This is a genomic window from Microbacterium sp. 2216-1 (assembly GCF_046507855.1).
Taxonomy (GTDB): Bacteria; Actinomycetota; Actinomycetes; order Actinomycetales; family Microbacteriaceae; genus Microbacterium; species Microbacterium esteraromaticum_C.
Map to the genome: position 1 here is coordinate 168,270 of NZ_JBKFTM010000004.1, position 50,515 is coordinate 218,784.

The 50,515-nt window shown below is 68.0% G+C and carries 44 protein-coding genes and 1 riboswitch (1 of these 45 running past the window's edge); of the genes, 18 read left to right on the forward strand and 26 right to left on the reverse strand.

Features of this window, described 5'->3' with window-relative positions:
* The 3 genes in view from ACLD0U_RS12725 to ACLD0U_RS12735 are tightly spaced (at most 4 nt apart) and all read right to left on the reverse strand, a layout consistent with a single transcriptional unit that may run on beyond the window.
* Window positions 1-733, reverse strand: partial view of a hypothetical protein gene (locus ACLD0U_RS12725; RefSeq protein WP_410340828.1) — the 5' portion only. It extends 419 nt beyond the left edge of the window; the window shows 733 of its 1,152 coding nt (coding positions 1-733); its start codon is at window positions 731-733; the stop codon falls past the left edge of the window.
* Between the two features lie 4 nt (window positions 734-737).
* Window positions 738-1,625: a cytochrome c biogenesis CcdA family protein gene (locus tag ACLD0U_RS12730; protein WP_410340829.1), complete on the reverse strand. Its 888-nt coding sequence runs from the start codon at window positions 1,623-1,625 to the stop codon at window positions 738-740.
* On the reverse strand, window positions 1,626-2,369 hold the full coding sequence (locus ACLD0U_RS12735) for a DsbA family protein (protein WP_410340830.1): 744 nt from the start codon (window positions 2,367-2,369) through the stop codon (window positions 1,626-1,628). It lies immediately after the preceding gene.
* Between the two features lie 76 nt (window positions 2,370-2,445).
* On the opposite strand from ACLD0U_RS12735, the gene ACLD0U_RS12740 reads away from it, so the two are divergent.
* From ACLD0U_RS12740 to thiC, 4 genes are all read left to right on the forward strand, one after another.
* Complete coding sequence (locus ACLD0U_RS12740) at window positions 2,446-3,036, forward strand: hypothetical protein (protein ID WP_410340831.1); 591 nt, start codon at window positions 2,446-2,448, stop codon at window positions 3,034-3,036.
* Window positions 3,033-3,422 (forward strand): BlaI/MecI/CopY family transcriptional regulator, encoded by a 390-nt coding sequence (locus ACLD0U_RS12745; RefSeq protein WP_179410276.1) that lies wholly within the window; start codon window positions 3,033-3,035, stop codon window positions 3,420-3,422. The genes ACLD0U_RS12740 and ACLD0U_RS12745 overlap by 4 nt, the downstream gene beginning before the upstream one ends.
* The gene (locus ACLD0U_RS12750) at window positions 3,419-4,408 is read left to right on the forward strand and encodes a M56 family metallopeptidase (RefSeq protein ID WP_179410275.1); all 990 of its coding nucleotides are present in this window, start codon (window positions 3,419-3,421) and stop codon (window positions 4,406-4,408) included. The genes ACLD0U_RS12745 and ACLD0U_RS12750 overlap by 4 nt, the downstream gene beginning before the upstream one ends.
* Before the next feature lie 46 nt (window positions 4,409-4,454).
* Window positions 4,455-4,562: riboswitch (TPP riboswitch) on the forward strand.
* A complete protein-coding gene (thiC, locus tag ACLD0U_RS12755) occupies window positions 4,559-6,364 on the forward strand; it encodes a phosphomethylpyrimidine synthase ThiC (protein WP_410340832.1) in 1,806 nt (601 codons plus the stop codon). It overlaps the preceding riboswitch by 4 nt.
* Before the next feature lie 33 nt (window positions 6,365-6,397).
* On the opposite strand, the gene ACLD0U_RS12760 is transcribed toward thiC, so the two are convergent.
* The 4 genes from ACLD0U_RS12760 to ACLD0U_RS12775 all read right to left on the reverse strand — a co-directional run bounded on the left by ACLD0U_RS12760 (window position 6,398) and on the right by ACLD0U_RS12775 (window position 11,670).
* Window positions 6,398-7,309: an ABC transporter permease gene (locus tag ACLD0U_RS12760; protein WP_206551656.1), complete on the reverse strand. Its 912-nt coding sequence runs from the start codon at window positions 7,307-7,309 to the stop codon at window positions 6,398-6,400.
* Window positions 7,306-8,226 carry an ABC transporter permease gene (locus ACLD0U_RS12765; protein WP_206551655.1) on the reverse strand — a complete coding sequence of 307 codons (921 nt, stop codon included), beginning with the start codon at window positions 8,224-8,226 and terminating at the stop codon, window positions 7,306-7,308. The genes ACLD0U_RS12760 and ACLD0U_RS12765 overlap by 4 nt, the downstream gene beginning before the upstream one ends.
* A gap of 62 nt (window positions 8,227-8,288) precedes the next feature.
* Window positions 8,289-9,893: an ABC transporter substrate-binding protein gene (locus ACLD0U_RS12770; protein WP_206824680.1), complete on the reverse strand. Its 1,605-nt coding sequence runs from the start codon at window positions 9,891-9,893 to the stop codon at window positions 8,289-8,291.
* Between the two features lie 64 nt (window positions 9,894-9,957).
* Window positions 9,958-11,670 (reverse strand): dipeptide ABC transporter ATP-binding protein, encoded by a 1,713-nt coding sequence (locus ACLD0U_RS12775; RefSeq protein ID WP_410340833.1) that lies wholly within the window; start codon window positions 11,668-11,670, stop codon window positions 9,958-9,960.
* Between the two features lie 386 nt (window positions 11,671-12,056).
* On the opposite strand from ACLD0U_RS12775, the gene ACLD0U_RS12780 reads away from it, so the two are divergent.
* The 5 genes from ACLD0U_RS12780 to ACLD0U_RS12800 are packed head-to-tail and all read left to right on the forward strand — an operon-like array spanning window position 12,057 to window position 16,624.
* A complete protein-coding gene (locus tag ACLD0U_RS12780; RefSeq protein ID WP_206551653.1) occupies window positions 12,057-12,743 on the forward strand; it encodes an RraA family protein in 687 nt (228 codons plus the stop codon).
* Window positions 12,736-13,569 (forward strand): carbon-nitrogen hydrolase family protein, encoded by an 834-nt coding sequence (locus ACLD0U_RS12785; RefSeq protein WP_410340834.1) that lies wholly within the window; start codon window positions 12,736-12,738, stop codon window positions 13,567-13,569. The genes ACLD0U_RS12780 and ACLD0U_RS12785 overlap by 8 nt, the downstream gene beginning before the upstream one ends.
* Window positions 13,559-14,896: an aminotransferase class I/II-fold pyridoxal phosphate-dependent enzyme gene (locus tag ACLD0U_RS12790; protein ID WP_206551651.1), complete on the forward strand. Its 1,338-nt coding sequence runs from the start codon at window positions 13,559-13,561 to the stop codon at window positions 14,894-14,896. The genes ACLD0U_RS12785 and ACLD0U_RS12790 overlap by 11 nt, the downstream gene beginning before the upstream one ends.
* The gene (locus ACLD0U_RS12795) at window positions 14,893-15,696 is read left to right on the forward strand and encodes an alpha/beta hydrolase family protein (RefSeq protein WP_410340835.1); all 804 of its coding nucleotides are present in this window, start codon (window positions 14,893-14,895) and stop codon (window positions 15,694-15,696) included. The genes ACLD0U_RS12790 and ACLD0U_RS12795 overlap by 4 nt, the downstream gene beginning before the upstream one ends.
* Before the next feature lies 1 nt (window position 15,697).
* A complete protein-coding gene (locus tag ACLD0U_RS12800; RefSeq protein ID WP_410340836.1) occupies window positions 15,698-16,624 on the forward strand; it encodes a proline iminopeptidase-family hydrolase in 927 nt (308 codons plus the stop codon).
* Between the two features lie 15 nt (window positions 16,625-16,639).
* Here the strand turns inward: ACLD0U_RS12800 and ACLD0U_RS12805 are convergent, their stop codons facing one another.
* Window positions 16,640-19,186, reverse strand: a complete 2,547-nt coding sequence (locus ACLD0U_RS12805; RefSeq protein ID WP_410340837.1) for an FG-GAP repeat domain-containing protein — start codon at window positions 19,184-19,186, stop codon at window positions 16,640-16,642.
* A 346-nt stretch (window positions 19,187-19,532) separates the two neighbouring features.
* Window positions 19,533-20,033: an FBP domain-containing protein gene (locus tag ACLD0U_RS12810; protein ID WP_374222205.1), complete on the reverse strand. Its 501-nt coding sequence runs from the start codon at window positions 20,031-20,033 to the stop codon at window positions 19,533-19,535.
* 76 nt (window positions 20,034-20,109) lie between these two features.
* Here ACLD0U_RS12810 and ACLD0U_RS12815 point away from each other — a divergent pair, with 76 nt between their 5' ends.
* On the forward strand, window positions 20,110-20,655 hold the full coding sequence (locus ACLD0U_RS12815; protein ID WP_410340838.1) for a TetR family transcriptional regulator: 546 nt from the start codon (window positions 20,110-20,112) through the stop codon (window positions 20,653-20,655).
* 65 nt (window positions 20,656-20,720) lie between these two features.
* Here ACLD0U_RS12815 and ACLD0U_RS12820 read toward each other — a convergent pair whose 3' ends face one another.
* Window positions 20,721-21,278: a helix-turn-helix domain-containing protein gene (locus tag ACLD0U_RS12820; protein ID WP_410340839.1), complete on the reverse strand. Its 558-nt coding sequence runs from the start codon at window positions 21,276-21,278 to the stop codon at window positions 20,721-20,723.
* A 115-nt stretch (window positions 21,279-21,393) separates the two neighbouring features.
* Here ACLD0U_RS12820 and ACLD0U_RS12825 point away from each other — a divergent pair, with 115 nt between their 5' ends.
* On the forward strand, window positions 21,394-22,770 hold the full coding sequence (locus tag ACLD0U_RS12825; protein WP_410340840.1) for a DHA2 family efflux MFS transporter permease subunit: 1,377 nt from the start codon (window positions 21,394-21,396) through the stop codon (window positions 22,768-22,770).
* A gap of 57 nt (window positions 22,771-22,827) precedes the next feature.
* On the opposite strand, the gene ACLD0U_RS12830 is transcribed toward ACLD0U_RS12825, so the two are convergent.
* The 5 genes from ACLD0U_RS12830 to nrdH form a co-directional block, all read right to left on the reverse strand.
* A complete protein-coding gene (locus tag ACLD0U_RS12830) occupies window positions 22,828-23,283 on the reverse strand; it encodes a hypothetical protein (protein ID WP_410340841.1) in 456 nt (151 codons plus the stop codon).
* A gap of 170 nt (window positions 23,284-23,453) precedes the next feature.
* Window positions 23,454-24,434, reverse strand: a complete 981-nt coding sequence (gene nrdF / locus ACLD0U_RS12835; RefSeq protein WP_206551638.1) for a class 1b ribonucleoside-diphosphate reductase subunit beta — start codon at window positions 24,432-24,434, stop codon at window positions 23,454-23,456.
* Window positions 24,435-24,473: 39 nt separating this feature from the next.
* Window positions 24,474-26,633, reverse strand: coding sequence for a class 1b ribonucleoside-diphosphate reductase subunit alpha (gene nrdE, locus ACLD0U_RS12840; RefSeq protein ID WP_179410254.1), 2,160 nt, complete (start codon window positions 26,631-26,633; stop codon window positions 24,474-24,476).
* Complete coding sequence (nrdI, locus tag ACLD0U_RS12845) at window positions 26,615-27,049, reverse strand: class Ib ribonucleoside-diphosphate reductase assembly flavoprotein NrdI (protein WP_179410253.1); 435 nt, start codon at window positions 27,047-27,049, stop codon at window positions 26,615-26,617. Before nrdI ends, nrdE begins: the two co-directional genes overlap by 19 nt.
* Window positions 27,050-27,085: 36 nt before the next feature.
* Window positions 27,086-27,319: a glutaredoxin-like protein NrdH gene (nrdH, locus tag ACLD0U_RS12850; RefSeq protein WP_179410252.1), complete on the reverse strand. Its 234-nt coding sequence runs from the start codon at window positions 27,317-27,319 to the stop codon at window positions 27,086-27,088.
* Window positions 27,320-27,771: 452 nt separating this feature from the next.
* Here nrdH and ACLD0U_RS12855 point away from each other — a divergent pair, with 452 nt between their 5' ends.
* The 3 genes from ACLD0U_RS12855 (at window position 27,772) to ACLD0U_RS12865 (ending at window position 31,596) form a co-directional block, all read left to right on the forward strand.
* Complete coding sequence (locus ACLD0U_RS12855) at window positions 27,772-28,935, forward strand: MFS transporter (RefSeq protein WP_218847921.1); 1,164 nt, start codon at window positions 27,772-27,774, stop codon at window positions 28,933-28,935.
* Between the two features lie 23 nt (window positions 28,936-28,958).
* Entirely contained in the window at window positions 28,959-30,119 is a 1,161-nt protein-coding gene (locus ACLD0U_RS12860) for an acyl-CoA dehydrogenase family protein (protein ID WP_410340842.1), read from the forward strand.
* 106 nt (window positions 30,120-30,225) lie between these two features.
* Window positions 30,226-31,596: an aspartate aminotransferase family protein gene (locus ACLD0U_RS12865; protein ID WP_206551635.1), complete on the forward strand. Its 1,371-nt coding sequence runs from the start codon at window positions 30,226-30,228 to the stop codon at window positions 31,594-31,596.
* Between the two features lie 72 nt (window positions 31,597-31,668).
* Here ACLD0U_RS12865 and ACLD0U_RS12870 read toward each other — a convergent pair whose 3' ends face one another.
* A complete protein-coding gene (locus ACLD0U_RS12870; protein ID WP_410340843.1) occupies window positions 31,669-34,974 on the reverse strand; it encodes a DUF5107 domain-containing protein in 3,306 nt (1,101 codons plus the stop codon).
* A 93-nt stretch (window positions 34,975-35,067) separates the two neighbouring features.
* Between ACLD0U_RS12870 and ACLD0U_RS12875 the strand changes: the two genes are divergently transcribed.
* Window positions 35,068-35,931, forward strand: a complete 864-nt coding sequence (locus tag ACLD0U_RS12875; protein WP_410340844.1) for a helix-turn-helix domain-containing protein — start codon at window positions 35,068-35,070, stop codon at window positions 35,929-35,931.
* Window positions 35,932-35,946: 15 nt separating this feature from the next.
* Here ACLD0U_RS12875 and ACLD0U_RS12880 read toward each other — a convergent pair whose 3' ends face one another.
* The 6 genes from ACLD0U_RS12880 to ACLD0U_RS12905 form a co-directional block, all read right to left on the reverse strand.
* Window positions 35,947-37,602: an amidohydrolase gene (locus ACLD0U_RS12880; protein ID WP_410340845.1), complete on the reverse strand. Its 1,656-nt coding sequence runs from the start codon at window positions 37,600-37,602 to the stop codon at window positions 35,947-35,949.
* A gap of 1 nt (window position 37,603) precedes the next feature.
* Window positions 37,604-38,461, reverse strand: a complete 858-nt coding sequence (locus tag ACLD0U_RS12885) for an ABC transporter permease (protein ID WP_179410245.1) — start codon at window positions 38,459-38,461, stop codon at window positions 37,604-37,606.
* A complete protein-coding gene (locus ACLD0U_RS12890) occupies window positions 38,458-39,342 on the reverse strand; it encodes an ABC transporter permease (protein WP_179410244.1) in 885 nt (294 codons plus the stop codon). The genes ACLD0U_RS12885 and ACLD0U_RS12890 overlap by 4 nt, the downstream gene beginning before the upstream one ends.
* Window positions 39,335-40,516: a spermidine/putrescine ABC transporter substrate-binding protein gene (locus ACLD0U_RS12895; protein ID WP_179410243.1), complete on the reverse strand. Its 1,182-nt coding sequence runs from the start codon at window positions 40,514-40,516 to the stop codon at window positions 39,335-39,337. The genes ACLD0U_RS12890 and ACLD0U_RS12895 overlap by 8 nt, the downstream gene beginning before the upstream one ends.
* 51 nt (window positions 40,517-40,567) lie before the next feature.
* On the reverse strand, window positions 40,568-41,728 hold the full coding sequence (locus tag ACLD0U_RS12900) for an ABC transporter ATP-binding protein (protein WP_179410242.1): 1,161 nt from the start codon (window positions 41,726-41,728) through the stop codon (window positions 40,568-40,570).
* A 135-nt stretch (window positions 41,729-41,863) separates the two neighbouring features.
* Complete coding sequence (locus ACLD0U_RS12905) at window positions 41,864-42,136, reverse strand: metal-sensitive transcriptional regulator (RefSeq protein WP_179410241.1); 273 nt, start codon at window positions 42,134-42,136, stop codon at window positions 41,864-41,866.
* Window positions 42,137-42,195: 59 nt separating this feature from the next.
* Between ACLD0U_RS12905 and ACLD0U_RS12910 the strand changes: the two genes are divergently transcribed.
* Entirely contained in the window at window positions 42,196-43,473 is a 1,278-nt protein-coding gene (locus ACLD0U_RS12910) for a DUF445 domain-containing protein (RefSeq protein ID WP_410340846.1), read from the forward strand.
* Between the two features lie 4 nt (window positions 43,474-43,477).
* Window positions 43,478-44,383, forward strand: coding sequence for an agmatinase family protein (locus tag ACLD0U_RS12915; RefSeq protein WP_410340847.1), 906 nt, complete (start codon window positions 43,478-43,480; stop codon window positions 44,381-44,383).
* Between the two features lie 6 nt (window positions 44,384-44,389).
* Here ACLD0U_RS12915 and ACLD0U_RS12920 read toward each other — a convergent pair whose 3' ends face one another.
* From ACLD0U_RS12920 to hutH, 4 genes are all read right to left on the reverse strand, one after another.
* Window positions 44,390-45,037, reverse strand: coding sequence for an NAD(P)H-binding protein (locus tag ACLD0U_RS12920; RefSeq protein ID WP_410340848.1), 648 nt, complete (start codon window positions 45,035-45,037; stop codon window positions 44,390-44,392).
* A gap of 39 nt (window positions 45,038-45,076) precedes the next feature.
* Window positions 45,077-46,255, reverse strand: a complete 1,179-nt coding sequence (gene hutI / locus ACLD0U_RS12925; protein WP_410340849.1) for an imidazolonepropionase — start codon at window positions 46,253-46,255, stop codon at window positions 45,077-45,079.
* Window positions 46,256-46,384: 129 nt separating this feature from the next.
* On the reverse strand, window positions 46,385-48,043 hold the full coding sequence (gene hutU, locus ACLD0U_RS12930; protein ID WP_179410236.1) for a urocanate hydratase: 1,659 nt from the start codon (window positions 48,041-48,043) through the stop codon (window positions 46,385-46,387).
* A complete protein-coding gene (gene hutH, locus ACLD0U_RS12935) occupies window positions 48,036-49,577 on the reverse strand; it encodes a histidine ammonia-lyase (protein WP_410340850.1) in 1,542 nt (513 codons plus the stop codon). Before hutH ends, hutU begins: the two co-directional genes overlap by 8 nt.
* 57 nt (window positions 49,578-49,634) lie before the next feature.
* Here hutH and ACLD0U_RS12940 point away from each other — a divergent pair, with 57 nt between their 5' ends.
* The gene (locus ACLD0U_RS12940; protein ID WP_374222203.1) at window positions 49,635-50,417 is read left to right on the forward strand and encodes an IclR family transcriptional regulator; all 783 of its coding nucleotides are present in this window, start codon (window positions 49,635-49,637) and stop codon (window positions 50,415-50,417) included.
* Window positions 50,418-50,515: the final 98 nt, after the last annotated feature.

Below are 50,515 nucleotides of genomic sequence, written 5' to 3' on the forward strand. Positions count from 1 at the left end.
ACGAGGGCTGCAGGCCCTCGGGCAACCCGAGCTGTTCCCGCGGGATGGTCCAGAGCTCACGGTCGTCAGCCGTGCGCGCGATGACCCGGGTGCGATCGCCGAGCAGCACGATGCCACCGCGTTCGCCCAGGATCCTGACGCTCTCGTCGGACTCGTCGGCCAGCGTCGCGCCGGTTGCCGGGTCGATGGCCACTCGCGGCCCGCTGCGTCCCATCGCTTCCGGCGGGGGTGCGGCGAACACGAGCCCCGGACCGATGTGCGGCCCGGGCACGGCGACCGGCCCCCAAGCTTCCTCGCCGGTACGCAGGTCGTACGCCGAGATGCTCGATCCGGCGAACCCGTCTTCTGTGGCATCCACGTCCATCAGGATCGCGAGGGGGCGATCGGCTCCCCCAGAGACGACGAACGCTGAGCACAGCATCGGCCGCTCTGCTGTCCAGAGCACCGTTCCCCGGTCCGAGACGGCAGAGAACACGATCCTGTCCTGCTCGGCGCGCAGCGCCAGATAGATGCCGTCCTCCGCCTGCGGCGGGGCGTCCCACCCGGGGTCGATCACCCGCATCCCCTCGAACGGCGGCGGCAGCACGAGCGGGGCACCCGGCAGTTCCGGCGCCGCCGTCCCCACCGGACGCGGCGCCGACTCGAGGCGTGGGGGTCCGAGCGGCGCAGCGCACGCGGTCGCTGCGACGATCAGGGCTCCGGCGATGAGCGCGATGCTCAGAGGGCGGCGCACCTCGTCACCGCTTACTGGTGCTCGGCACCGGTCGCGACGCGTCGACGTCCCGCTCGCGTGCAGGCTCCGACCGTCGTCGTTGACGAAGCGCCCAGACGGTGAGCACGATGCCTGTCACCACGAAGATCGCGATGACATCGACCAGCGGGTCGGCGAGCAACGCGCCGCGTTCCTGAATCCAGGACTGCACGTCGGTGGGGATGAGCGCGGGCATCGCGACCAGACCGTTCGTCGTCCAGAACAGCACCCCGACCGCGACGATCATCGTGCCGGTGATCACCGACGTGGTGTGGAACTGCCGTCCGAGGATGGTGAACGAGCGCCCGCGCAGCATCCGCCGCGCACGGTCGCCCATCCTCTGCCAGAGCGCGGCGATGACCACCAGGGGCGCGACCATTCCCGCACCGTAGACAGCGAGCATCGCGCCGGCGCCCCACGGGCTGCCCTGCGCGAGCGCCAGCGTGAGGATGGCGCCGAGAATCGGGCCTGCGCAGAACCCGGCGACCCCGCCGACCGCTCCCAGCAGAAGCGTGCGCAGGAAGCCCGTGCGCGTGGAGGCCCCCCGCTGCATGCGGTCCATGCCCGGCACGATCCGGGCCAGGTCGAACCCGATGCCGAAGACCTGCATGAGGCCGAGGGCTACCAGCACGGCGGCGGTGATCGCGATGACCAGCCCGCGTTCTGAGATCAGCACCGAGCCGAGCGCCCCGAGCCCCAGCCCGAAAGGCACCAGTGTGAGGACGAGCCCGAGGTAGAACACGCCGCCATGAGCCAGCAGTTGCAGCCGCGTACCGACGGTCGAGGCGAAGAACGCGGGAAGCAGCAGCGCGCTGCACGGGCTCAGCAGTGCCAGCATCCCACCCAGCAGTGCCGTGACGAAGCCGATCTCCATCTATCGGTCCGCCTCGATCAGCGCGTTCTCGACGGCATCGATGAAGATGTCGGTCGGTTGCGCTCCGACGATCGGACGCCCGTCGAGAAGAAAACTCGGGGTGCCCGTCACACCGATGGTCCGCGCCTCGTGCGCCCGTTCGGCGACGATCTGCTTCACCTCGTCGGAGGCCATGTCCGACGAGAATCGATCGACATCGAGCTCCATCTGCTCCGCGAGGCCGGTGAGTGCCTCGATACTCAGTTCTGCCTCGGTGCGGATCTCGCCGTCGGGGTAGAGCGCGTCGTGGAAAGCCCAGTACTCGCCCTGGAGACCCGCGGCGTGGGCGGCGAGCGAGGCACGCTCGGACGGCGCCCCGTACATGTTGATGTCGCGCCACTCGATGCGCAGGTCGCCCGCGTCGGCGTACTCCATCATCAGCGGCAGCGTGCTCTGTGCCCACTTCGCGCAGAACGGGCACTGGTAGTCGGAATACACCACGAGGCCGACCGGGGCGTCGACCGGGCCGGCGGCCTGCACGTCGTCGGCGTCGCGGTACTCGAACTGAGTAAGGTCGGGCAGCCCGTCCGGCACCACCGTGATGCCGTCGGTGGCCGGTTCACCGGCATCAGACGCCGCGTCCGGTCGCATCTGCAGGATCACCAGCACGATCAGGAGTCCAGCGATGAGCAGCATCCCCACCGGTGCGATCCAGCTGCGGATACCTCGTGCCGACTGTCGTGATCTCTGCGTATGCCCGCCCATCGGCCACCCTTCCTCTCGTCAACTATCCTGCATAGTCGACTATGCAGGATAGTAACCTATCGGGCATAGTAGAGACATGCACCGGAACCGTCGGCGAATCGCCGCTCTGCGAGAATCGCTCGCCCTCGCCTGGCAGGCACTGCGGTCGTGGAGCACGCGGCAGATCCTGATCGCGACGGCGTCGGCGGTCGCGGTCGCGATCGTGCTCGGAGTGGCCACCGTGCTCATTCCCAACGGACTGTTCACGCGCGAGATACCACCCGTCTGGTGGAACTATCCGGTCTGGCTGATCACCTCGGCCGTGACCGGCCTGCTGATCGGCACCTACGTCCAACCGCAGCGTTCGGCGGCCGATGTCGTAGCGCCCGCCCCCGACGCATCGCACGAGGGTTCCGGGAGCGCCGCTTCATCGCGCGAGGAGCGCCGCACCGGTCGATTCGCGGTCGCAGGCGGCATGCTCGCCTGGTTCGCCGTCGGCTGCCCCGTCTGCAACAAGATCGCCCTGATCGCCCTGGGCTACACCGGCGCGCTCACATGGTTCGCTCCCGCTCAGCCCCTGCTGGCCGCGGCCGCCCTGATCCTCTCCACCGTCGCCGCCGTCTGGCGACTGCGCGGCCAGGTCGCCTGCCCGCTCCCCGCCCCACGTGCACAAGCGGTGACGGCATGAGCCCGGATCGGTCGGCGGCACAGCCGTGTGGGCCGTTGCGGCTCGGCGCGTTGGAGCAGCAGGTGATGGACGTGCTCTGGGATGACGGCCCGCTGTCGATCCGCGAGGTGATCACACGGCTCGGCGCCAAGCATGCCTACACGACCATCGCCACCGTGCTGGGCAACCTCGAGCGCAAGCAACTGGTGGTCCCCGAGCGGCGAGCGCGCGCGGTGACGTACACGGCCCGGTGCACGCGCGAGCTACATGCTGCACGGCTCATGGAGCAGGCGCTCGACACCAGCCACGACAGGGACGCCGCGATCCTGCACTTCTTCGACGCGATCGACGAGCGCGAACGCGATCTGCTGCGCGACTACCTCGCACGCAGAGAACCCGACCGATGACAGCGCTGCTCGTACCGGCTGTGCTGGCGGTCGCGCTGCTGACCACCGCCGTCGCGGGACCGCTCGTGATACGCGCGGCGGCACCGGCGCTCATGCGCGCACCGCGTGCCGCCGTCACGCTGCTGCTGGCGGTAGGCGCACTCTGGCTGGTGGCGGCCGCCGCCCTCAGCCTGCTGCTCGCGTGGGTGCTCAGCGGCCCCACCGTGCTGCCGAGCGGCATGGCCGGCGTGTGCCAACGGTGCCTGGACGCGTCGTCCCCCTTCCCCGCGGTCGACCTCGTCGACACCGTGGTCCCCGTCGCGCTGCTCATCGCGCTTCCTCTGGCGGGGGCGCTGGTTCTGGTGGCGACGGCGATCTTCCGCGGGGTGCGCAGACTCCGCGCGACACGGGCCACCGCGCGCGATATCGCCGCTCGCGCCGACTCTCGCATCGTCGGCGGCCACCGCGTGATGCTCACGCGCGACCTGCGCCCGACCGCGTTCTCACTGCCGCACCGACACGGCGGTATCGTCCTCTCCCGCGGGCTTGTCGAAGTCCTGCACCCCGATGAGCTCGCCGCGGTGATCGCTCACGAGCGCGAGCATGTGCACGGACGCCATCACCTCGCACTCGGCGTGCTCGAGGCCGTGATCGCTCCTCTGCACCGGCTCCCGCTGATGTCCGCGATCCGCAATGCCGTGCCGCTGTACCTCGAGATCGCCGCCGACCGGGCCGCTTCGCGCCGAGCGGGCACCCCGGCCCTCGCCAGCGCGCTGCTCAAACTCGGCGGCACGGTCGGCGCTCACGCTCCGACGCCCCATCGGGTCGTGCTGCATGCCGCAGGGCCCGATCGCATCGGGCACCTGGTCTCCCCCGCGCGCATCGGCGCGTCGCTCGTTCCCGCGATCGCGCTCGGCGCGGCGACCGCCGCGTTCGCCCTGATGGCCGTCGTGGTGCACGGACCATATCTGTCGGTCATCCTCACCGGCTGCCGTCTCGCGACCTGAGTGGCCGACCCGGATTTGCCCACCTTCGTCGTCCGTAGTACACATGGACTGTCCACACGGGTGCCCTGAGAAGGGCTGAGATCAAGCTGACGCGCTTGAGACCGTCGAACCTGATCCGGTTGATACCGGCGTAGGAAGTGAGAGAGTTCCGTGGTTGCACGCACCCCGAAATCCGAAGTCCCGTCCTCGGCATCCGCCGCCTCGACATCGGCGACGCCGCAGTCGAGTGAGCAGCATCCCGCCCACCGGCTCGCCTGGCTCGAAGACGCGACCCACGGGATCCGCGTTCCGGTCACCGAGATCCAGCAGAGTGATTCGCCCAACGGCTCGGCCAATCCCCCGCTGCAGGTGTACCGCACGATGGGTCCCGGTAGCATCCCCGAGGAGGGGCTCGCACCATGGCGGTCCGCCTGGATCGCCGAGCGCGGCGACACCGAGACGTACGCCGCCCGCGGGCACCGCCTCGAAGACGACGGCCGCACGGCCGTGCGCCGCGGCGCACCCTCGCAGCAATGGCAGGGGCGCACACCGGTACCGGTCCGTGCCAAGGCCGGCCACCGCGTGACGCAGATGCACTACGCCCGCCGGGGCATCATCACCCCCGAGATGCGGTTCGTCGCGCTGCGCGAACAGTGCGACGTCGAGCTGGTGCGCAGCGAGATCGCCGCGGGCCGCGCGATCATTCCCAACAACGTCAACCACCCCGAATCCGAGCCGATGATCGTCGGCAAGGCGTTCCTGGTCAAGGTCAACGCGAACATCGGCAACTCCGCCGTGACCAGCTCGATCAGCGACGAGGTCGCGAAGCTCGAATGGGCCGCGAAGTGGGGCGCCGACACGCTCATGGATCTGTCGACGGGCAACGACATCCACACCACGCGGGAGTGGATCATCCGCAACTCACCGATCCCCATCGGCACCGTGCCGATCTACCAGGCCCTTGAGAAGGTCGATGGTGACGCGAACGCCCTCACCTGGGAGATCTACCGTGACACCGTGATCGAGCAGTGCGAGCAGGGCGTCGACTACATGACCGTCCACGCCGGCGTGCTGCTGCGCTACGTGCCGATGACTGCCGAGCGCGTCACCGGCATCGTCTCGCGCGGCGGATCGATCATGGCCGGCTGGTGCCTCGCCCATCACCAGGAGAACTTCCTGTACACCCACTTCGACGAGCTGTGCGAGATCTTCGCCGCCTACGACGTGGCCTTCTCGCTCGGCGACGGCCTGCGCCCCGGCTCGATCGCCGACGCCAACGACGCCGCGCAGTTCGCCGAGCTCGACACGCTGGCCGAGCTCACGCAGCGGGCCTGGGAGTACGACGTGCAGGTCATGGTCGAGGGGCCCGGTCACGTGCCGCTGCACAAGATCCGCGAGAACGTCGAACGCCAGCAGGAACTGTGCCACGGCGCGCCGTTCTACACTCTCGGGCCGCTGGCCACCGATATCGCCCCCGGCTACGACCACATCACCTCGGCGATCGGCGCAGCCGAGATCGCCCGCTACGGCACGGCGATGCTCTGCTACGTCACACCGAAGGAGCACCTCGGGCTTCCCAACCGCGATGACGTCAAGACCGGCGTGATCACGTATAAGATCGCCGCGCACACCGCCGACCTCGCCAAGGGGCATCCGGGCGCGACCGAACGCGATGATGCCTTGTCGAAGGCCCGATTCGAGTTCCGTTGGAACGACCAGTTCGCGCTCGGCCTCGACCCGGTCACGGCGCAGGAGTTTCACGATGAGACCCTGCCGGCCGAGCCGGCCAAGACCGCGCACTTCTGCTCGATGTGCGGGCCCAAGTTCTGCTCGATGCGCATCTCGCAGGACATCCGCGACACGTACGGCAGCGCCGAGGCGCAGGCCGCGATCGCCGGAATGCAGGCCAAGAGTCAGGAGTTCCTCGCCGCGGGCGGCGAGGTCTACCTGCCCGACCCGGCGATGCGCACCGTCTGATCCCCGACGGGGTCCAGACGGTGCGCGGCCGCCTCAGGCGGCGCCGTGCGTCGTCTGGAACCCGGCCTGCCTGATCGACTCGCCCAGCAGCACGAACCCGGCCACGCACAGCGTCAGCGCGACCGCGGGAACGTAGAGCAGATGCGGTGCCGAGGCGAAGTACGGCTCGGCCTGAGAGAGCTGAAGCCCCCACGAGAACGCCGGCGCCTGCAGTCCGATGCCGAGGTAGGTCAGGGTGGCCTCCGTGGCGATCACGGCGCCGACCTGCAGAGTGCCCAGCACGATCACCGGACCGATCGTGTTGGGCACGACGTGCGTGCCGAGGATCTTCCAGGTGGGCAGGCCGAGTGATTTCGCCGACGTGACGAAGCCACGGCCGGCGACCGAGATCGTCGAGGTGCGCATGACGCGCATCGCGGTCGGCCACGAGAACAGGATGAGCACGAGAGAGACCATCCACACGCTGCGCACCTCGACCGAGTTGAGCACCAGTACGGCTCCCAGCAGCAGCGGCACCGAGATGACCACTTCGGACAGACGCGAGAGCAGGGCGTCGAGCCAACCGCCGTAGTAGCCGGCGAGCACACCGAGAACGACCGCGATCAACGACGTGCCGAGGGTGACGACGGTGCCGACGATCACCGAGTTGCGGGCACCGTAGACCACGGTCGTGAACAGGTCGCAGCCCTGTACCGAGAAGCCGAGCGGATGCCCGGGCTCGGTGCCCGGACCGACGCGCGAGTTGCTCAGATCGCAGGCCGCAGGGTCGCCGTTGCCGAAGAGCCCGGCGATCGCCGCCGGCCACACGGCCATCACGACGAACGCGGCCACGAGCACTCCGCCGATCCAGAACTCGGGGTTGCGGCGCAGCTTGTGCCAGATGGTCGGCCGGGTCTCGGCCAGCGCGATCACGGCCGTGGAGTCGGGAGAGGTGGTGAGTGTCATGGCGCGATCCTGGGGTCGAGGAGTTTGTGAGCGATGTCGACGAGGATGTTCATCACGAGCACGACGAGCACGCCCGCGGTGACAATGCCGACCACGACCGAACCCTGCTGGGTGTTGATCGCGGTGAACAGCGCGCGGCCGATCCCGGGCAGGTTGAAGATGCCCTCAACCACGACCGCGCCGCCCAGCAGTGCCCCCAGGTCGACTCCCAGATAGGTGACGACGGGCACCAGGGCGTTGCGGAACACGTGGCGGCCGCTGAGTCGCAGCGGGCTGATGCCCCGCGCCTTCGCGGTGCGCACGTAGTCGGCCGAGACGGTCTCGAGCAGGCTGGTGCGCATCAGCCGCGCGATCGGACCGACACCGAGCATGGCGATGCAGAACGCGGGCAACAGGTAAGCCAGGGGCCAGCCCGCCGAGACGCCGGCCACGGGGAACCATCCCAGTGACAGGCCGAACCATTGCTGCAGGAAGAAGGCCAGCACGAAGGTGGGGATGGCGAGCGCGAGGATCGCCACCGACGTCGCCATGCGGTCGGCGATGCCGCCGGGTCGCAGCGCGGCCACGATGCCGAGCGTCACGCCGATGATCAGCTCGAGCACCCATGCGGTGAGGGCGAGCTGGATGGTCACGGGCCAGGCGTGGGCGAAGATGTCGCTGACGTTCTCGCCGGTGACGGTGGTGCCGAAGTCTCCCTGCAGCAGCCCGGTGATGTAGTACCAGTACTGCACGAGCACCGGTTGGTCGAGGTGGTAGCGCGCCTCGAGGTTGCGCACGACCGTCTCGCTGAGCTCGGCGTCTCCCGCCAGCGCTCCGAGGGGGTCGCCGGGCAGTGCGAACACCGCGAGGAAGACGAGCAGCGAGGTGCCGAAGAAGACCACGACTCCCTGCAGGAGTCGGGTGAACAAGTACGTCATGAGGAGGATCCCTTTCGGGGCCGGGTGGGGCCCGCCGAGGTCGTCGGCGGGCCCCAACGGGGTCAGTTCACCGCGACCTGCGAGAACTCGCCCTTGTTGAAGGCGTCGGGCTCGTATGCCTGAGCGCGTTCGGAGACGACGTACGTGCTCGGGTAGGTCCACAGCAGAATCGAGGGCATGTCGTCGATGACCAGGTCCTTCGCTTCGTTGTAGAGCGCCTTCTGCTCTTCGACGTCTCCGGTAGCGGCCGCCTGCTGCAGCAGGGCGTCGAATGCGTCGTTGTGATAGAACGAGCCGTTCACGCTTCCGCTCGACGAGTAGGACGGTCCGAGCGTGTCGATCGGCGACGGGTGACCGGCCGGTGCGCCCAGGGTGACGGGCGACTGCACCTCGCGGCTCTTGATGCCGGGCCACGTGTTCTCGGAGGCGACCTGATCGAGCTTGACCTCGACGCCGAAGACGTCGCTCCACTGTCGAGCGATGGCCTCTGCCCAGATCTCACGACCGGTGCCGGTCACCGAGGCGATGCGCAGCTCTCCGGGGATGCCACCGGCCTCGTCCCAGAGTTGCTTGGCGCGCTCGGGGTCGTACTGGCACAGCTCTCCGCAGGCGTCGTCGCGGTAGCCGACGCTAACCGGGATGTCGACGTCGGTGGCGACGTGCGCCTCGCCGTCGAGCAGCGAGGTGATGATGGCGTCGCGGTCGATGGCCAGCGACAGTGCCTTCCTGATCTGCGGGTCGTCGTAGCCCGGCAGGTAGGTCGGCAGGCTGAGGTAGTTGCGCCAGTCGTCGACGGCGGCCCGGCGCACGAGGTCGGGGTAGGACGCCTCGGCGGTCGGGATGTCGGCCGGGTTCAGCGAGACGATGTCGACCGAACCGGCTTCGTAGTCGGTGTAGGCGATGTCGTTGCCGGTGTAGACCTGGAACACCACGCCGCCGTTGAGCACGTCGCCGCCGGCGTAATCGTCGTAGCGCTCGGTGATGATCTCGGCGCCGCCGGTCCACGGCTCGGTCACCCGGTAGGCGCCGTTTCCGATCGGCTGCTTCGCGAAGCCCTCGGGGTCATCGAGCGCTGCCTGCGGGATCGGCGAGTAGTACGACTTGGCGAGCAGGAACGGGAACTGGCTGTCGGGTTCGACGAGCTCGACGGTCAGCTGCAGCGGGCCGTCGACCGTGACGCCCGCCAACACCTCCGCCGTGGGCTCGCCTTCGGCGGGGGCGACGGCGTCGTATCCCACGATGTTGGCGAACTGCTTGGCCTGTACCCAGGCGTTCTCGGGCGCGACGGCGGCGTTCCATCCTCGCGCGAACGCTTCGGCGTCGACGGCTTCGCCGTTGTGGAAGGTCCAGCCGTCCTTGAGGGTGATCTTCCACACTCGCTGGTCGTCGGACTCGATCGTCTCGGCCACGAGGTTCTGGGGCTGCCCCGAGACCGGGTCGAAGGCGACGAGACCGTCGAACACCGCGCCGACGACAGTGTTGGCGAACAGCCCGGTGCTGTTGCCGGGGATGAGGCTGGTCGGCTTCTGGATGCCGACGCGCAGCACCGCGTCGCCGTCGGCGGCGTCGGCGGAGCTCTGCGACGGGGTGCATCCCGTGGCGATCAGCGAGATCGAGAGGGCCGCGGCAATGAGGCCCCCTCGTCGGAGGGAGGAGAGTCGAGACATGGGTGTGCTCGTCCTTTCGGGTGGGTGGTGGTGAGGGGTGAGGGAAAAGCGGGAGAGGATGGCGCTACGCGCCGACGGCGTCGCGGAACAGCGCGCGTCCGGGGATCGCATCGATCAGTTCTCGGGTGTACGGATGCTGCGGATCACCGAGAACGTCGGCGGTGGCCCCGTGCTCGACGACCGCTCCCCTGCGCATGACGAGCAGGTCGTGGGAGATCTCGGCGATCACGCTCAGGTCGTGCGAGATGAACAGGTACGAGACGCCGAGTTCGCGCTGCGCCTCGGTGAGCACGTCGAGGATCTGCGCCTGCACCAGCACGTCGAGCGCCGAGACGGGTTCGTCGCACACGACGAGTTCGGGTGACGGGGCGAGCGCGCGGGCGATCGCGACGCGCTGGCGTTGCCCTCCCGAGAGCTCACTGGCCGTGCGGTATCGCACCGTGCGGGGCAGTTGCACCAGGTCGAGCAGTTCCAGGACGCGCGCATCGCGTTCGGCCGGCGTTCCGATGGCGAACGCGTCGAGCGGCTCGCGCAGGCTGCGTTCGATCGAGAACAACGGGTCGAGTGATGCGTAGGGGTCTTGGAAGATGGACTGCACCGCGCGACGGAAGCCCTTCATCTGCCGTTTCGACAGCGAGGCGGTGTCACGTCCCTGAAAGACGATGGACCCGCTGGTCGGGCGCAGCAGCTGCAGCACCATCTGCGCGGTGGTGCTCTTGCCAGATCCTGATTCCCCGGCGATCGCGAGCGTGCGACCGGCGGGGATGGAGAAGGACACGTCCTCGACCGCGGTGAAGGGTGGGCGACGGTTCTTGCCCCAGCCGCGAGCCGGATACACCTTTGACAGTCCGTCGACGCGGAGCGCCGGGGCCGTGTCCGTCGACGGCTGCGCGGTCGCGTTGCCGCGCGGCGCTGCGGATGCCCGTTCGCCGTCGCCGAAGCGACTGGCCACGGCGAACGGAGCCGCGGCGACGAGCGCCTTCGTGTACTCGGCCCGCGGCGCGAACAGCACGTCTCGCGAGGCACCCTGCTCGACGATGCGCCCGTGGTGCATCACGATCACGCGGTCGGCCCGTTCGGCGGCGAGCCCCAGATCGTGCGTGATCAGCAGCACCGCGGTGCCGGACTCGGCGGTGAGCTCGGCGAGGTTGTCGAGGATCACCCGCTGCACCGTCACATCGAGCGCCGAGGTCGGCTCGTCGGCGATCAGCACGGTGGGTGCGTTGACGACACCGGCCGCGATGAGCGCACGCTGACGCATGCCGCCCGAGAACTGATGCGGATAGAGACGGTAGCGTTCCCGCGCGTCATCGAGGCCGGCCCTGCCGAGCGCATCGATCGCGCGCTCGCGGTAGACCGCGGTTGTGGCGTCGCGGGTCACGCTGGCCGCTTCGGCCACCTGGTTGCCGACGCGCATGACGGGGTTGAGGTTCGACATCGGGTCCTGCGGAACGTACGCGAGCGCGGTGCCGCGCAGCGGACGGATCTCGCTCTCGTCGGCGCCGAGGATCTCGCGCCCCTGCAGGACGACGCTGCCCGAGGTGCGGGCGTTGCGCGGAAGCAGGCCGAGCACGGCGTTGATGACGGTCGTCTTGCCCGAGCCGGATTCGCCGACGATGGCGACGGTTTCGCCCGCCCGAAGGCGGAAGTCGACGGCGCTCACGACCTCGCGGTCGCCGTACGAGACGGCGAGGTCGACGACGTCGAGAACCGTCTGCCCGTCCGTGTGTTCGCGGTGCGGGTCTCCTGATGGCGGGGTGGTCCATTGGGGGGACATGGATGCTCCTCGATGAGCTGAGTGAGGAGCTTGGGCGCCGGGTTCAGCATAGGGAAATCGTCCCGGTGCATGTCAAACACGAAACGCGCGAAATCAGCACTGCCTGCGCACCGACAGCATCCGACCCCCTCAGCGAAAACACCTTTGATCTGCGCTTCTTTTCGCAACTTTTGTTCACGAACATAAATCTTTGTTATTCGACAAACCGCGTTCCTATGCTGGGAACCAGTCAGCATCAGATCCCTTGAGCTTGGGCGCTCAGATCGATACCGACGAGTTCCCCTGAACGGATCACGCTCCCCGCGAGCACCTCCAGGCGAAGTCGACATGCAGAGAGGCACGACATCCGTGATGCGCAGTACCCCCAGTACCCCCGGGAGCAAGTCATGACCCGCGGGGCACGCTTCTTCCGTACCGGAGCGATGGCACCCCGCCTCGACGAGCAGCTGGTCGACCGGCTGCGTGCGTCGTCGACCGCGACGCTCGGCCATCTGACCGATCTCGGCTTCGTGCGCGGACTGACCGCCATCGCCCCGATCCGGTCGTCTTTCGTCGGAAGCGCGCTCACCGTGCGCATCCCCCATGCCGATTCCACGGCCGTGCACCATGCCCTGGGCCTGGCGCAGCCGGGCGACGTGCTCGTCATCGATCAGTCCGGCGATGATGCGCGCTCATCCTTCGGCGGTACGCTCGCCGGCATCGCGGCCGATGCGGGCGTCGTCGCCGCGATCAGCAACGGCCGCACCAACGACGTCGACGAGATCGCCGAGCTCGGCTTCCCGCTGTTCTCGCGCGGCGCGACTCCGCTGACGACGCGGCTCCACGGGTTCGAGGGCCGCATCAACGACCCCGTGAGCGTCGGCGGTGTCGCCGTGCTGCCCGGTGATGTCGTCTTCGGCGACGCCGATGGTGTCTGTGTGATTCCACGCACGGACGCGCAGCGGATCCTGCAGACCCTCGAAGAGCTCGATGCCGACCCCGTGATCCTGGGTCTGCGCGATGCCGTGCGTGCGGGCACTCCGCTCGGTTCGATCACCGGCGCGAGCGCCCTGTACGAGGCGAACCATGGGTGAGCGTCTGCGGGTCGGCGCCGTCCAGCTGCACTCCCCGCTCTCGCCCGCCGAATGCGCCGTGCAGTGCGGTGAGTGGATCGCCGCGGCACGCAAGGCCGCACTGGATCTTCTGGTGCTGCCCGAGTCGGCGTCCAGCCGCACGGACGACCCTGCCGAGACACCGGTCGCCGAACCGCTCGACGGTCCGTTCGTGCAGTCGTTGATCGCGGCGCTCGACGGCAGCGGTCTGACGGTGATCGCCGGGATCACCGAGTCGGCGGGCGATCGCCCGTTCAACACGGTCGTGGTCGTCGATGCCACGGGCATCCGCGCGGTTTACCGAAAACTCCACCTCTACGACGCGGCCGGCATGCGCGAATCCGATGCGATCCGCCCGGGCGAGCACGCTCCCCCGGTGATCGACGTCGGCGGCTTCGGCGTCGGCGTGATGACCTGCTACGACATCCGCTTTCCCGAGACGGCGCGCGCGCTGGCCCTGCAGGGGGCCGACGTTCTCGCCGTACCGACGTCGTGGGTGCGCGGGCCTTTGAAAGAGGCGCACTGGAGCACGTTCTGCGCAGCGCGCGCCCTGGAGTCGACCTGCTTCGTGATCGGGGCGGGTCAGACCGGCGGCACTCGGATCGGATGCTCGATGATCGTGGCGCCGGATGGCACGACGATGGCCTCGGCCGGGGTCGAGCAGACGCTGTTGGTCACCGAATTCGATCGCGCCCGGGTGGATGCTGCCCGCACGGCGTTCCCGCTGCTCGCGCAGCGTCGATTCGACCTCGATCTGGTTCCTCGTCCGCCCGAGCTCGTCACCGGGGTCCGCCGCCATGACGGGTAACGGTGCGATGCCGGCCTGGGCCCGGCGCGATGTCTTCCCCGATGTGACGCCCCGCGGCATCGCATCGTCGATCGCGACGTCCATCCGCGATGATGTCATCGCCCCCGGCGAAGCCCTGCCCACGGTGCGCGACCTCGCGGCCGAGCTGCGGGTGAGTCCCTCGACGATCTCTGCGGCCTGGGGTCTGCTCAAGCGGCGCGGTCTGATCGCCGGTACGGGCAAGTCCGGAGTGCGGGTCACGAGCGCGAGCGGTCAGGTGCGCCGACTCGAGCTGATGTCGACGGTGCCGGGCACGCGCGATCTGCGTCTGTTGCATCCGGACGTCTCGCTGCTGCCGGCCCTGGACCAGGCCTTGATCGGGGCCGCGCAGCAACCGAATCTCAACGAGTACTACGACTCCCCGATCCTGCCCGAGCTCGAAACGGCCATCGCCCCGACGTGGCCGGTGCGCTCCCATCGCTTCGCTGTGGCGAACGGCGGCGCCGACGCGATCTGGGCGGTGCTGCACGCACACTCGGTTCCGGGCGACCGTGTCGTCGTCGAGATGCCCACGCAGCCGCAGCTGATCAGCCTGATGGTCGATCTCGGGCTGAGCATCGTGCCGGTGCCGTACGGGCCCGACGGTCTCGACGAGCGTGCGCTGCGCGATGCGCTGCAGACGCTGCCCGCCGCAGTGTTCCTGCAACCGCGTTCACAGGCGCCGACCGGGCGTTCGATGACGCGCGAGAACCGCGACCGCATCGTCTCGCACATGAGCGGACGCCACCAGCCCCTGGTGATCGAATACGACGACCTCGGGCCGCTCTCGCGCCGCGAGTACTGGTCGACGGCCGAGCTGCGCCCCGCGCACACGGTCGTCATCCGCTCGTACGAGAAGTCGTACGGTCCCGACCTGCGTCTGGCGGTCATCGGCGGACCCGACGAGGTCATCCAGCGCGCGCACGCCGAGATCCGTCTCACCCGACAGTGGACCTCGCGTATTCTGCAGTCGGCTCTGCTGTGGATGCTGCGCGACGGCGCCACAGAACAGCAGGTGCAACGCGCGCGCGCCGAGTACGGGGCGCGTCTCGACGCCTTCACCGAGGCATTGCGCGCGCGAGGTGTCGATGTCGACTCCGACGACGGGTTCTGCGCATGGGTACCGGTGCACGACGAAGGGCGCACGATCGAGGCGCTCGCGCTGCAGGGCGTGGTCGCACTGCGCGGCGAGTCGTCCTGGTCGGCCCCCAACCCGCCGCACGTGCGCATCGCCACGTCACGCCTCCCGGTCGAGGACGCCGACGCGATCGCCGATGCGCTGGTGCGCACCGGTGAGGTGACGCGATGAGGTTCGGAACCGGCACCGCACTCGTGAAGGACCCGCGGTTCAGCTGGTGGAGCGCCGTGCCCGAGTCACCCTGTGGGGCGGTTGCGGTGCTCATCCATGGCAGTGATCGCGATCCGGTCGGCATGCGCCGGGAGTTCCTCGACTGGGCGGAGCGCACCGGCACTGCGCTGCTGGCACCGTTGTTCCCCGCCGGCGTGCCCGATGCGGGCGACGCGAACGGGTACAAGCAGCTGCGGTCGGGTGACACGCACTTCGATGACGTTCTGCAGTGGACGCTCGACGCCTTCATCGAACGGGAGCTGTTGGACGTCGACCGGCTCGAGCTGTTCGGGTTCTCGGGTGGCGCCCAGTTCGCCCATCGGCTGGCCCTCGTGCATCCGTCGGATTGGTCGGCGGCGGCGTTCGCGGCCCCCGGAAACGTGACCCTGCTGGGTTCCGAGCATGCCTGGTGGCCGGGAGTGGGCGACTTCGCCGCGGTGTTCGGGCGTGAGCGCGATCACGCCCGGCTCCAGGCGTTGCCCGTGCACGTCTTGGTCGGCGCGGACGACGACGGCTCCGGCGTCATCCACGTCGGCGAGCATGAGCCCCGCTGGCGGGCGGGAGCCAACGACGCCGGCCGTACGCGCGTCGACCGCGCCCGCCACCTGGCACAGAACTGGCACGAGCACGGCATACCGGCGACGTTCGAGATCGTCGCCGGTGCCGCACACGAGCTTGCGCCTCTCGCGCCCCGGGCACAGGCGTTCTTCGACCGCGTCCGCAAGGCGGACGGCTTCTCCGACGCCCCGGAAGGGAACTGACATGAATACTCATACCGCCGCAGACGTCGAGATCACCGAAGGACGCTTCTCGTGGCATGCCGGCAGCACGTACTACCGCGTCGCCCGCCCCTCCGGCGGGTCGCCCGATGCGGACGGCTCGGCTGTGCCGTTGCTCGCCGTGCACGGCGGACCGGGCTGCACGCACGACTACCTGCTGAGCCTCGACGACCTCGCCGGGCAGCGCACCGTCGTGTACTACGACCAACTGGGCAGCGGGCGCTCGACGCATCTTCCCGGTGCGCCGAGTGACTTCTGGACCGTTGACCTCTTCTTGGAAGAACTCGAGCTGTTGCTGCGCCACCTCGGCATCACCGAGTACGACCTGCTGGGTCAGTCGTGGGGCGGAATGCTGGGATCAGAGCATGCCGTTCGGCGCCCGCGCGGACTGCGGCGCCTGATCATCGCCGACTCCCCCGCGTCGATGCCGCAATGGCGTGCGGCAGCCGTCGAGCTTCGCAATGCGCTCCCGGGTTCGGCGGGCGAGGTCATCGCCCGGCACGAGGCGGCGGGCGACTTCACGTCAGCGGAGTACGCCGCAGCATCCGATGTGTTCTACGCGCACCACGTGTGCCGGATCTCTCCGCTGCCCGGTCCGGTACAGCGCACATTCGATCTGCTGGCCGAGGATCCGACGGTGTATCACGCGATGAACGGCCCGAGCGAGTTCATGGTCATCGGCTCGCTCCGCGAGTGGTCGGTGATCGACCGCCTCGATCGCATCGACGTGCCCACCCTCGTCATCAACGGCGCGTACGACGAGGCGACGGATGCTGTCGTGCGCCCGTTCGTCGAGCTCATCCCGCACGCCGAGTGGGTGCGGTTCGACCAGTCGAGCCACATGCCCCACTGGGAGGAGCGAAACGAGTTCATGCGGGTCGTCAGCGCATTCCTCGACCGGGACGAGTGAGTCTGAGCGTGTCTCCTAGCGCGACCCGTACGCGTCGCGCAGTTCGAAGAGCTCGGTGCAGACCCGCTCCGGGTAGTCGCTCGGCGGTGAGGAGTCCGGAACCGATAGCGAGCACGAGTACTGCCATCCGTTCAAGCCGGCGGCGACATCGAACGCGGAGACGCCAAGGTTGCACCCTTCGTCCCACTTCCGGGTGAGACAGGACTGGCTCGGCTCGTCGAGCATCTGGTCCATGAGGTATTTCGGCGCGGCGTTCACGCCGTAGATCTGTCCATCGCTCGATGTCAGAACCACGGGGCCGGGGAGGACGTCTGATCGGGTGCTGCAGGCGACTCCGACAGGTGACGGGCAGGCGAGGTCGGTGAGCCCATACGAGAAGCCGGGGAGGCAGGTCTGGCCGGTGTCGCAGGATGCGATGACCCACCCACCACAGCTCAAGTTCAGCAGGACATCGCAGGGTGCAGGCATCGACGGTGTCAGCGACTGCCACAGCCAGGTGCTGTAGGCGCGGTCTGCGGCGAGTCTCGTAGGACCTGACGCACTGGCATCGGGGATCGTCCACACCTCCTTCTTGTACGTTTCCCCCACCGCTTGCAGGAGTCCGTAGTCGGATGCGATCTGGGCGGCGACCTTCTCGTTCGTATCCTGCGCGGTCTGGCGCCACTTGCCCAGCCAGTTCGAATCACCGGTGAATTTCTCGAGGTCTCCGGAGAACGTCGACGCGCCGTCGTTCAACGACATTCCGTACGACACCGCTGCGTCGATGATTCCGAACGCCACCATTGCCGCTTCCTCACCCCCCGGCGCCAGGTTGGACGCGGCGTCGGCGATCCCCGCGATCAATTGCACACCGTCGGCGACAATCGCATGAGAGGTCTTGTCGTAGGCGTCATCGGTTGCGGCCTTCCACAGATGCTTGGCCGTCGTGTTCGTGGCCTCGTCGGCGAATGTGTCCTGAATGATCGAGTAGTTCGCTTCGCGCATCTGAGCCACCCAATACACCCAGGTCAGCTCGAGCGTGAGCTGCGCCCTGACGTCGTCCCACACCGCCGGCGGGATGCCCGCCGCTGGCGCTTTGGGCAGGTTCTTCTTGAGCTGGTATGCGGATGCTGAGCTGAGGGTTCCGTAGAGGCTGCGGATGTCGCAGGGCTCTCCGGCGCCCGGACACGACTGCGGTGTGGCGTCCTGGCTGAGTTCCTCGTAGGCGGTCTGGGCGTTCCCCGACCAGGTCGGCCACGTCGCCGAAGGCGACCCCCACGACCCTGCCTTCGCATCGAACCGGTACGTCTGAATGCCGGTCGGGCCGCGGCCGATCAGTTCGGCGCGCGTCGCACCCTTGGCACCGGGAGACCCGTTCGGCGTGTACCCGTCGACATCAGCGACCTGAATCGTCGCGTACTGACTCGCGTTGTTCCATCCCAGCGCATTGGTGAATCCCGGTCCCGCCACGTCTTGTTCGTTCACCCAGGCCGCTTTGCCCTGACTCTTCTGCTGCGAGCAGTTCTTGACGGCTGGTTGCAGACCCCACACCGTCATCCCCGACCCGTGTCTTCCGATGACTTCTTCGCGGCCATCACCGTCGACATCCGCCGCCTGGATGGTGGCGTAATTGTCGTGCGTCGTCCAGCCGTTCGCGTTGCTGAACGCATCGAGGATGCCGCATGCCGACCACTCCACGGTGATTCCGCCGTTCTTCGCGTACACGAGAGAGAGGGCATAGGCCTCGATTCCCGCGTTTGCTCGACCGAACACCTCCAGATCGCCGTCGCCGTCCAGATCCGCGGTCTGGATCGTCTCGTAGTGCTCAGGAGCGGTCCAGCCCTCCGCGTTCGTGAACGGTGCATCCGCGATATCGAGTGCTTGCCACTTGCCGCCCACGAGGCTCCACACCTCCAGACCGTCGCGCCCACGACCGAAGATCACAGAGCTGCCGGTATCGAAGAGGTCCGCCGCCTGGATCGTTGTGTAGTACTCCCGGGAGGACCAGCCGTCGGAGTCGGTGAATCCGGCGAAACCCGAATTGCTCCATCGGGTGCCGTCGAAGCTCAGGATCTCGACGCCCGTGGGGCTACGCCCGAAGATCTCGGCACTACCATCGCCGTCGAGGTCGGCCGCCTGAATCGTCTCGTAGCTGCTTGCCTGTCCCCAGATGTCGTCGTTCTGCCCATCGGGAAAGTTCACAAGATCGAGCTCATGCCATCCGGAGCCCGTTCCGGGGCCCGCGGGGATGTACTCGGCGACCTGGATGCCGTTCGGTGCCCGGCTGAAGATCTCTTCCTTGCCGTCGCCGGTGATGTCGCCGGTGCCGATCGTGCGGAAGAACTCCTTCCGTTGCCAGCCCTTCGCATCCGTCCAGGCGATCTCGCAGTCATCACCGAGGCAGGGCGGCACCAACGGGAGCCATTGGCCCGATGTGACGTCGAAGTCCCATGCCTCGAGTCCGGGGGATGACCGGCCCACAAGCTCGTGATCCCCGTCGCCGTCGAGGTCAGCGGTCTGGATCGTCTCGTAGTCCTCCGATGACCCCCATCCCCCGTTCGCCCACGTCGGCTGCGCGTACACCGGTTGCTCCGCGTTCGATGAGGTCGCGCCCGGATCCGAGGGCTTCGCCGTCGAGACTCCGGGTGGTGGGGATGCGGGTTGCGCCGCTGCCGCTGGGGGCGCCACCGCTCCTGCTACTACCAAGCCCGATACGACAAGAACGCCGACTCTACGCAACACGCGGCACCTCCGTTGGTCCCGTCACTCACCCCAGATGCGCGTGCACGTATTCGGCAGCGCTCGACTACCCACAGAAAAGATGGCGCCAGTATTCCGAAACCTCACACTGTGCGCAAGGGCTTCTCGATCGGCTGGCCCGCCGGCACGTCATGATGCCGAAAGCAACAACGTGGAGAGCGTGCCGAATCTAGGCGCTCGGAGCGCCCCGCAGCACCTCCGCCACGAACGAGTGCGCTCGTTCACGCAGACCCTGCCTGCGGCCAGCGACAAACTCTTCCGCGCTCCCCTCCAACATCGAGCTGGGAAGCAGTCGATTCACCCTGCTGTTGCAGTCCAGCTCTGCACAGAGATAACTCCCGCGCGATGAACGACTCTGGTCGGACGCGGCCGACCGCCCCGTGAACAGGATCACCTGCTCGAACCGCCTTGGCATCCTGCACAACGTGCACATGACAGCGCGCGCGGGCGCCGAAGCAAGCCGAGCGCGTTCCAGCATGATGCCCTGAAGCTGCCCTTCTCGCTCAATGAAAAGGTAGCCGCGTTGGCGCGCACTGGGGTCCCTCCACCCGAGGTAGTCCAGGTTCTGCCAGCCCGCCTCCCACGACTTCGGCATCCGAACTGTTCGGCGAGTTGCTTCGCTCACGTTCTGCAAGGCACGGCGCAGCTCACCGAGAGTTCTCTTCTGCATCACGACCTCCACTCAATTTGTACAGGTGTACAAATTAGCAAATGATCTACGCCGGCGCACCCTAGAATGAATCGCCATGGCCTATCTCCCGCGCGAACAGCGCCGCGCCGCAATCGTCGACGCAGCACTCCGCGTCGCGCGACGCTCCGGTCTGGCCGGCATCACCGCACGCACGGTCGGTCAGGAGGTCGGCGGCTCCCCTGGGCTGATCCATCAGCATTTCGCGAGCATGGTGGAACTGCAGGCGGCGGCGTGGCGAACCTATGTGGCTGAACAAGTTGACGGCTTCACTACCGCGACGCGGACTCCGACGGCGAATCCCGTACTGGAGTTCTTCGCCAACCACCGCGCCTCGCCATCAGCGCCAGACCTCAACTTGTGGGCCGACGCGTGGGCGCACGCTCTGCGCGTGCCTGACTTCGCGCCAACCTATGCAGATAGCCTCGACGTCGTTGTCACAGCACTGCAAAGCTCGTCGCCCGAACTGGGGGCCGTAGAGGCTCAGCGATACATGCTTCTTGCCGTGGCGTTGGCTGGCATGAGGCGCATCTCGCCCGAGCGCTACCCCCCTGAGGTCGTCGACGACATCATCGCCGACGCAGCGACACCCTCCGACGGCTGAAGGGGCGCCCAGCGACCGAGCGCGCGGTGCGTCGCGCGAGCGGCGTCAGAGAGCGCGACTCCAGATCACAGTGCGACAGGGTGCTCGCTGTCAGCCCCAAACAGATGCAGCAGTTCGACTGTGGTGCCATCTGCGGGGCCGAACCAGTGTGGCGTCATGGGGTCGAACCGTGCCGTCTCGCCCGACTCGAGCAGACGTTCCTCATCGCCGAGAATCAGACGCAACCGGCCGGCAAGAACATACAGCCAGGCACTGCCTCGATGGCTGCTCATGCGCACCCGGCGCGGCCCGAGCACCTGCTTGAACACCTGAACCCGGCCGGGATACTCGGTGAGGGGAATGATGACGCCGGCATGCCGCAAACGCCGCGGCTCGAGGTGCACGCGTGGGTCGCCGGTCTCTGGCGCCCCGACCAGCACACCCAGCGACACCCCATACACACGAGCGAGGGGGATCAAGAGCTCCAGCGTCGGTTGACGATGCCCGGTCTCCAGCCGCGATAGCCCACTGATAGACAGCCCAGACCGCTCGGCGACCGCGGCGAGCGTCAGTTTCCGCTCACGGCGGAGCCGACGCAGACGCGGACCGATGGCTTCGAGGATTCCCGTCACGTCCGCATCCATGTCCCGATCTTTGCAGAATCCGCAAAGAACGTCGCGAGGTGATGCCGCGGCCGGGGATCATCGAACACGCGCGCGGCATTTCGGCCCGCGCCTTGCAGAGAGAAGGCGGGCCGACATGACAGCTACCGGCGCAGCGAGAGACACGATCGCGCTCAGTACACGACGCCGATGGGCAATACTCGCGGTGTGCGCATCGGCGCTGTTCTTGGTCGGGTTGGACACGACCATCGTCAGCATCGGTCTGCCGCAGATCGGGCTGGGCCTCGGCCTCGGTGTGGATCGCCTGGCATGGGTGATCGACGCGTACACGGTGCCGTTCGCGAGCCTGCTCATCACCGCAGGCGCGCTGGCGGATCGGTTCGGTCGGCGACGGGTCTTCCAGATCGGGCTGGTCGTGTTCGCCGTCGCGTCCCTCGCCGGCGCCGCCGCGCCCTCACTCGGGTGGCTGATCGCGGCGCGCGCCCTCCAGGGGGTGGGAGCATCGATGCTCACGCCCGTCGCCCTTGCCATCGTCGTGGGCGTCATGACTGACCCGCGAGAGCGGGCACAGGCCATCGGCATCTGGGCGTCAGTGTTCGGGGTGAGTCTGGCCGCCGGTCCGCTGACCGGTGGGGCACTCATCGCCGCGTTCGACTGGCGTGCGGTGTTCTGGATCAACGTGCCCGTCGTGCTCGTCGCGCTGATCCTCGTAGCCGTCCTGGTGCCGGAGTCCCGCGCTGCTCATGCACGCAGACTCGACATTCGCGGCCAGGTACTGCTCGTGCTTCTCATCGGCGGGATGGTTGCTGTGCTCATCGAGGCGCCTCACGTCGGATGGACCTCACCGGTCGTGATTCTCGGGATCGGCGCCGTGCTCCTGACAGCGCTCGGCTTCTTCTGGGCCGAGTCACGCAGCCGGCAGCCGCTCATCGACCCGCACCTCTTCCAGCATCCCGGGTTCGCCGGAGCAGTCGCAGGTGCCGTCGCTCTCTTCGTCGGGTTCAGCGTGACGCTCTTGCTGACTACAGTTCTTCTGCAAGGCGGCGAGGGCTGGACGCCCCTGGCAGCCGGCGCAGCGACGCTGCCGATGGCAATCGGGGCGATCGTCGGCGCCCCACTCTCCGGCTACCTCGTCGGGCGGGCCGGGCCGAGAATCCCGCTGTTGGTTGCGGGCGCACTCCTCACCCTCGGCGGGGCGTTGCTGACGACACTCGCCGCTGGGATGAACCTCACGGCGCTCCTGGTGGCGTTTCTGCTCATCGGCCTGGGTGTCGGTCTCGGAAATCCGCCCATCACCAACACCGCTGTGAACAGCTTGCCCCTCGACCGCGCGGGCGTCGCGGGCGGCGTCACCTCGACCGCACGCCAGGTCGGCACGGCCCTCGGCATCGCCCTGGCAGGCACCATTGCCGCGTCGGAGTCATTCGTGTCGGGATGGATCATCATCACCGCCTGCGGAGCGGTCCTGCTCGGCGTCGCCGCCCTCGCGCCGGCGCGCCCCGAGCACCGTTGACGCGGCTTGTTCACTCGGATGCTGGGATGGACGTGCCCGGTGTGGGTGAGCCGCTCGTCAACGGTGCTGCATCGGCGCTGTTCGGCTCGACCGGACAGTGATGACGATCCACAGCACAAGTGTGATGAGGATCGCCATGTCCGTAGCGATGTACACGTAGTGCAGCACCGACGGCCCGGGGTCACCGCCAGCGATCACGATGTCGCTACGAGCACTGAGCGCCGGGCGGATGGCGAAGGACTGCACGAACATCAGCATCCACAGGCATCCGATCAACGCCCATCCACCCACAGGCACACGTGGCCGAAGTACCGCGCTCGCCGTCAGCACGAGAAGCAAGACAAATCCACCGATGGCAAGCGCCCAGAACATGAGCCGCCCGATCCCCAGCCCCAGCGGAACGGTGATGCCCGGCGCCATGAACTTCAGTGGCGCCTCAATGAAGGACAGTCCCAGGATCAGCCCGATCCAGACGCTGGGGACGATCAATCGCAGGGCAGAGATGACGGTCATATCCGCTACCGTAGCGAAGCCGCCCGACCGCGACCGAGTACGCCCGACGCAGTGAGGCAGCTGATGTCGCCACCGCGCGCTCGTCCGCCAACGCGCGGAACGCGGAATCCAGCGCGATCCTCGGACGCATGGTGTGCGGCGTCACATTCCGTGACGCCGCACACAACGACTCAGAAGTCCCAGTCGTCGTCTTCGGTGGCCTCGGCCTTGCCGATGACGTACGAAGAGCCCGATCCCGAGAAGAAGTCGTGGTTCTCGTCTGAGTTGGGCGACAGCGCCGAGAGGATCGCCGGGTTCACGTTCGTGACGGTCGAGGGGAACATCGCCTCGTAGCCCAGGTTCATCAGCGCCTTGTTGGCGTTGTAGTGCAAGAACTTCTTGACGTCCTCGGTCAGTCCGACACCGTCGTAGAGGTCCTGCGTGTACTGCACCTCGTTCTCGTACAGTTCGTACAGCAGCGAGAACGTGTAGTCCTTGAGCTCTTCACGACGCTCGGGCGTCTCGGTCTCGAGCCCGCGCTGGTACTTGTAGCCGATGTAGTAGCCGTGCACGGCCTCGTCGCGGATGATCAACCGGATCAGGTCGGCGGTGTTGGTCAGCTTCGCCTTCGACGACCAGTAGATCGGCAGGTAGAAGCCCGAGTAGAACAGGAACGACTCCAGCAGGGTCGAGGCGACCTTGCGCTTGAGCGGGTCGTCGCCACGGTAGTAGTCGACGATGATCTGCGCCTTCTTCTGCAGGTTCTGGTTCTCGACCGACCAGCGGAAGGCCTCATCGATCTCCTTCGTCGACGCGAGGGTCGAGAAGATCGACGAGTAGCTCTTGGCGTGCACCGACTCCATGAAGGCGATGTTGGTGTACACAGCCTCCTCGTGCGGGGTCAGCGCGTCGGGGATCAGCGAGACCGCGCCCACCGTGCCCTGAATGGTGTCGAGCAGCGTCAAGCCGGTGAACACGCGCATGGTCATCAGCTGCTCTTGCTCGGTGAGCGTGTTCCACGACTGCACGTCGTTCGACAGCGGCACCTTCTCGGGCAGCCAGAAGTTGCCCGTCAGACGGTTCCAGACCTCGAGGTCCTTCTCGTCTTCGATGCGGTTCCAGTTGATCGCCTGCACGTGGTCGATCAACGTGAGCTTCGGAGAGGGAGTCATCTTGCCATTCCTATTCTGAAAAAGTCCCTGGTCAGCGCGTCATAGCATGCAGCTGACGCACTCCGTCATGTCGGTGCCCTCAAGCGCCAGCTGACGCAGACGGATGTAGTAGATCGTCTTGATGCCCTTGCGCCATGCGTAGATCTGCGCCTTGTTGATGTCACGGGTGGTCGCGGTGTCCTTGAAGAACAGCGTCAGCGACAGTCCCTGGTCGACGTGCTGCGTCGCCGCGGCGTACGTGTCGATGACCTTCTCGTACCCGATCTCGTAGGCGTCCTCGTAGTACTCCAGGTTGTCGTTCGTCATGAACGGCGCCGGGTAGTACACGCGACCGAGCTTGCCTTCCTTGCGAATCTCCACCTTCGACGCGATCGGGTGGATCGACGACGTCGAGTTGTTGATGTACGAGATCGAACCGGTCGGCGGCACGGCCTGCAGGTTCTGGTTGAAGATGCCGTGCTGCTGCACGCTCTCCTTCAGCTCGACCCAGTCCTGCTGCGTCGGGATGCGGTGACCGGCGAAGAGCTCCTTGACCTTCTCGGTCTCGGGAGCCCAGACCTGGTCGATGTACTTGTCGAAGAACTCACCCGACGCGTAGGTCGAGTCGGCGAAGCCCTCGAAGGTCTCGCCGCGCTCGATGGCGAGCTTGTTCGATGCCTTCAGCGCGTGGAACAACACCGTGTAGAAGTAGATGTTCGTGAAGTCGATGCCCTCTTCAGAGCCGTAGAACACCCGCTCTCGAGCCAGGTACCCGTGCAGGTTCATCTGCCCGAGGCCGATCGCGTGCGAACGGTCGTTGCCGTCTTCGATCGACCGCACCGAGCTGATGTGACTCTGGGTGCTGACCGCGGTCAGCGCACGGATCGCGGCCTCGACGGTCTTTCCGAGGTCACCGGCATCCATCGACAGCGCGATGTTCATCGAGCCGAGGTTGCACGAGATGTCCTTGCCGATCTGGTCGTACGACAGGTCGGTGTTGTACGTCGTCGGGGTGTTCACCTGCAGGATCTCGCTGCACAGGTTCGACATGTTGATCCGACCCTTGATCGGGTTGGCCTTGTTCACCGTGTCTTCGAACATGATGTACGGGTAGCCCGACTCGAACTGGATCTCGGCGAGCGTCTGGAAGAACTCGCGCGCGTTGATCTTCGTCTTCTTGATGCGCGCGTCGTCGACCATCTCGTGGTACTTCTCGGTCACCGAGATGTCACCGAACGGCACCCCGTAGACCTTCTCGACGTCGTACGGCGAGAACAGGTACATGTCCTCGCCCTTCTTGGCGAGCTCGAAGGTGATGTCGGGCACGACGACGCCCAGCGACAGCGTCTTGATGCGAATCTTCTCGTCGGCGTTCTCACGCTTGGTGTCGAGGAAGCGCATGATGTCGGGGTGGTGCGCGTGCAGGTAGACCGCACCGGCGCCCTGACGCGCGCCCAGCTGGTTGGCGTAGCTGAAACTGTCTTCGAGCAGCTTCATGACGGGGATGATGCCCGAGGACTGGTTCTCGATCTGCTTGATCGGAGCACCCGACTCACGGATGTTGCTCAGCAGCAGAGCGACACCGCCACCGCGCTTGCTGAGCTGCAGCGACGAGTTGATGCCGCGGGCGATCGACTCCATGTTGTCTTCGATGCGCAGCAGGAAGCAGCTGACGAGCTCGCCGCGCTGCGCCTTGCCGGCGTTCAAGAAGGTGGGGGTGGCCGGCTGGAACCGGCCCGAGATGATCTCGTCGACGAGCTCGATCGCGACCTGCTCGTCACCTTCGGCGAGGGCGAGGGCCGTCATGACGACGCGGTCCTCGAAGCGCTCGAGGTAGCGCTTGCCGTCGAACGTCTTGAGCGTATAGCTGGTGTAGTACTTGAACGCGCCGAGGAACGTCTCGAAGCGGAACTTCTTCGAGTACGCGAAGTCGTTGAGTTTCTGGATGAATTCGAAGGAGTACTGGTCGATGACCGCGCCTTCGTAGTACTGCTTCTCGACGAGGTAGTCCAGACGCTCCTTGAGCGAGTGGAAGAACACCGTGTTCTGGTTGACGTGCTGCAGGAAGTACTCGCGTGCTGCGCGCTTGTCGGCGTCGAACTGGATCTTGCCGTTCGCGTCGTACAGGTTCAGCATCGCGTTGAGGGCGTGGTAGTCGAGCCCTTCGAAGGCGGGGTTCACCTTGAACTCGACTGCGTCTGTCACTGTAGCTTCCACCATCGTTCCAATCCGTCGCTCACGCGATCGACGTCGTCCTGCGTGCCGAATACCTCGAACCGATACAAGTGCGGCACGTTGCACTTGCGGCTGATGACTTCACCGGCGAGGCAGAACGCATCGCCGAAGTTCGTGTTTCCCGCCGAGATCACTCCGCGGATGTTGCGCCGGTTGCGCTCGTCGTTGAGGAACCGGATGACCTGCTTGGGCACGGCGCCCTTCTCGACGCCGCGACCCTGCCCACCTCCGTACGTGGGGGTGACCAGTACGAACGGCTCATCGATGATGAGCGGCTCATCGGTGCGAAGCAACGGGATGCGCCGCGCGGGCAGATCGAGCTTCTCGATGAACCGTGCGGTGTTGCCCGAGACGCTCGAGAAAAACACCAGCAGCGGCACCTCGGTGGCGACCGCGCTCATGATCCACTCCCTTTGGTGTCTGCGCCTGTCGCCAGGTCAGGACAGGCGCGCTGCGAGCTCGTCGATCTTGTCGGGACGGAAGCCCGACCAGTGGCCCTCGTCGGTCACGACGACGGGTGCCGACATGTAGCCGAGAGCCTTGACCTGCTCGAGGGCGTTGGCGTCTTCGGAGAGGTCGTGGATCTCGTATTCGATGCCCTTGGCATCGAGGGCGCGGTAGGTGGCGTTGCACTGAACGCAGGAAGGCTTGGTGTAGACCGTGATCGACATGATGACGACTGATTCCCCTCTAATCCGATGTTCTCCGACAGACCCCCCGCCGGGAGTATCAATACTACATATGGGGACGGACATTGGGGGTGACCACAAGGGGTAGTAGTTACATCCGTGTAGTTTTCCACCGTCCTCCCCAGGTTCAACACAGCTTGTCCACGCTTTCTTCCACAGGCCGGCGACGCCTCTGACGGGTCGCGAACCGCGGATTCACGCGGGTCTGTCGACCCGGTTGCGGATCCATCCACAGGCGGCACGCTAGCCGCCCCCACCGACATCCGAATTCCTGTGGAGAGCGCACTTCGGCGTGTCGCGGGCGTGTCGCCCACAACGCCGTTCGCACGCCCCGCGCGTCGCGCCGCGCGTACGCGCGCGCGGATACCAAAGGGGACTAATCTCGTCTCGTGGCGGGATACCGGGACCTTCTTCGCACGCCCGGAGTGGCGCGCATGATCGCAGCGCAATTGGTGGCGCGCTTCCCCAGCGGGATGCTGAGTCTGGCGATCCTGTTGCATGTCGAGCAGCAGACCGGATCGTACGGCGCGGCGGGCATCGTCCTCGCGGCGGCATCGGTCGGACAGGCTGTCGCCGGACCGGTCACGAGCCGATGGATGGGCGCCTGGGGCATGCGCCGGGTGCTCACGCTCACCGCGCTGGTCTGCGTCGTCGCCTTGCTCTGTCTCGCGCTGCTGCCGCTGAATGTTCCCGGCTACATGGCGCTCGCCCTGCTGGCGGGCCTCTCTACGCCCCCAGTGCAGGCGGCCGTGCGCACGATCTACCCGAAGCTGGTCAACTCCGGGCAGCTCACCCCGCTGTTCTCACTCGACGCCTCTCTGCAGGAGATCATCTGGATCGTCGCCCCCGTGGTGATCACCGTGGTCTCCACCCAGGTCGGCACGGTCGAGGGGCTGCTGCTGGTCGCCACGATCCTGCTGTTCGGCGGCGCCTGGTTCATCTTCTCCCCCGAGGTCGGCCGGGTACGCATCCCGCGCAGCCGACGCGCATTCGGCCGGGTCGTCCTGAAACCGCCGGTGATGCTCGCCACCGCGATCGGCTTCCTGCTCATCGGCGCCGCGTCGGCTGTCGAGGTCGGCGTCGTCGCGACCTTCGGTCACGACGGCCTGGAGGCAGGGCTGGTGCTGGCTGTCTTCTCGGTGGGAAGCCTGGTCGGCGGACTGGCCTTCGGGCACATCCCGATCGGCCCGTGGGCGATGGCACGCCGCCTGCTCATCGTGACCGTCGGCCTGTGCCTGACGATGCTGTCGCTGAACGTCTTCTGGCTCGGCGGCACACTGCTGCTGGCCGGACTCGGCGTCGCGCCCGCCCTTGCCGTTCTCTTCGCGATCACCACGGCCAGCGTGAAGTTCAGCGAGACGGCCGAGGCCTTCGGGTGGGCGGGCACCGGGCAGCTGATCGGGGCCGCACTGGGGTCGGCCATCGCCGGCATCCTCATCGATCTCAACGGCCCGACCGGCGCCTACCTCGCCGCCACGTTGTTCGCCGCCGCCGGCCTGCTCGTCTCGGTGGTGTTCGTGCGGTTCTTCCCCGATCTGCGCGACCGTGATCCCTCGCCGCATCCCGACACCGAACCGATCACGACCGCCCAGCCCTGACGCCTCGCATCTACTGTGGAGGCATGAGCGCGTTCGACCCGTCCCTGTATCTGCCCGACGCACTGCTCGAGCGCATCCGCGAGCGCGCGGGCATCCACGATCGCGAGAACACCTTCCCGCAGGACGATCTCGATGAGCTGCGCGACGCCGGCTATCTGTCGATCCTCGTGCCCGCCGAGCGCGGCGGCGCGGGGCTGGGCCTGGAGCAGGCGGCGCTGCTGCAGCAGCGCCTCGCGACGGCATCCCCCGCCACCGCTCTGGCGATCAATATGCACCTCGTCTGGACCGGCGTGGCAAAGGTGTTCAGCGACCGCGGCGTCGCGGGCCTGGAGTTCGTGCAGGACGGCGCCGTCGCCGGCGAGGTCTTCGCGTTCGGCATCAGCGAGGGCGGCAACGATCTCGTGCTGTTCGGCAGCGACACCGATGCCGCTCCACAGCCGGACGGCGGGTATGCCTTTACCGGCACGAAGATCTTCACCTCGTTGGCGCCGGTGTGGACCCGCCTGGGTCTGCACGGCCTCGACACGACCAGCGCCGACGCGCCGAAACTGGTGTTCGCCTTCATCGACCGCACCGATGCGGTCGTGACCGGAGACGACTGGGACACCCTCGGCATGCGCGGCACGCAGAGCCGCACGACCCGACTGAACGGCGCCGTCGCGCCGCCGGAGCGCATCGTGCGCCGCATCGACCCGGGCCCGAACCCGGATCCGATCGTGTTCGGCATCTTCAGCGTGTTCGAGCTGCTGCTCGCCTCGGTGTACACGGGCATCGCCCGGCGCGGCCTCGATCTGGCCGTCGCCACCGCGCACAAGCGCACGTCTAAGAAGAGCGGCACGACGTACAGCCAGGACCCCGACATCCGCTGGCGGATCGCCGACATGGCACTGGCCTACGACGCCCTGCCCCCGCAGATCGCAGCCCTCGCCCGAGACGTGGATGCCGGCGCGGATCACGGCGCCCGCTGGTTCACCCTGCTCTCCGGTGTCAAGCACCGCGCGGTCGTGATGGCCAAGCAGGTGGTCGATGAGGCGATGCTGGTCGCCGGCGGCGGCTCGTACTTCTCGTCGAACGAGTTGTCGCGGCTGTACCGCGATGTGCTGGCGGGCATGTTCCACCCGTCCGACCCCGAATCGGCGCACGCGACGGCGGCGAGCGCGTGGCTGGGCCCGCTCGACGCCTGAGGCGTCGAGGCACCCACGAGAGGGTGGATGCTGATTTCGTAGCATCCGCGGTATTTTCCCTGCGAATTCTGTTGCCAACAGTCACATTCAGTGTCAATATCGACACATGAACGCCGAACTGCAGCAGAAAGCGAAGGACCATCTTTGGATGCACTTCACTCGTCAGTCGACGATGGAGTCCTCTGGAGTGCCGGTGATCGTCAAGGGCGAGGGACACCACATCTGGGACTCCGACGGCCGCAAGTACATCGACGGGTTGGCCGGGCTGTTCGTCGTCAATGCCGGACACGGTCGCCGCCGGCTGGCCGAGGCTGCAGCGAAGCAGGCCGAAGAGCTGGCGTTCTTCCCCCTGTGGTCGTACGCGCACCCCGCGGCGATCGAGTTGGCCGACCGGCTCGCCGATGAGGCCCCCGGCGACCTGAACCGGGTCTTCTTCAGCACCGGCGGTGGTGAGGCCGTCGAGACCGCCTTCAAGCTCGCCAAGCACTACTGGAAGCTGCGGGGCCGCCCCGGAAAGCACAAGGTGATCTCGCGCTCGGTCGCGTACCACGGCACCCCGCAGGGGGCCCTGGCGATCACCGGCATCCCCGCGATGAAGGAGATGTTCGAGCCACTCACCCCCGGCGGGTTCCGCGTGCCGAACACGAATTTCTACCGCGCCGCCGAGATGGGCGGGCCCACCGAAGATCCCGAGGCCTTCGGCCGGTGGGCGGCGAACCGCATCGAAGAGATGATCCTCTTCGAAGGACCCGACACGGTCGCGGCGGTCTTCCTCGAGCCGGTGCAGAACTCCGGCGGCTGTTTCCCGCCTCCCCCGGGCTACTTCCAGCGTGTCCGCGAGATCTGCGATCGCCACGACGTGCTGCTGGTGTCGGACGAGGTCATCTGCGCCTTCGGCCGCATCGGCCACACCTTCGCGTGCGACGCGTACGGGTACGTCCCCGACATGATCACCTGTGCCAAGGGCATGACCAGCGGATACTCCCCCATCGGAGCCACCATCATCTCCGACCGCATCTACGAGCCGTTCTCGAAGGGGCAGACGTACTTCCCGCACGGCTACACCTTCGGCGGGCATCCGGTCTCGGCCGCTGTGGCGCTCGAGAACCTCGCCATCTTCGATGAGGAGGGACTGAACGCCCACGTGCGCGAGAACTCTCCGCTGTTCCGCGCCGAGCTCGAGACCCTGCTCGATCTGCCCATCGTCGGCGACGTGCGCGGCGACGGATACTTCTTCGGCATCGAGCTGGTCAAGGACAAGACCACCAAGGAGACCTTCGACGAGGACGAATCCGAGCGTCTGCTGCGCGGGTTCCTCTCGAAGGCGCTCTACGACGCGGGGCTGTACTGCCGTGCCGACGACCGCGGCGACCCCGTGATCCAGCTCGCCCCGCCGTTGACGATCGGCCCGGCGGAGTTCCGCGAGATCGGCAGCATCCTGCGCGGTGTGCTCACCGAGGCGGCGCGCATCCTCTGACACCCCCAGCTAGCGCCGAGACCCCCTGCTGCAGACGTCTGCAGCAGGGGGTCTCGGCGCGAAGTGGGGGTGTCAGGGGGCCGCGCGCATCGTGCCGGATCCTCCGCCCGCCGCTGCCTCGCGACGTCCCTCGGCGGCGAGATCGCGCAGCGCCCGAGCCTCCTGGAGGCGACGCTCGACCGTATCGACAGAGAAGAGCAGCAGCTCGGGCATCGAGGTGGCGAAGTAATCGCTGCGATCCGCTGCCGCTTCCAGCTCCGCGGCACGCGCCTCAAGCGCGTCCCACACGCGCGCGGCCTGCGCCCACTCCCCCAGACGCAGATGCGCCCGACCGATCCAGACATCGCTCGCAGTGATGCGATGCCCCTCAGCCGCCAACGCCGTGTCAACTGCTGTCGCCCGACACCAGGACACCGCCGCGGCCCGGTCATCACCGAGCGCCGCCTCGGCGTCTCCCAGGAGCACGAACCGTTCCGCGACGATATCAGCGGGGTGACGGCCCTCTCCGAGGTTCTGCGGAGGCACGACCCCGGCCCGCAGCAACCGTCTGGCGCGCTCCGGATCCCGTGCGAGCACCTCGCGCGCGACGGCAGCCGATGCCCGGTCGAACACGGCGAGCACCGTGCCCTCGCCGCCTTCGAACGGCTGGAACTCCCGCCGCTGCAACACCTCCAGCGCCTGCTCGGCCCGGTCGAGATCGACCAACAAGCCGAGATAGGCGACCATGAGATCGTCGCGGATCAGCACCTCGGCTCCGGCACGCTCGATCGCCTCCAGCCGATCGGCCGGGTCGACGCCGCGCAGTCCGGCGAGCTGATCCCGCTCGTACACGAGCCGAGCGTCCGCGGCTCCGCTGCGTTCGAGCGCCGAGGCATAGCGCGCATCGGCGAGATCGAGGTCGCCGCCGGCGTTCACCAGGGCGACCGCGGCGTTGCGCCAGACAACCGGGTCTTCAGCGCCCTGCTCGATCGCACGATCGAGGGCTTCGAGCGCTGCGCCGGTGCGCCCGGCGTCGAGCAGCCAGCATCCGAGCATCCCGTTCGCCCGCGCATCATCCGCCTCCGCGGCGAGGGCGCGGCAGAGCACATCGTGGTCGTCGAGCCCCGCGGGGAATGCGAGTCGGGCACCGACAGCACGCGCACGCCCGCGCGCCATCGCAGCCTCGCGGTGCGCTCCGGCGCCATCCAGGAAGGCGGCGACCGCATACGCCGCCATCGGGGCCGGGTTGCCGAAGGCACTCGGCCCCGCCGAGGCCGCCCGCTCGGCGAGTCGGATGCCGCGGGCGTGGTCGCCGTACCGGTGCACCTCGTGCGCCATCGTGAGCAGGGTACGCGGATCGAGCGGGTCGAGCGCATCGTCGAGCGCCGCGAGCAGGGGGTCCAGCGGATCGGCGTCGCGGGCGGACGCGAGCAGATCGCGGGCGCGCTGGTCCGCACCGAGGGCGCGCAGGGCGACCACGCGCGCCGCGAGGAGCTGCGTGCTCAATGGATCGTGCGTTGCCGCTTGCTCGGCGAGTTCGAGCGAGCGCTGTGCATCGCCCGCCCGCAGAGCGAGCCGAGCGCGCCCCAGGGCCGCCGGGGTGCGCAGAGCGCTGTCCCAATTCGCCTTGCCGAAGGCATCCGCGGCGTCGCTCCACCGTTCCAGCCTCTCCAGCACGAGACCGCGCAACAGGCTGACGCCACCGTGCTCGGGGTTCAGGTTTCGTCGTGTCTCGCGGGCCTGCGCGGCATCGAGATGCTCGAGAGCGGCCAGGTACTCCCCACGGGAGAAGCACAGGCGGGCGAGGCCCTCATGTGCGCGCGCATCGCCGGGGTCGCGGCACACGGCCTCGCGGAAGTAGGGCTCGGCCGCGCGTGTGGGGTGGCGGTACTGCACGAGGTGGCGTGCCGTGACGACGAGTTCGTCGTTCGATTCGATACCCGCCGGCTCCGGCGGCTCGCTCGCCACCCACGGCTCGACGACAGCCGCATCGTGCGCGCGCCAATGCACGAGCTCATGCACACCGGTGTCTGCCGAGGTCACGACGACCTCGATGTCCTCCCGGGTGGCGGGCGCCGTCAGCAGCACCTCATCGACGAACGGCGCGCCGGGCGAGACGGGCGACGTCCACTCGACGATCGTCATATCCTCGCGGCGCACGGAGATCCGCACCGTGGAGTGCACGCCGGTCGTGGCGACCCCCACGCGCACGCGGCGATCATCCACCTCGAGACCGATGGCCGCCTCACGCGTCGCCTGCACGGCAGGACCGATCCGCTGAATCGGGTACCAGTACTGCGCGAACGATCGTGTCTCGCCGGGGCGCAACCACGTGAAGTCCGGCTGGTTGTCGGTGAAGACCCCCGCCATCAGCTCGACGTACGGACCGTCGTGATCGGTGAGGTGACGATCCCACGCATGGCCGACCGGACCGTTTCCCCACGTCCACATCTTCTTGCCCGGCGCGATCGCGCGATCCGCCCAGTGCACGAACCCGGCGCGCGCATCGTGGTCGTAGCCGCCGAAGAAATCGTCGACGGTGTCGGTGATCATGTACGAGGTCGGAACCGGCACGTTGCCGTAGAAATCGATACGGTCCGCCCCCGGTGTCTGCTGTGCCAGAGCCGCGTAGTCGACCCCGTAGTACGGCCGATCGGCCGCCGGAAACGCCGTGATCGCACGACGGGCGTGATCAGCGACATAGCCGACGTCGGTCGGGAAGAACGACTGGTACCGATCATGCGCACCTGCCGCGACGTTCGCCCACCACAAGAAGGTCTGCGGCACATCGGTGCGGTTGACCAGGCGTGCTTCGAGCCCGATCAGCGCGGAGTCGCCCCGCAGGCTGATGCCATGGGTGGCGCGCATGCGCTGCAGGGGGTCGAGATCGCTGTGCCAGACGATGACCGTTCCGTCCTGACGCCGTTCGACACGCGTCTCGACGGGCAGATGGGTCGCGGGACGGTGATGCTGGGGCCAGTTGAACTCGACGCCGCCCGATACCCACGGCCCCGCGACGCCCACGAGTGCGGGCTTGATGACATTGTTGCGGTAGAAGAAGTCGTAGTCACAGGTCTTGTCGTAGCCGACGTGGATGCGCCCACCGAGCTCGGGCAGCATGACCAGGCGAACCCACTGATTCTCGAGGTGGATCGCGCGCCAGGTCCGCGGCGCCGCCTCTTTCTCGATGCGGTCGACGAACGGCATCGGGTAGATACGTCCGCTGGAGCCCTGATAGACCCGGCGGTCGAGAAAGGCAGGGTACCGATCGGGCTCGGCGGCGGCGTAGGTATCGATCGTGATCGGCTGTTCCCAGCAGGCGACGCCGCCCGCTTCGAGGATGGCGCGCTCCGACGCCGGCGGGTCCGGCAGCACGATCGACTGAGGTGAAGAGGTCATGTCCTCCACGCTAGGCTCGCCGGTTGCGGCACGACCATGGGCGTTCTCGGCGCATACCTGGACGTTTCGCTGATGTATGGCATGCTCAATTGCATGGAGCGCAGGGAGGGGTTCGCACGCCAGCGGCTCTGCGTCATCCCGCGTCCCGTGGTCACGGACGCCCTCACCCGACCGGTCACCAGCAGTCTGCTCGTGACCGACGCAGGCTGGTTCCCCGAGGCTCGGGATCACCTGCGCGTCAGACCGCATGGAGCGCCTGAGACGGTACTTCTGGTCTGCACAGACGGGCAGGGGTGGGTCGACGTGGGGCACGGCCGCATCACGGTCGAGCCTGGAACCGCCGCCCTCATCCCTCGCGGCACACCGCATTCCTACGGCGCGCAGACTCATCATCCCTGGACGATCTGGTGGTGTCATCTGCAGGGCGAGGATCTGGACCATCTCTGGCACGCGATCGGCTCCGAAGAGCCGGCCGCCGTCTTCCCGCTGCAGTCCCCCGAACGCATCACGACGCTGGTCGAACAGATCGTCGCCGCACTTGAACGGGATCATTCGCCACCCCGTCTGCTCGTCACCACCGGACTCGCCTGGCATCTGATGACCCAGCTCGCCGCGGATCGCCGCCTCGCCGAACGCAGCGAACCGCTGGAACGGGCAATGCGCGTCCTGGACGAACGCGCCGAAGGCAGCATCCGCGTCTCTGAACTCGCCCGGCTCGTGGGCGTCTCACCCTCTCACCTCGGGGCGCTCTTCCGAGCGGCAACGGGTGGCGGAGTGCTCGCCTACCATCGCGATCTGAAGATGGCACGGGCGCGACGACTTCTCGACACCACGACGCTGAACATCACCGAGATCGCCGACCGGATCGGATACACCGACCCGTTCTACTTCTCGCGTCAGTTCCGGCGCGTGCACGGTACGAGCCCGAGCGACTACCGCCGGCTCCGCAAGGGGTGACCGCCGCCGAGGCCGTCAGCCCTCGTACACCCGCTTCCCCTCGACCCACGTGCCGATCACCCGGGTGTCGCCGATCTCGTCGAGGGGGCCGTCGAACGGATCCCGATCGAGCAGCGCGAGGTCGGCCAGCATCCCCACTCTGATCGTGCCAGTCTCGGGCAGCGAGTTCACCCGCGCCGAGCCGGCCGTGTACGCCTGCAACGCGGTGCCGAGGTCGATCGCCTGCTCCGGAAGGAACGCCGGGTAGTCGCCCTCCCACTCCGAGGGCGCCGAACGCCGGTTCACGGCCGTGTGGATGGCCGCCATCGGATCCGGTGTCGACACCGACCAGTCGCTTCCGGCGGCGAGCGCGGCCCCCGCACGCAGCAGGTCACCGAACGGGTACTGCCAGCTCGACCGCGCCTCTCCGAGGAACGGCAGCGTGAGGTCGACCATCTGGGGTTCCAGAGCGGCCCAGAGCATCTGCATGTTCGCCGTCACGCCGAGCCTGCGGAACCGCGGCACGTCGTCGGGGTGCACGACCTGGATGTGCGAGATGTGATGCGGGTTGCCACGGGGCCCGTTGCGGCGCAGCGCCGACTCCACGGCGTCGAGGCACTCGCGCACCGCCCGGTCGCCGATGGCGTGAAAGTGCAGGGTGAATCCCAGAGCGTCCAGACGCGCAGCGGCCTCGTTGAGGATCTCGGGTTCAACGAACGAGATCCCCGCGTTCTCGGTGGGATGCCCGTGCCCATCGCAGTACGGCTCCAGCATCGACGCGGTGAAGTTCTCGGCCACGCCGTCCTGCATGATCTTGATGCTGGTCGCGGCGAACCGCCCGCCCCGGGCGCTCTCGCGCCGCGCGACGAGGTCATCGATCTGCTCGAGTCCGCGGGTGCGGTCCCACCACAGCGAACCCACCACGCGCCCGGTGAGCTCACCGGCGGCATCGGCCGCGATGTACACCGGGAGGGGGTCTCCGGCGTCGCTGTACTGCGTGCCGACGATGCCGTCCTGCCAGGCGGTGATGCCGAACGAGTGCAGGTACGCCTGGCCGACGGCGAGCGCCTCACGCAGTCGTTCGTGCGGTTCCTCGGGCAGCAGCCGATTCACCAGCGTCATCGCGCCCTCGTGCAGTGTGCCCGTCGGGTTGCCGTCGGCATCGCGCTCGATGCGCCCATCGGCCGGGTCGGGGGTATCGCGGGTGACGCCCGCCAGCTGAAGGGCGCGGCTGTTCACCCAGGCGCCGTGTCCATCGCGGTTGGGCAGAAAGGCCGGGCGATCGGCGACGACCGCGTCGAGCGCCACCGCTGTCGGGGTACCACCGGGGAAAGCCGACATCTGCCAGCCGCCGCCGAGGATCCAGTCGTCGCCTGGGTTCGCCTGCGCGTAGCCACGGATGCGTTCGAGGTAGGCGTCCGCCGTCGACAGGTCAGACAGATCGCAGCGCAGCAGGTCGAGGCCGCCCCACAGCGGATGCACGTGGGCGTCCTGGAAACCGGGGATCAGCAGCCGACCATCGAGGTCGATGACCTCGGTATCGGGACCGATCAACGCGGTCGCCTCGGCTCCGAGCGCGACGATGCGCCCGCCGCGGACGGCGACGCTATCGGCGCGCCCCCGGCTGGAGTCCGCACAGAACACCCGCCCGCCGTATGCACCACCGGTGAACACCAGATCTGCGTGAGCCAACTCAGCCGCCTCCCATCGTTCGAGCAATATCCGTCGCCGAGTCGCCGGCGCGTTTGAGAACCAGCGCCACGAGCGCCAACGACACCAGGGTCAGCAGCAGCATGACCGTCGAGACCGCGGCGATCTCGGGGCGGAGTCCGCTGCGTAGCGAGCTCAGCACGTACACCGGCCAGGGCGTGGTGCCCGAGACCTGCACGAACGCCGACACCACCGTGTTGTCGAGGCTGAGGGTGAACGACAGCAAGAACCCGGCGAGCACGGCCGGCATGGCCAGCGGCAGGGTGACCCGCAGGAAGGTACGCAGCGGTGGCGCGTACAGGTCGGCCGACGCCTCTTCGAGCTTCTCGTCAAGCCCGACCAGCCGCGAGCGGACGATGTACGACACGATCGCCACCGAGAACAGCGAGTGACCGACGACCAATCGCATGGTGCCGTCGTTGAAGATGCCGATGCCGAGGTCCTGCCCCAGGAAGACCATCCACGGCAGCAGGGCGATCGCGTCGACGATCTCGGGCGTGACAGCGACCAGCAGCAGCAGCATCAGGAACCACCACACCCAGCGGCCGGGGCGTCTGGCCATCGCGACTCCGGCGAGCGTGCCGAGCACCGATGCCAGCAGCGCCGCGATCAGACCGGTGCGCAGCGACACCATCACGGCGTCGCGGATCACGGGCTTCTCGAACAGGGCGGCGAAGGGTTCGAGGCTGAAGCCGTCCCAGGCGACCAGCAGGCGCCCCGAGTTGAACGACGACAGCACGATCACGATGATCGGCAGGAACAGGAACGCGTACACGAGCACCGACCAGATCCCCAGGATCCGGTCGCCCGTGCCGCGGCGACGAATGCGCACGTCGGTCATGAGGCCTCCCCGAGCACGAGACGGTTGCGCCGACGGAACGGCAGCGTGACCAGCCACAGGATGGCCGCGGCGACGCCGATCGTCAGCATGATGATGAGGATGAGCAGCACCGCCATCGCCGAGCCGAGCGCCCAGTTCTGCGCGGTGCCGAACTGGCTCGCCACGAGCTGACCGACCATGTTGCCCTGGGCCCCGCCAAGCACGGTGGCGGTGATGTAGTCGCCCATCAGCGGGATGAAGACCAGCAGCACACCGGCGACGATGCCCGGCTGCGCCAGCGGAACGGTGACGCGCAGGAAGGTGCGCACCGAGCTGGCGCCGAGGTCTTTGCTCGCCTCGCGCAGCGGGGTGCCCACGCGGTCGAAGGCGACGTACAGCGGCAGGATCATCAGCGGCAGGTAGTTGTAGACGACACCGATGAGCACCGCCCCGCGGGAGTACAGGATGTCGAGCGGCCCGTCGAGCAGCCCGATGCCCTGCAGCGCCGACGACAGCCAGCCCTCGGGGGCGAGGATGACCTGCCATCCCAGGGTGCGCACCAGGAAGTTGGTCCAGAACGGCACCATCACCAGCGCGATCAGCAGACCGCGCCGCGAGGGCGGAGCCTTGACGGCCATCCAGTAGGCGACCGGGGCTCCGATCGCCAGGCACAGCACCGTGCCGATCACGCCCACCCACAGGGTGTTCTGGAACGTCGCGAAGAACGTCGGTGACATCGCCTCGGCGTATCGGTCCAGCGACAGCACGTCGTTGGCGTGCGTGCCGAAGATGCCGGGCTTGTAGCCGAAGCTGAACCAGACGACCATCGCGATGGGCGCGATGAAGAAGATGGCCAGCCATGCCCAGGCGGGAACGGCCAGCCCGAAGCGCGGACTACGCACCGGCAGCGGCCTTCGTCTTGTTCCAGATCTCGACGATCCGCGCCTGCGACTCGGTGACCTTGCCCTCGTGCATGGTCGCCACCTGCGCCTCGTCGAAGAACACCATGTCGAGCATCTCGAGTCCGGCGTCCTCGGCGGCGGCGCGGATGTCCTTGGCGCCGGTGTCGTAGCCGATGTAGTCGACCTGCAGCAGCTGGTTCTCGGGCGTGAGGATGAAGTTCAGGAACGCGTGGGCTGCCTCGGGGTGGGGCGCGCCGACGGCGAGTGCCCAGTTGTCCATCCACAGCTCGGTGTCGGGCGCACCGAGCACCCACTGCCAGCGGTCGGGGTCGGATGACTCCATGATGCCCAGACGCGCGTCACCGTTCCACACCTGCATGAGTGCGTGCGAGGCCTGGGGGATCGCGGCGCCGCCCGGGTACGAATCGAAGGCCGAGATGTGCGGGGCGAGCTCTTCGACGAGGAACTTCTCGCAGGCGTCGTGGTCGGCCGGATCGGTCGTGTTCCAGTCGATGCCGTTGGCCCAGTAGTAAATGCCGCCGAGGGGCGCCGGGTCATCGAGCACCGAGGTCTTGCCCGAGGCCTCGTTCTGGGCGGCGTCGATGAAGTCGTTCCACGTCTTCAGTTCGCGGGTGATGACGGTCTTGTCGTAGACGAAGCCGGTGGTGCCCCAGGCCTTGCAGATCGAGTACTCGTTGTTCGGGTCCCAGGCGCGGCCGAGGAACGCGGGGTCCATGTACTCGATGTTGGGGATGAGGTCGAGGTTGAGCTTGGCGAGTAGTCCGTTCTCGATCATCTGCGGGATGAAGATGCCGGTCGGGACGACCAGGTCGAAACCGCTGGTGCCCTTGGCCGCGATGAGCTTGGCGATCATCTCTTCGTTCGAGGCGAAGGTGTCCATGATGACCTTGGCGCCGTGCTCGTTGGTGAACGCTTCAACGACGTCGGGAGAGTCGTACTCTCCCCAGCTGTAGATCGACAACTGGTCTTCGATGGCCCCTCCGGTGGCGCCCGGTGCGGGCGCGCTGGATCCGCCGGGTGAGCAAGCGGTGAGGACGCCGGCGGCGCCGACGGCGGCGACCGCGGCGATGAAGCCGCGGCGGGTGAGCTGGCGGCGCACGAGGGGCGCGATGGTGCTGTCGGCGAGAATGCGGATGCTGTTGCTGTCGTTCATGAGTGCACTCCTTCGTGCGTCGGGTAGGTGCGTGGGGTGGGAACCGCGCGGTCAGGTGCCGGAGCGGTCGGGCAGGGTGATGACGTGGGTGGATGCCAGCGGCGCGCCATCGGTGGCGAACAGCCGCACATCGTCGGGTGACCAGACGCAGCGCACGTCGTCGTCGACGCGGACCGAGGGTGCCGTCGGTGCGGGCGTGCGCACGAGCAGGGTCTGCTCGCCGGCGCCGACCACGACCTGCAGTGTCTCGCCCAGGTACGACACGCTGAGCACGCGGGCGTCTGCGCCGTTCGCGGTCGAACCCGCGGATTCGAGGCGGATGAACTCGGGGCGGATGGCGGCGACGGCCGATCCGCCGGGAGATACCCGTTCTCCGCCCCACGGTCCGGCGATCACACCGAGGTCGGTGTCGATGGCCGCGCCGTCAGCAGCGACGGTGCCCTGCACGAAGTTCTGCTGGCCGATGAACGAGGCCACGTACGCCGACGCGGGCGCCGCGTAGATCTGCTCGGGGCCGTCGAGCTGCTCGATGCGCCCGGCCCGCATGACGGCGATGCGGTCGCTCATCGACAGCGCCTCGCCCTGGTCGTGGGTGACGAACACGAAGGTGGTTCCCAGTCGTGCCTGCAGCAGCTTCAACTCGACCTGCATCTCTTCGCGCAGCTGTCGGTCGAGCGCCGCCAGAGGCTCGTCGAGCAGAAGGACGCTGGGCCGGTTGATCAGTGCCCGCGAAAGCGCGATGCGCTGTTGCTGACCGCCCGAGAGCATCGTGGGTTTGCGGTCAGCGAATCGGCGCAGCTGCACCATGTCGAGGGCCTCGGCGACCCGCTGGCGCTGCTCGGCCTTGGGCACGCCGCGCTGCTGCAGACCGTATGCGACGTTCTCGGCCACCGACATGTGCGGGAACAGCGCGTAGGCCTGGAAGACGGTGTTGACCTCACGCTTGTACGGCGGCAGCCCCAGCACGCTGCGTCCCGAGATGCTGATGTCGCCGCTGTCGGGATGCTCGAACCCGGCGATCATGCGCAGGGTCGTCGTCTTGCCGCAGCCGGACGGGCCGAGCAGCGAGAGGAACTCCCCCGGCTGGATCGAGAGTGAGAGGTTGTCGACGGCGATGGAGTCGCCGTAGCGCTTGGTGACGCCGACGATCTCGACACCCCCGGTCGTGTTGCCGGTATCGGGTGCGGTCGCCGCCGGTGCGGAATCGGCCATGGAACCTCCACGTTGAGTTCTGACGTGCCGATAGTCAACCACAACTCAGCGGGGAGGTACAGCGAAAAGCGAAGATTTTACCGGATAGTGCGACGATATCCGTTGTCAGAATGATGCTTGACAACGGAAATGAACCTACTTCCGATCGAAATCGAAGGCCTTGAGCAGCTCGCCGACCGCCTGGTCGCGCTCTTCGCCCCCGGCTTCGAACATGTGCGTGACGTGCGTGCGCAGGTGGTTCTCGAGCAGCAGTCGGTTGAGCGACTCGAGCGAGCGCTGCACGGCACGCGACTGCGTGATGATGTCCATGCAGTACTCCTCGTTCTCGATCATCCGGGTGATGCCGCGCAGCTGACCCTCGAGGATGCTGGTGCGGTGCAGGGCGCGCTTCTGGATGTCTTCGATCACATCTCCGAGCGTAGTCCGCCCTGACACGCTCGCGCCGGTGCGCGTGAAAGGATGACCACATGCCGCGCACACCGATGGCACTGCTCTCACCCGCCGACCAGGAGCGACTCCGCGGGCTCCGCCGCATGAAGGCGGTGGCGCTGGGCGCGCTGCTGCTGATGGCGGTGGTCTTCGTGATCGCATTCGCCCTCCAGGGCCGCTACCCCGCGTTCGGCTATGTACGCGCGGCGGCCGAAGGCGGCATGGTCGGGGCGCTGGCCGACTGGTTCGCCGTGACTGCTCTGTTCCGCCGGCCCCTCGGGCTCCCCATCCCGCACACCGCGATCATCCCGAACCGCAAGGATGAGATCGGCCGGTCACTGGGAGAGTTCGTCGAGACGAACTTCCTCTCCGCCGAGGTCGTGCGGCAGAAGGTGGCCTCGACCGCGGTGGCGCATCGCCTCGGCGATTGGCTGTCCCAGCCCGCGCACGCGCAGCGCGTCGCCGCCGAGGGCTCGACGATCGCCGCAGCAGTGCTGCGCGCGCTCAGCGACGACGATGTGCGCGATCTCATCGCCGACCTCGCCCACGACCACCTGGTCGAACCGGAGTGGGGCCCGCCCGCAGGGGCATGGCTCGAGAAGATCGTGCAGGCCGACGCCCACCGTGGCGCCGTCGACCTCGCCGTCGACAACATCGCCGGCTGGCTCGACAACAACTCCACCGCGTTCCAAGGGTTGATCTCGCGACGTCTTCCCGCCTGGGTTCCGCGCCTCGCGCACCGCTTCGTCGACGAGACCGCGTACGCCGAAGCCGTGAAGTTCATCCGCGCCGTGCAGGCCGATCCGCAGCATCCGGCGCGTCTCGCCGTCGACGGCTACCTGGCCCGCCTCGCCGACGGACTGCAGCACGACCCGGCCATGCGTGCACGTCTGGAGGGGGCGAAGGCGAGCGTCTTCGACAGCCCCCGTGTCGGCGAGCTCGCCGCTCAGGCCTGGAACACCGCCAAGGCCGGGCTGCTCGCGGCCCTCGCCAACCCGCAGAGCGGTCTGCGGCTTCGCGCGACCACGGCGCTGGAAGACATCGGCCGACGCCTGACGACGGATGCGGCCCTGCAGCGACGCGTCGACGGCTGGGCCACCGAGGGCGCTGTCTTCCTCGTCGACCGTTACCGGCACGACATCGCCTCGATCATCACCGACACCGTCGAGCGCTGGGATCCGGCCGAGACCACCGAGAAGATCGAGCTCATGGTGGGCCGCGACCTGCAGTACATCCGCCTGAACGGCACCGTCGTCGGTGCCCTCGCCGGCGTGACGATCTTCGCGATCGCGCACGCCCTGATCCCCGGAGTCTGAACGCATGGCACTCTCGCACGATCCGTCCTGGCCGCGCGCCGGAAGTTGGCCCGCGTTCAACGGCGAGCGCGTGGATGCCGCGCTGCTCGGCGTTCCGGTGCACAGCACCTCGCTGTCCCCCACCGGCGCCCATGCCACCCCTGCAGCCATCCGCGACGCTCTCGCCCGATACAGTCCGACGCTGATGGGCCCGCCGGCGATCGACCTCGGCGCAGCGCTGCGCATCGCCGATGCGGGCGACATCGACGACCCGGACTCCGCCGCGGGCACCGAGCGCACGGTCGACCGGGTGGCCGAGCTGGCGGCATCCGCTCGCCGGGTCATCGCCCTCGGCGGCGACAACTCGCTCACCTACTCGGTCGCCCGCGGTGTCTCTGCGACCGGCCTGATCACGTTCGACGCGCACTTCGACCTGCGCGACGGCGTCTCCAACGGCACCCCCGTGCGCCGACTCGTCGAGGATGCCCCCGAGGCGCAACGGATCGATCCGCGGCGCATCGTGCAGATCGGGATCGCCGACTTCGCGAACTCTGCGTTCTACGCGCAGCGCGCGGCCGACTGGGGCATCCGTGTCATCACTCTCGACGAGGTGCGCCGGCGCGGCATCGACGATGTCGCGGCGGAAGCGCTCGAGGTGGCGGGTGCCGGGGCGGATGCCCGCGTGCACCTCGACATCGACGTCGACGTCTGCGACCGCTCGGTGGCGCCGGGGTGCCCTGCCAGCGTTCCCGGCGGCCTGGCCGCGTGGGAGCTGCGGGCACTGACGCGCCGTGTCGCATCGGATGCCCGGGTGGTCGGCGCCGACATCGCCGAGGTCGACGCGACCGCGGATGCCCCGGACGGGCGCACCGTTCGCCTGGCCGCCCTGTGCGTGCTGGAGCTGCTCGCTGGGCTGGTCGATCGGGGGTAGGCCGGGTCAGCGGCCGCGGATCGCCTCCGCGATCGGCGTCTCCCCGTCGTTGAACCGAATCGTGCGACCGATCGTCGAGGGGTCGTGCAGGGTCGCGGCGATCGCCTCGGCGACATTCGCGCGCGAGACCTCCCCCGACACCTCGGCCGTCGCGTCGATGCGGCCGCTCGGGGCGGCTAGCGTCAGGCGGCTCGGCCCGAGGATCGTCCAGTCCAGTGCGGATGCCCGCAGGTGCGCATCCGCGGCGGCCTTGGCCTCGGCGTACGCGAAGAACCCGTCCGCAGGGTCGATGCCGTGATCCGGTGAGGCGTTGAAGTACGAGACCATGACGTAGCGCTGTACTCCGGCATCCGCCGCGGCATCCATCGAACGCACCGCGGCATCGTGATCGACGGCTTTCGTGCGCTGCGGGTTGCCGCCGCCCGCGCCGGCCGACCAGACGATGGCGTCGTGCCCGGCGATGATGCGCGCCAGCGCGGCCTGCCCCTCGTGCTCCACGTCGAAGACGATCGGTACCGCACCCGTCGCGCGCACGTCTTCGGCGTGCTGCGGGTTGCGGATCACCGCCGAGACCTCGTCACCACGCGCGACGAGGAGCGGAGCGAGCAGCAGCGCGATCTTTCCGTGACCGCCGATGATGAGGATTCGAGCCATGCCCCCACGCTACCCGCGTCCACCAATGGCAGGGCCGTCTCAACGGATCCGCTCACCGTCCTTCCAGACGTGCGCGATCAGGGGCACGCCGGGCCGGTACGCCAGGTGCACGCGCGTGGGAGCATCGAGCAGCACGAGGTCGGCCCGTTTGCCGACGGCGATCACACCGATGTCATCGCGGCGCAGTGCCTGCGCACCTCCCGCCGTCGCTGCCCAGACCGCCTCGGCCGTTGTCATGCCCATGTCCCGCACGGCCACGGCGATGCAGAACGGCATCGACGAGGTGAAGCTCGACCCCGGGTTGGTGTCGCAGGCCAGCGCCACCGTCACCCCCGCGTCGATCAGCGCACGCGCATCGGGGTACGGCTGCCGGGTCGAGAACTCCACACCGGGCAGCAGAGTGAGCACGGTCTCGGATGCGGCGAGCGCGGCCACGTCCGCCTCGGCCAGGTAGGTGCCGTGGTCGATCGAGGCTGCGCCCAGCTCGACGGCGAGCTGCACCCCCTCCCCCGTGCCCAGCTGACTGGCGTGCGCCCTTGGCTGCAGGCCACGCGCGATGCCCGCTTCGAGCACCCGACGCGACTGGGGCACCGTGAACGCACCGGTCTCGCAGAACACGTCGATCCATTTGCTGTGCGGCGCGCACGCGTCGAGCATGTCGCCGATGACCAGGTCGACGTATTCATCGCCGCGATCGGCGTACTCGGCCGGCACGACGTGCGCCCCGAGGAACGTCACCTCGTCGGTCACCTCGGCGGCCAGGCGCACCAGGCGCGCCTCGGTCTCGACGTCGAGCCCGTAGCCGCTCTTGATCTCGATGGTGGTGGTGCCCTGCGCGAGCATCTCGTCGAGGAACCCGCGCAGTCGCGTGCGCAGGTCGTCGTCGGATGCCGCGCGCGTAGCCGCCACCGTCGATCGGATGCCCCCGGCGGCGTACTTCTGCCCCGCCATGCGCGCCTCGAACTCGGCGGCGCGGTCCCCGCCGAACACGATGTGACTGTGGCTGTCGACGAATCCGGGGATGAGCGCCCGGCCTCGGGCATCCACTTCCAGATACCCCTCGGGTGTCGTGGGAACCGCGTCGGCCGCGCCGACCCACTCGATGCGGCCGTGGTCGATGAGCACGGCGGCGTCGCGCATGGTTCCGGTCGCCGTCCCGTCGACCGCCGGGTCGTTGGTCGTCAACTCCCCGATGTTGGTGATCAGCGTCCTCGTCATCAGCATCCTCTCTCCCTTTCTCCGTCTCCCTCTCCCCACCCACGAGGGGTCAATTTCTGTCGGGTTCGCGCGGTGTGACGCGACGTTTCTTGACCCCTCGTGGGGAGGGTACGCGAGTGCGGGGGGCGGCTACAGGCCCATCGGAATGTTCAGACCGCGCTCGCGGGCGATGTCACGGGCGTGGTCGTACCCGGCGTCCACGTGCCGCATGACACCGGTACCCGGGTCATTGGTCAGCACGCGCTCCAGCTTCTGGGCGGCCAGTTCGCTGCCGTCGGCGACGGTCACCTGCCCGGCATGGATCGACCGGCCGATGCCGACGCCACCGCCGTGGTGCAGCGACACCCAGCTCGCCCCGGACGCCGTGTTCAGCAGCGCATTCAGCAGGGGCCAGTCGGCGATGGCATCCGATCCGTCTTTCATCGCCTCGGTCTCACGGTAGGGAGACGCGACCGATCCCGAGTCGAGGTGGTCGCGGCCGATCACGATCGGCGCCGAGAGCTCGCCCGAGGCGACCATCTCGTTGAACTTCAGACCCGCCAGGTGGCGCTCCTTGTACCCGAGCCAGCAGATCCGCGCAGGCAGACCCTCGAAGTGCACCTTCTCGCCGGCCTTGTCCAGCCAGCGGTGCAGCGCTGCGTCTTCGGGGAACAGCTCGGCGATCGCCCGGTCAGTCTTGTAGATGTCCTGCGGGTCGCCCGACAGCGCAGCCCAGCGGAACGGTCCGCGCCCCTCCTCGAACTGCGGGCGGATGTACGCCGGCACGAACCCGGGGAACTCGAACGCCCGGTCGAACCCGCCCAGCTTCGCCTCGGCACGAATGGAGTTGCCGTAATCGAACACGGCCGCACCTGCGTCCTGGAACGCGACCATCGCGGCCACGTGCGCGGCCATCGACTCACGGGAGCGGCGTGTGAACGCCTCCGGGTCGCGTTCGGCCTCGGCCTTCCAATCAGCGAACGCGATGCCCAGCGGCAGGTAGGCAAGCGGGTCGTGCGCACTGGTCTGGTCGGTGACGACATCGATCGGCACGCCGCGCGAACGCAGTTCGGGGAACACCTCGGCCGCATTGCCGACCACGCCCACCGAGAGGGCCTCGCCGGCCTCCTTGGCAGCGACGACGCGCGCGATGGCCGCATCGAGGTCGGTGGTGTACTCGTCCAGATAGCCGTGCGCCACGCGACGCTCAAGACGCGACTCGTCGACGTCGACGATCAGCACCACGCCCTCGTTGAGGGTGACTGCCAGCGGCTGCGCGCCGCCCATGCCGCCGGCACCGCCGGTGAGGGTGAGCGTGCCCTTGAGCGAGTCCCGGCCCAGCGAGCGTGCAACCGCGGCGAAGGTCTCGTAGGTGCCTTGCAGGATGCCCTGGGTGCCGATGTAGATCCACGACCCGGCCGTCATCTGCCCGTACATCGTCAGTCCGAGTGCTTCCAGGCGACGGAACTCGGGCCAGGTCGCCCAGTCGCCGACGAGGTTCGAGTTTGCGATCAGCACCCGCGGCGCCCACTCGTGTGTGCGGAACACGCCAACGGGCTTGCCGGACTGCACCAGCAGCGTCTCATCGGGTTCGAGCTCGTCGAGGGTGCGCACGATCGCGTCGTACGCCTCCCAGCTGCGGGCGGCCCGTCCCGTTCCGCCGTAGACGACGAGATCCTCGGGATGCTCGGCAACCTCGGGGTCGAGGTTGTTCATCAGCATCCGCTTGGCGGCTTCGGCGCCCCAGGTCTTGGCGGTGCGCTCGTTGCCGCGCGCGGCACGGACGGTACGGGTGGTGGTGTCAGACATCGGCATGCTCCTTCGCAGTGCGGGCGACCGCGCCCGAGCGCACGAGCTCGGTGACGGCCTCCATGTCGGGTGAGAGGAAGTGGTCGGGCCCGGGACCGGCGGCGACCGTGCGCACGAGATCCCGTACGGCGCCCGTGGCGGGCCCCGCTTGCAGGGGCGCACGCAGATCGAGCGCGCGGGCGCCGGTGATGAGTTCGATCGCCAGCACCCGCGCGAGCCCGTCGATGGCGCGGCGCAGCTTGCGCGCACCCGCCCAGCCCATCGAGACGTGGTCCTCCTGCATGGCCGACGACGGGATGGAGTCGACGGATGCTGGAACGGCGAGCCTCTTCAGCTCGGAGACGATTCCGGCAGCGGCGTACTGCGCGATCATCAGCCCCGAGTCGACGCCCACTTCGTGAGCGAGGAAGGGCGGCAGCCCGTGGCTGCGCGCCGGGTCGAGCGCGCGATCGGTGCGCCGTTCCGAGATCGAGGCGAGGTCGGCCACTGAGATGGCAAGGAAGTCGAGCACCGCGGCGACCGGCGCGCCGTGGAAGTTGCCGTTCGAGGCGATGCGCCCGTCGGTGGTCACGACGGGGTTGTCGACGACGGATGCCAGCTCGCGCTCACCGATCAGTGCGGCGTGCGCCATGGTGTCGCGCACGGCGCCGTGCACCTGCGGCGAGCACCGCAGCGAGTATGCGTCCTGCACGCGGCCGTCCTCGGGGCCCTTGTGCGAGTGGACGATCGGCGAGTCCCCCAGGAATGCACGCAGGTTGGCGGCGCTGGTGGCCTGTCCGAGCTGCGGTCGCAGCGCCATGAGGTCGGTGGCGAACACGGCATCGGTGCCCAGCTGCGACTCGATCGACATGGCCGCTGCGAGGTCGGCGGTGGTCACGAGAGTCTCGAGGTCGTGCAGCGCCAGCAGCAGCATGCCCAGCATCCCGTCAGTGCCGTTGATGAGGGCGAGACCTTCTTTCTCGACGAGCACGAGCGGCTCGATGGATGCTGCCGACAGGGCATCCGCCGCGGGCATCAGCTCACCGTGCGCATCCCGCACATCGCCCTCGCCCATCGCGGCCAGCGCAACATGCGCGAGCGGCGCGAGGTCGCCGGAACAGCCGAGCGAACCGTACTCGCGCACGACAGGCGTGATGCCGGCGTTGAGCATCGCGGCGTACGTGTCGACGACTACCGGGCGCACGCCGGTGTGGCCGGACGCGAGTGTCTGCAGCCGCAGCAGCTGCAGTGCGCGCACCACCTCGGTCTCGACCTCGGCACCCGTACCTGCGGCATGCGAACGGATCAGACTCGCCTGCAGCTGACGACGCCGCTCCGGGGCGATGAAGGTCGTCGCGAGCGCACCGAAACCGGTGGACACGCCGTAGTGCGGATGCGGGTCGGCGGCCCGGTCGTCGATGACGGCACGGGCAGCGGCGACGCGCGCTCGCGCGCCGTCACTGATCTCAACGGGTGCGCCGCCGCGCGCGACGGAGACGACCTGTACGGGTGCAAGCGGCGCATCGCCGATGATCACGGAGGAAGAAGACTGCATGTATCGATTCCACCCGCTCGGGGGCACGAACGGGTGCTGCGGTGAGAGACTGTGTCTGTGATCCCAGACAAAAGCGACGCCCACCGACCTCAGGTGCCGGCGGCGGATCAGACGTTGCGCGTCCTGCGCCATCTGGCGCGACGGCCTGCACCGGTCGCGGCTTCGTCGCTGGCCCGGGATCTCGGCATTCCGCGGTCGACCATCTATCACCTGCTCGCGACGCTCGAGACACACGGCTTCGTCGTGCACCTCCCCCAGGAGCGACGCTGGGGTCTTGGGACGAGCGCGTTCGAACTCGCCGGTGGCTACGCGCGACAGGAGCCGCTCGCGCGGCTGGGAAGGCCCGTGATCGCCGCTCTCGCCGATCAGGTGGGCGAGAGCGCCCACCTTGCGGTGATGAGTGGACGCGACGTGCTCTACATCGTCGAAGAACGCGCGGCTCGACGCCCCGCTCTCGTCACCGACGTCGGCGTGCGGCTCCCGGCCCACCTCACCGCAACCGGGCGCGCGATGCTCAGCATGCTGCCTCAGAGTCAGGTACGTGCGCTCTACCCCGATGCCGCGGCGTTCACCGACCGTACCGGGCACGGGCCGGCGCGACCGTCGGAGTTGCGCGAGGTGCTGCGAGAAGCCCGGACCACAGGGATCGCATCAGAGGACGGCGAGGTGACGCCAGAGTTCCGTTCGGTGGCCGTCGCCGTGCGAGACCACGCGGGGTGGCCCGCGGCGGCCGTCGCCGTCACGTGGGAACAGCGCAGAGACCCAAAGGCGGCGGATGCTGTCCGCGCCGCGGCGCGCACGCTGGAAAAGCACCTCGGATATAGCAAAGGCCGCGCGTGAGCCGCGCGGCCTTTGAGTCGTTGTCGTGTTAACGCGAAAGAGCCACCCAGCGTTGGGTGGCTCTTTCGTTTAAAAGGAGTCCGGCGGTGTCCTACTCT

Excerpts from the sequence above, each read along its gene's own strand:
- ACLD0U_RS12730 (WP_410340829.1), bottom strand. The coding sequence starts at position 1,625 with ATGGAGATCGGCTTCGTCACGGCACTGCTGGGTGGGATGCTGGCACTG.
- ACLD0U_RS12735 (WP_410340830.1), bottom strand. The coding sequence starts at position 2,369 with ATGGGCGGGCATACGCAGAGATCACGACAGTCGGCACGAGGTATCCGC.
- ACLD0U_RS12740 (WP_410340831.1), top strand. The coding sequence starts at position 2,446 with ATGCACCGGAACCGTCGGCGAATCGCCGCTCTGCGAGAATCGCTCGCC.
- ACLD0U_RS12745 (WP_179410276.1), top strand. The coding sequence starts at position 3,033 with ATGAGCCCGGATCGGTCGGCGGCACAGCCGTGTGGGCCGTTGCGGCTC.
- ACLD0U_RS12750 (WP_179410275.1), top strand. The coding sequence starts at position 3,419 with ATGACAGCGCTGCTCGTACCGGCTGTGCTGGCGGTCGCGCTGCTGACC.
- ACLD0U_RS12760 (WP_206551656.1), bottom strand. The coding sequence starts at position 7,309 with ATGACACTCACCACCTCTCCCGACTCCACGGCCGTGATCGCGCTGGCC.
- ACLD0U_RS12765 (WP_206551655.1), bottom strand. The coding sequence starts at position 8,226 with ATGACGTACTTGTTCACCCGACTCCTGCAGGGAGTCGTGGTCTTCTTC.
- ACLD0U_RS12770 (WP_206824680.1), bottom strand. The coding sequence starts at position 9,893 with ATGTCTCGACTCTCCTCCCTCCGACGAGGGGGCCTCATTGCCGCGGCC.
- ACLD0U_RS12775 (WP_410340833.1), bottom strand. The coding sequence starts at position 11,670 with ATGTCCCCCCAATGGACCACCCCGCCATCAGGAGACCCGCACCGCGAA.
- ACLD0U_RS12780 (WP_206551653.1), top strand. The coding sequence starts at position 12,057 with ATGACCCGCGGGGCACGCTTCTTCCGTACCGGAGCGATGGCACCCCGC.
- ACLD0U_RS12785 (WP_410340834.1), top strand. The coding sequence starts at position 12,736 with ATGGGTGAGCGTCTGCGGGTCGGCGCCGTCCAGCTGCACTCCCCGCTC.
- ACLD0U_RS12790 (WP_206551651.1), top strand. The coding sequence starts at position 13,559 with ATGACGGGTAACGGTGCGATGCCGGCCTGGGCCCGGCGCGATGTCTTC.
- ACLD0U_RS12795 (WP_410340835.1), top strand. The coding sequence starts at position 14,893 with ATGAGGTTCGGAACCGGCACCGCACTCGTGAAGGACCCGCGGTTCAGC.
- ACLD0U_RS12800 (WP_410340836.1), top strand. The coding sequence starts at position 15,698 with ATGAATACTCATACCGCCGCAGACGTCGAGATCACCGAAGGACGCTTC.
- ACLD0U_RS12810 (WP_374222205.1), bottom strand. The coding sequence starts at position 20,033 with ATGCAGAAGAGAACTCTCGGTGAGCTGCGCCGTGCCTTGCAGAACGTG.
- ACLD0U_RS12815 (WP_410340838.1), top strand. The coding sequence starts at position 20,110 with ATGGCCTATCTCCCGCGCGAACAGCGCCGCGCCGCAATCGTCGACGCA.
- ACLD0U_RS12820 (WP_410340839.1), bottom strand. The coding sequence starts at position 21,278 with ATGGATGCGGACGTGACGGGAATCCTCGAAGCCATCGGTCCGCGTCTG.
- ACLD0U_RS12825 (WP_410340840.1), top strand. The coding sequence starts at position 21,394 with ATGACAGCTACCGGCGCAGCGAGAGACACGATCGCGCTCAGTACACGA.
- ACLD0U_RS12830 (WP_410340841.1), bottom strand. The coding sequence starts at position 23,283 with ATGACCGTCATCTCTGCCCTGCGATTGATCGTCCCCAGCGTCTGGATC.
- nrdF (WP_206551638.1), bottom strand. The coding sequence starts at position 24,434 with ATGACTCCCTCTCCGAAGCTCACGTTGATCGACCACGTGCAGGCGATC.
- nrdE (WP_179410254.1), bottom strand. The coding sequence starts at position 26,633 with ATGGTGGAAGCTACAGTGACAGACGCAGTCGAGTTCAAGGTGAACCCC.
- nrdI (WP_179410253.1), bottom strand. The coding sequence starts at position 27,049 with ATGAGCGCGGTCGCCACCGAGGTGCCGCTGCTGGTGTTTTTCTCGAGC.
- nrdH (WP_179410252.1), bottom strand. The coding sequence starts at position 27,319 with ATGTCGATCACGGTCTACACCAAGCCTTCCTGCGTTCAGTGCAACGCC.
- ACLD0U_RS12855 (WP_218847921.1), top strand. The coding sequence starts at position 27,772 with ATGATCGCAGCGCAATTGGTGGCGCGCTTCCCCAGCGGGATGCTGAGT.
- ACLD0U_RS12860 (WP_410340842.1), top strand. The coding sequence starts at position 28,959 with ATGAGCGCGTTCGACCCGTCCCTGTATCTGCCCGACGCACTGCTCGAG.
- ACLD0U_RS12865 (WP_206551635.1), top strand. The coding sequence starts at position 30,226 with ATGAACGCCGAACTGCAGCAGAAAGCGAAGGACCATCTTTGGATGCAC.
- ACLD0U_RS12870 (WP_410340843.1), bottom strand. The coding sequence starts at position 34,974 with ATGACCTCTTCACCTCAGTCGATCGTGCTGCCGGACCCGCCGGCGTCG.
- ACLD0U_RS12875 (WP_410340844.1), top strand. The coding sequence starts at position 35,068 with ATGGAGCGCAGGGAGGGGTTCGCACGCCAGCGGCTCTGCGTCATCCCG.
- ACLD0U_RS12885 (WP_179410245.1), bottom strand. The coding sequence starts at position 38,461 with ATGACCGACGTGCGCATTCGTCGCCGCGGCACGGGCGACCGGATCCTG.
- ACLD0U_RS12895 (WP_179410243.1), bottom strand. The coding sequence starts at position 40,516 with ATGAACGACAGCAACAGCATCCGCATTCTCGCCGACAGCACCATCGCG.
- ACLD0U_RS12900 (WP_179410242.1), bottom strand. The coding sequence starts at position 41,728 with ATGGCCGATTCCGCACCGGCGGCGACCGCACCCGATACCGGCAACACG.
- ACLD0U_RS12910 (WP_410340846.1), top strand. The coding sequence starts at position 42,196 with ATGCCGCGCACACCGATGGCACTGCTCTCACCCGCCGACCAGGAGCGA.
- ACLD0U_RS12915 (WP_410340847.1), top strand. The coding sequence starts at position 43,478 with ATGGCACTCTCGCACGATCCGTCCTGGCCGCGCGCCGGAAGTTGGCCC.
- ACLD0U_RS12920 (WP_410340848.1), bottom strand. The coding sequence starts at position 45,037 with ATGGCTCGAATCCTCATCATCGGCGGTCACGGAAAGATCGCGCTGCTG.
- hutI (WP_410340849.1), bottom strand. The coding sequence starts at position 46,255 with ATGACGAGGACGCTGATCACCAACATCGGGGAGTTGACGACCAACGAC.
- hutU (WP_179410236.1), bottom strand. The coding sequence starts at position 48,043 with ATGTCTGACACCACCACCCGTACCGTCCGTGCCGCGCGCGGCAACGAG.
- hutH (WP_410340850.1), bottom strand. The coding sequence starts at position 49,577 with ATGCAGTCTTCTTCCTCCGTGATCATCGGCGATGCGCCGCTTGCACCC.